At 53.2% G+C, this 56,839-nt stretch carries 55 protein-coding genes, 1 tRNA gene and 1 pseudogene (2 of these 57 only partly in view); 24 read left to right on the top strand and 33 right to left on the bottom strand.

What is annotated here, in order from left to right; all coding sequences use genetic code 11:
* The 20 genes from AC3IQ7_RS28115 to AC3IQ7_RS28020 form a co-directional block, all read left to right on the top strand.
* Window positions 1-507, top strand: the 3' portion of a protein-coding gene (locus AC3IQ7_RS28115) for a DUF4197 domain-containing protein (RefSeq protein WP_035822663.1). Its footprint begins 195 nt before the window's first position; 507 of the gene's 702 nt are visible here — the last part of the coding sequence; the start codon falls outside the window, past its left edge; the stop codon is at window positions 505-507.
* A gap of 380 nt (window positions 508-887) precedes the next feature.
* A complete protein-coding gene (locus AC3IQ7_RS28110; RefSeq protein WP_489207949.1) occupies window positions 888-3,797 on the top strand; it encodes a YjbH domain-containing protein in 2,910 nt (969 codons plus the stop codon).
* A gap of 57 nt (window positions 3,798-3,854) precedes the next feature.
* Entirely contained in the window at window positions 3,855-5,783 is a 1,929-nt protein-coding gene (locus tag AC3IQ7_RS28105) for an SLBB domain-containing protein (protein ID WP_489207948.1), read from the top strand.
* 30 nt (window positions 5,784-5,813) lie between these two features.
* A complete protein-coding gene (locus tag AC3IQ7_RS28100) occupies window positions 5,814-7,073 on the top strand; it encodes a GumC family protein (protein WP_489207947.1) in 1,260 nt (419 codons plus the stop codon).
* A gap of 170 nt (window positions 7,074-7,243) precedes the next feature.
* Entirely contained in the window at window positions 7,244-8,305 is a 1,062-nt protein-coding gene (locus AC3IQ7_RS28095) for a hypothetical protein (protein ID WP_489207946.1), read from the top strand.
* A 64-nt stretch (window positions 8,306-8,369) separates the two neighbouring features.
* Window positions 8,370-9,443, top strand: coding sequence for an acyltransferase family protein (locus AC3IQ7_RS28090; RefSeq protein WP_489207945.1), 1,074 nt, complete (start codon window positions 8,370-8,372; stop codon window positions 9,441-9,443).
* On the top strand, window positions 9,436-10,317 hold the full coding sequence (locus AC3IQ7_RS28085) for a glycosyltransferase (RefSeq protein WP_489207944.1): 882 nt from the start codon (window positions 9,436-9,438) through the stop codon (window positions 10,315-10,317). Before AC3IQ7_RS28090 ends, AC3IQ7_RS28085 begins: the two co-directional genes overlap by 8 nt.
* A 197-nt stretch (window positions 10,318-10,514) precedes the next feature.
* Window positions 10,515-11,285 (top strand): glucose-1-phosphate cytidylyltransferase, encoded by a 771-nt coding sequence (gene rfbF / locus AC3IQ7_RS28080; RefSeq protein ID WP_489207943.1) that lies wholly within the window; start codon window positions 10,515-10,517, stop codon window positions 11,283-11,285.
* Window positions 11,285-12,352 carry a CDP-glucose 4,6-dehydratase gene (gene rfbG, locus AC3IQ7_RS28075; RefSeq protein ID WP_489207942.1) on the top strand — a complete coding sequence of 356 codons (1,068 nt, stop codon included), beginning with the start codon at window positions 11,285-11,287 and terminating at the stop codon, window positions 12,350-12,352. The genes rfbF and rfbG overlap by 1 nt, the downstream gene beginning before the upstream one ends.
* An 18-nt stretch (window positions 12,353-12,370) precedes the next feature.
* A complete protein-coding gene (rfbH, locus tag AC3IQ7_RS28070; protein ID WP_489207941.1) occupies window positions 12,371-13,699 on the top strand; it encodes a lipopolysaccharide biosynthesis protein RfbH in 1,329 nt (442 codons plus the stop codon).
* A 64-nt stretch (window positions 13,700-13,763) separates the two neighbouring features.
* Window positions 13,764-14,810, top strand: coding sequence for an NAD-dependent epimerase/dehydratase family protein (locus tag AC3IQ7_RS28065; protein WP_489207939.1), 1,047 nt, complete (start codon window positions 13,764-13,766; stop codon window positions 14,808-14,810).
* On the top strand, window positions 14,803-15,609 hold the full coding sequence (locus tag AC3IQ7_RS28060; protein WP_489207937.1) for a transketolase: 807 nt from the start codon (window positions 14,803-14,805) through the stop codon (window positions 15,607-15,609). The genes AC3IQ7_RS28065 and AC3IQ7_RS28060 overlap by 8 nt, the downstream gene beginning before the upstream one ends.
* Window positions 15,606-16,508, top strand: coding sequence for a transketolase family protein (locus tag AC3IQ7_RS28055; RefSeq protein WP_489207936.1), 903 nt, complete (start codon window positions 15,606-15,608; stop codon window positions 16,506-16,508). Before AC3IQ7_RS28060 ends, AC3IQ7_RS28055 begins: the two co-directional genes overlap by 4 nt.
* A 54-nt stretch (window positions 16,509-16,562) precedes the next feature.
* Window positions 16,563-17,474, top strand: coding sequence for a glycosyltransferase family A protein (locus AC3IQ7_RS28050; RefSeq protein WP_489207935.1), 912 nt, complete (start codon window positions 16,563-16,565; stop codon window positions 17,472-17,474).
* A gap of 9 nt (window positions 17,475-17,483) precedes the next feature.
* Window positions 17,484-18,611, top strand: a complete 1,128-nt coding sequence (gmd, locus tag AC3IQ7_RS28045) for a GDP-mannose 4,6-dehydratase (RefSeq protein WP_489207934.1) — start codon at window positions 17,484-17,486, stop codon at window positions 18,609-18,611.
* A 14-nt stretch (window positions 18,612-18,625) separates the two neighbouring features.
* Complete coding sequence (locus AC3IQ7_RS28040) at window positions 18,626-19,549, top strand: GDP-L-fucose synthase family protein (protein WP_489207933.1); 924 nt, start codon at window positions 18,626-18,628, stop codon at window positions 19,547-19,549.
* Window positions 19,549-20,721, top strand: a complete 1,173-nt coding sequence (locus AC3IQ7_RS28035; RefSeq protein WP_489207932.1) for a DegT/DnrJ/EryC1/StrS family aminotransferase — start codon at window positions 19,549-19,551, stop codon at window positions 20,719-20,721. The genes AC3IQ7_RS28040 and AC3IQ7_RS28035 overlap by 1 nt, the downstream gene beginning before the upstream one ends.
* Window positions 20,722-20,797: 76 nt before the next feature.
* Entirely contained in the window at window positions 20,798-22,186 is a 1,389-nt protein-coding gene (locus tag AC3IQ7_RS28030; protein WP_489207931.1) for a lipopolysaccharide biosynthesis protein, read from the top strand.
* A gap of 17 nt (window positions 22,187-22,203) precedes the next feature.
* Complete coding sequence (locus AC3IQ7_RS28025; RefSeq protein WP_489207930.1) at window positions 22,204-23,199, top strand: CgeB family protein; 996 nt, start codon at window positions 22,204-22,206, stop codon at window positions 23,197-23,199.
* A gap of 32 nt (window positions 23,200-23,231) precedes the next feature.
* Window positions 23,232-24,260, top strand: a complete 1,029-nt coding sequence (locus AC3IQ7_RS28020) for a glycosyltransferase family 10 domain-containing protein (RefSeq protein ID WP_489207929.1) — start codon at window positions 23,232-23,234, stop codon at window positions 24,258-24,260.
* 499 nt (window positions 24,261-24,759) lie between these two features.
* Here the strand turns inward: AC3IQ7_RS28020 and rfbD are convergent, their stop codons facing one another.
* From rfbD to AC3IQ7_RS27980, 8 genes and pseudogenes are all read right to left on the bottom strand, one after another.
* Complete coding sequence (gene rfbD, locus AC3IQ7_RS28015) at window positions 24,760-25,632, bottom strand: dTDP-4-dehydrorhamnose reductase (protein ID WP_489207928.1); 873 nt, start codon at window positions 25,630-25,632, stop codon at window positions 24,760-24,762.
* 41 nt (window positions 25,633-25,673) lie between these two features.
* On the bottom strand, window positions 25,674-26,219 hold the full coding sequence (gene rfbC / locus AC3IQ7_RS28010; RefSeq protein WP_489207927.1) for a dTDP-4-dehydrorhamnose 3,5-epimerase: 546 nt from the start codon (window positions 26,217-26,219) through the stop codon (window positions 25,674-25,676).
* Window positions 26,220-26,263: 44 nt separating this feature from the next.
* Window positions 26,264-27,157: a glucose-1-phosphate thymidylyltransferase RfbA gene (rfbA, locus tag AC3IQ7_RS28005; protein WP_489207926.1), complete on the bottom strand. Its 894-nt coding sequence runs from the start codon at window positions 27,155-27,157 to the stop codon at window positions 26,264-26,266.
* A pseudogene (gene rfbB, locus AC3IQ7_RS28000) lies at window positions 27,157-28,234 on the bottom strand (dTDP-glucose 4,6-dehydratase). The gene rfbA and the pseudogene rfbB overlap by 1 nt, the downstream one beginning before the upstream one ends.
* 116 nt (window positions 28,235-28,350) lie before the next feature.
* On the bottom strand, window positions 28,351-29,814 hold the full coding sequence (wbaP, locus tag AC3IQ7_RS27995; protein WP_489207925.1) for an undecaprenyl-phosphate galactose phosphotransferase WbaP: 1,464 nt from the start codon (window positions 29,812-29,814) through the stop codon (window positions 28,351-28,353).
* A gap of 77 nt (window positions 29,815-29,891) precedes the next feature.
* Window positions 29,892-31,310, bottom strand: coding sequence for a mannose-1-phosphate guanylyltransferase/mannose-6-phosphate isomerase (locus tag AC3IQ7_RS27990; RefSeq protein WP_489207924.1), 1,419 nt, complete (start codon window positions 31,308-31,310; stop codon window positions 29,892-29,894).
* A gap of 225 nt (window positions 31,311-31,535) precedes the next feature.
* Window positions 31,536-31,895, bottom strand: a complete 360-nt coding sequence (locus tag AC3IQ7_RS27985; protein ID WP_099376326.1) for a diacylglycerol kinase — start codon at window positions 31,893-31,895, stop codon at window positions 31,536-31,538.
* A gap of 300 nt (window positions 31,896-32,195) precedes the next feature.
* Window positions 32,196-32,441: a hypothetical protein gene (locus AC3IQ7_RS27980; RefSeq protein WP_489207923.1), complete on the bottom strand. Its 246-nt coding sequence runs from the start codon at window positions 32,439-32,441 to the stop codon at window positions 32,196-32,198.
* Window positions 32,442-32,742: 301 nt separating this feature from the next.
* Between AC3IQ7_RS27980 and AC3IQ7_RS27975 the strand changes: the two genes are divergently transcribed.
* The 3 genes from AC3IQ7_RS27975 to AC3IQ7_RS27965 all read left to right on the top strand — a co-directional run bounded on the left by AC3IQ7_RS27975 (window position 32,743) and on the right by AC3IQ7_RS27965 (window position 34,704).
* Window positions 32,743-32,816 (top strand) — tRNA-Gly (locus AC3IQ7_RS27975).
* Window positions 32,817-33,031: 215 nt separating this feature from the next.
* A complete protein-coding gene (locus tag AC3IQ7_RS27970; RefSeq protein ID WP_489207922.1) occupies window positions 33,032-34,063 on the top strand; it encodes a hypothetical protein in 1,032 nt (343 codons plus the stop codon).
* 2 nt (window positions 34,064-34,065) lie between these two features.
* Window positions 34,066-34,704: a hypothetical protein gene (locus AC3IQ7_RS27965; protein WP_489207921.1), complete on the top strand. Its 639-nt coding sequence runs from the start codon at window positions 34,066-34,068 to the stop codon at window positions 34,702-34,704.
* 6 nt (window positions 34,705-34,710) lie between these two features.
* On the opposite strand, the gene AC3IQ7_RS27960 is transcribed toward AC3IQ7_RS27965, so the two are convergent.
* The 9 genes from AC3IQ7_RS27960 to AC3IQ7_RS27920 all read right to left on the bottom strand — a co-directional run bounded on the left by AC3IQ7_RS27960 (window position 34,711) and on the right by AC3IQ7_RS27920 (window position 39,826).
* Window positions 34,711-35,700 carry a tyrosine-type recombinase/integrase gene (locus AC3IQ7_RS27960; RefSeq protein WP_489207920.1) on the bottom strand — a complete coding sequence of 330 codons (990 nt, stop codon included), beginning with the start codon at window positions 35,698-35,700 and terminating at the stop codon, window positions 34,711-34,713.
* Between the two features lie 19 nt (window positions 35,701-35,719).
* Window positions 35,720-35,965 (bottom strand): DUF4224 domain-containing protein, encoded by a 246-nt coding sequence (locus AC3IQ7_RS27955; RefSeq protein WP_128089133.1) that lies wholly within the window; start codon window positions 35,963-35,965, stop codon window positions 35,720-35,722.
* 9 nt (window positions 35,966-35,974) lie between these two features.
* Window positions 35,975-36,187 (bottom strand): hypothetical protein, encoded by a 213-nt coding sequence (locus AC3IQ7_RS27950; protein WP_489207919.1) that lies wholly within the window; start codon window positions 36,185-36,187, stop codon window positions 35,975-35,977.
* Window positions 36,181-36,333, bottom strand: a complete 153-nt coding sequence (locus AC3IQ7_RS27945) for a hypothetical protein (RefSeq protein ID WP_172404661.1) — start codon at window positions 36,331-36,333, stop codon at window positions 36,181-36,183. Before AC3IQ7_RS27945 ends, AC3IQ7_RS27950 begins: the two co-directional genes overlap by 7 nt.
* The gene (locus tag AC3IQ7_RS27940) at window positions 36,330-38,168 is read right to left on the bottom strand and encodes a replication endonuclease (RefSeq protein ID WP_489207918.1); all 1,839 of its coding nucleotides are present in this window, start codon (window positions 38,166-38,168) and stop codon (window positions 36,330-36,332) included. Before AC3IQ7_RS27940 ends, AC3IQ7_RS27945 begins: the two co-directional genes overlap by 4 nt.
* Window positions 38,158-38,511, bottom strand: a complete 354-nt coding sequence (locus AC3IQ7_RS27935) for a hypothetical protein (protein ID WP_489207917.1) — start codon at window positions 38,509-38,511, stop codon at window positions 38,158-38,160. Before AC3IQ7_RS27935 ends, AC3IQ7_RS27940 begins: the two co-directional genes overlap by 11 nt.
* 101 nt (window positions 38,512-38,612) lie before the next feature.
* Complete coding sequence (locus tag AC3IQ7_RS27930; protein ID WP_489207916.1) at window positions 38,613-39,014, bottom strand: hypothetical protein; 402 nt, start codon at window positions 39,012-39,014, stop codon at window positions 38,613-38,615.
* Window positions 39,015-39,134: 120 nt separating this feature from the next.
* Window positions 39,135-39,398, bottom strand: coding sequence for an Ogr/Delta-like zinc finger protein (locus AC3IQ7_RS27925; protein ID WP_086137817.1), 264 nt, complete (start codon window positions 39,396-39,398; stop codon window positions 39,135-39,137).
* A gap of 230 nt (window positions 39,399-39,628) precedes the next feature.
* Complete coding sequence (locus AC3IQ7_RS27920; protein ID WP_034745824.1) at window positions 39,629-39,826, bottom strand: hypothetical protein; 198 nt, start codon at window positions 39,824-39,826, stop codon at window positions 39,629-39,631.
* A 312-nt stretch (window positions 39,827-40,138) separates the two neighbouring features.
* On the opposite strand from AC3IQ7_RS27920, the gene AC3IQ7_RS27915 reads away from it, so the two are divergent.
* Window positions 40,139-40,576, top strand: coding sequence for a helix-turn-helix domain-containing protein (locus AC3IQ7_RS27915; RefSeq protein WP_489207915.1), 438 nt, complete (start codon window positions 40,139-40,141; stop codon window positions 40,574-40,576).
* 614 nt (window positions 40,577-41,190) lie between these two features.
* Here AC3IQ7_RS27915 and AC3IQ7_RS27910 read toward each other — a convergent pair.
* The 16 genes from AC3IQ7_RS27910 to AC3IQ7_RS27835 all read right to left on the bottom strand — a co-directional run.
* Window positions 41,191-43,215 carry a hypothetical protein gene (locus AC3IQ7_RS27910; RefSeq protein WP_489207914.1) on the bottom strand — a complete coding sequence of 675 codons (2,025 nt, stop codon included), beginning with the start codon at window positions 43,213-43,215 and terminating at the stop codon, window positions 41,191-41,193.
* Window positions 43,216-43,494: 279 nt separating this feature from the next.
* Entirely contained in the window at window positions 43,495-44,727 is a 1,233-nt protein-coding gene (locus tag AC3IQ7_RS27905; protein ID WP_489207913.1) for a phage late control D family protein, read from the bottom strand.
* Entirely contained in the window at window positions 44,724-45,332 is a 609-nt protein-coding gene (locus tag AC3IQ7_RS27900; protein WP_489207912.1) for a phage tail protein, read from the bottom strand. Before AC3IQ7_RS27900 ends, AC3IQ7_RS27905 begins: the two co-directional genes overlap by 4 nt.
* Window positions 45,333-45,347: 15 nt before the next feature.
* On the bottom strand, window positions 45,348-48,359 hold the full coding sequence (locus tag AC3IQ7_RS27895) for a phage tail tape measure protein (protein ID WP_489207911.1): 3,012 nt from the start codon (window positions 48,357-48,359) through the stop codon (window positions 45,348-45,350).
* Window positions 48,360-48,434: 75 nt separating this feature from the next.
* Entirely contained in the window at window positions 48,435-48,548 is a 114-nt protein-coding gene (locus tag AC3IQ7_RS27890; RefSeq protein ID WP_489207910.1) for a GpE family phage tail protein, read from the bottom strand.
* 8 nt (window positions 48,549-48,556) lie between these two features.
* Window positions 48,557-48,865 (bottom strand): phage tail assembly protein, encoded by a 309-nt coding sequence (locus AC3IQ7_RS27885; protein WP_489207909.1) that lies wholly within the window; start codon window positions 48,863-48,865, stop codon window positions 48,557-48,559.
* 39 nt (window positions 48,866-48,904) lie between these two features.
* Window positions 48,905-49,414: a phage major tail tube protein gene (locus AC3IQ7_RS27880; RefSeq protein WP_489207908.1), complete on the bottom strand. Its 510-nt coding sequence runs from the start codon at window positions 49,412-49,414 to the stop codon at window positions 48,905-48,907.
* 58 nt (window positions 49,415-49,472) lie between these two features.
* Window positions 49,473-50,648: a phage tail sheath protein gene (locus AC3IQ7_RS27875; protein WP_489207907.1), complete on the bottom strand. Its 1,176-nt coding sequence runs from the start codon at window positions 50,646-50,648 to the stop codon at window positions 49,473-49,475.
* 30 nt (window positions 50,649-50,678) lie between these two features.
* Window positions 50,679-51,212, bottom strand: coding sequence for a hypothetical protein (locus AC3IQ7_RS27870; protein ID WP_489207906.1), 534 nt, complete (start codon window positions 51,210-51,212; stop codon window positions 50,679-50,681).
* 2 nt (window positions 51,213-51,214) lie between these two features.
* Window positions 51,215-52,849: a phage tail protein gene (locus tag AC3IQ7_RS27865; RefSeq protein WP_489207905.1), complete on the bottom strand. Its 1,635-nt coding sequence runs from the start codon at window positions 52,847-52,849 to the stop codon at window positions 51,215-51,217.
* Window positions 52,850-52,875: 26 nt separating this feature from the next.
* The gene (locus tag AC3IQ7_RS27860; protein ID WP_489207904.1) at window positions 52,876-53,496 is read right to left on the bottom strand and encodes a phage tail protein I; all 621 of its coding nucleotides are present in this window, start codon (window positions 53,494-53,496) and stop codon (window positions 52,876-52,878) included.
* Entirely contained in the window at window positions 53,489-54,400 is a 912-nt protein-coding gene (locus tag AC3IQ7_RS27855) for a baseplate assembly protein (RefSeq protein ID WP_489207903.1), read from the bottom strand. The genes AC3IQ7_RS27860 and AC3IQ7_RS27855 overlap by 8 nt, the downstream gene beginning before the upstream one ends.
* Complete coding sequence (locus tag AC3IQ7_RS27850) at window positions 54,397-54,741, bottom strand: GPW/gp25 family protein (protein ID WP_489207902.1); 345 nt, start codon at window positions 54,739-54,741, stop codon at window positions 54,397-54,399. The genes AC3IQ7_RS27855 and AC3IQ7_RS27850 overlap by 4 nt, the downstream gene beginning before the upstream one ends.
* The gene (locus AC3IQ7_RS27845) at window positions 54,738-55,409 is read right to left on the bottom strand and encodes a phage baseplate assembly protein V (protein ID WP_489207901.1); all 672 of its coding nucleotides are present in this window, start codon (window positions 55,407-55,409) and stop codon (window positions 54,738-54,740) included. The genes AC3IQ7_RS27850 and AC3IQ7_RS27845 overlap by 4 nt, the downstream gene beginning before the upstream one ends.
* Before the next feature lie 158 nt (window positions 55,410-55,567).
* Window positions 55,568-56,422, bottom strand: a complete 855-nt coding sequence (locus tag AC3IQ7_RS27840; protein WP_489207900.1) for an endonuclease domain-containing protein — start codon at window positions 56,420-56,422, stop codon at window positions 55,568-55,570.
* A gap of 232 nt (window positions 56,423-56,654) precedes the next feature.
* Window positions 56,655-56,839, bottom strand: partial view of a phage virion morphogenesis protein gene (locus AC3IQ7_RS27835; RefSeq protein WP_489207899.1) — the 3' portion only. 283 nt of this gene lie beyond the right edge of the window; 185 of the gene's 468 nt are visible here — the last part of the coding sequence; its start codon lies beyond the right edge, outside the window; it ends in the stop codon at window positions 56,655-56,657.

The following is a 56,839-nucleotide window of genomic DNA, read 5'->3' as shown; positions in this document are numbered from 1 at the left end:
GACAAGGTCAAGATCAAGCTTCCCGGCATCCTGGAGCAAGCCAAGCCCTTGCTGAAAATGACGGGCCGCGGCCAGCAGTTGGACGACCTGGTGGTGTCGATGAACCGTGCCGCCGAGTCGGCCGTGCCCATGGCCAAGCCCTTGCTGCTCGACGCCGTCAAGTCGATGAGCGTGAGCGATGCGAAAAATATCCTGTCCGGTGGCGATACTTCTGTGACGGATTTCTTCCGTCAGAAGACCTCGGCACCCCTGGCCGTCAAATTCCTGCCCATCGTGAAATCCGTGACCGACCGTTCCGGCCTGGCCAGCAAGTACAACAGCACCATGAGCCAGATCGGCAAGACGGGGCTGGTGCCGCAGCAGCAATCGACGGTGGAAGGCTATGTCACGGACCGTGCGCTTGACGGCCTGTATCTGATGATCGGCGAGGAAGAAAAAGCCATCCGCAGCAATCCGCTCGCCTACGGCAGCAAGATTATCGGCAAAGTATTTGGCAGTTTGAAGTGACTGTTCCCGCCTGCTGCAGGGCCGCAGGCGGTGTTTGCGCTGCATGGATAAGTGTGGCGCAAGGGAAACAAGTTAAGCATTTGCTACAAGAAAACAATGTTAAAATTCTGCGACATACATTCCTGAGGCATGGTTAAGCAACGATCAATTGTCCGGGAGTGCCCAGTTTTAGTGGCGAACTGATGCGTGGCATTGCAAGATGCCCGTCGGTTGGCCTTTTTTCGTTTCATTCACGTTTCCCCAAGCTCATTGATTTTCTGAATATATTGTCAGGAATTCCAGGTGCAGGATCTTTTAGGTAGCCGGATTTGTTAAGCGTACTCAGAAAATCAATCAAATATACCTGGTGTGGCTGTCTGGTGCTTGGCGCGCCGTCGGTGATGGCCGCGACCCCGAATCATGGTGGTCAATCCGGCTACATCAATATGCCCAGCGCCGTGGTGGAAACGGACGGCACCTTCAGCGTCGGCTACAGCTACGACAGCCCGTATGGCCAGTTGTGGGCGACGGCGAATATCCTGCCTTTCCTGCAAATGACGGGACGTTATGTGTCGATCACGGGCATTCCTGGCTTTACCAATGTGCCCGGCGAATATGGCAGTGGCTATGGCCGTTACAAGGACAAGGTCGTCGACGGTAAATTGCGCCTGTGGACGGAAACGGAGTGGATGCCGTCCGTTGCCGTCGGCATGACGGATCTGTTCGGTACCGAGTTGTTCAAGGGACAATATGTCGTTGCCACCAAGACATTTGGCGCCAGCAAGAATATCGAAGCGAGCCTCGGCTATGCCCATAAACGCCCGGACGGTGTGTTTGCCGGCGCGCGCTGGACTCCTGCTGCGCTGCCGCGCTGGTCGGTGGTAGCCGAATACGATACAACGAATTATCTGCGCGACTTCCGCGCCAGCGAAACGAGTGCCGGCAAGCGCCGTAAAGGCGCTTCCCTGGGCCTGGAGTACCGCTGGGGCTGGCTTGCCTTGCAAGCGGCACGCAACCGCGACCAGTTCAGCGTGAACGCCTTTATCAGCATTCCATTTGGTGAGCGCGAGTTTGTCCCCAAGGTGTACGAACCGGCGTATTTCGTCGATGACAAGAATCCGCCACCGCTGCCGAGCAAGGAAGAATGGCACCGCGACCCCGTGTATGGCGCCGACCTGGTCAATGCTCTGGTAAAACAGGACTATAAAAATATCCGTGTCGAGCAAGAGGGCAATGTCCTGAGCCTGAGCCTGACGAATAGCCGTATTTCAAACATGGGCCGCGCCGTTGGCCGCGCCGCGCGCACGGCTGTCGCCTTCACGCCGAAGGGCGTGACGACCTTGCGCATCACGTATACCAAGCTGGACCAGCCAATCGCCACCTACGAATTTTTTGATTTGCCAAAACTGAACGATTATTTGGCAGGCAAGATCGACCGCAAGGCCTTCCTCGACGTCGTGCTGCTGCGCTATCCGGAGAAAAGCGATGTCATCCGGGATGACCAGCAAGGCTGGCTGCAGGAATTCCTCGACAAGCCGGCGCCCGTCGTTGCCGCTGCACCTGCACCAACACCTGCGCCCGTGCCGGTACTTGCCGCAGCTCCTGCGCGTGCCGCCGCACCGGCTCCCGCCAGGGCCGCCAACGTCCTGAGCGATGATGGCAAGCTGGCCGTCGGCGTCGGTGTCGATGGTGATGTGGTGCAAATTAAATCGCTGGACCGGGAAGCGAACCGCTTCAAGATCGCTCCCAAGGTCGGCTTCTTCTTCAATGACCCGAGTGGCGCCTTCCGCTATTCGATTTCGGCCGTGGCCAACTATGACCGCCGCCTGGGCGACGGCCTGTACCTGAATACTGCCGCCAGCCTGCAGTTGCTGGAAACGGTATCGGGCGTCAAGCAGCCATCGAACAGCAACTTGCCGCATGTACGTACCGATGTGGCGGAATACTTGCGCGGCGGGCGTTTCTCGCTGAGCCGCGTGTTGCTGAACAAATACAACAATCCGGCTGAGCGCGTGTATACCCGCATGTCGGCTGGTCTGTATGAAGACATGTTCCGCGGTGTGGGCGGTCAGGTGCTGTACCTGCCGAAGGATAGCCGCTGGGCGGCCGATGTGGCCGTCGATGCCTTGCAGCAGCGTGGCTTCAAGGGCTTGCTCGACTCGCGCGACTACAAGACGGTGACGGCGATCGGCTCCCTGCATTACCGCTTGCCGCACGATATTACCGTGACGGCCCGTGCCGGCCGCTTTCTGGCCAAAGATACGGGCGTGCGCATGGAATTCAAGCGCCGCTTCCAGTCCGGTATCGAAGTCGGTGCCTGGTATACGCATACGAACGGCAACGATATCACCAGTCCTGGCACGCCGTCGAAGCCGTACCAGGACCGAGGCGTCTTCCTGTCCGTACCGCTGAACAGCATGTTGCCGATGGACACGCAATCGACGGCCGGTTTCGCCATTGCGCCATGGACGCGCGATGTGGGGCAGATGGTGGCCTCGCCTGGCGACCTGTACGACATGTTCGAGCGTCCGCGTGCCGACATGCACAGCTACGATGGCCTGGGTAACTTTGCCGAGCGGCAGGACGAACAGCACCTGCCTGCCGTCAATCCGCCAGACCGGCCGTTTGTCAGCCCATGGCCCGCCATGCGCGCGCGCCTGGAGCAATCCGCATCTGCTACGCCTAGCGCCCCTGAATGGCTCAAGGCGACGGTGGTGGTCGGCGGGGTGGTGGTGGCTTCCGCGCTGGCCGATAAACCCGTCGACCGTTTCGTCAAGAAACATGAAGATTCCAAGGTTTATCGCAACTGGGACAAGCTGGGCAAGGCCATGCCCTATGCCGCAGTGGGCGCCGCTGCCGCCGCTTTTGCCCTGGGCGATGAGCGCATGCAAAATACGGGACTCATTTCCCTGCAATCGGTTGCCGCGGCAACGGGTTTGGCGGTGGCCGGCAAATATGCGTTTGGCCGCGCCCGTCCAGAGGAAGACCTCGGAACGTGGAGCCGCGTCGGCAGCGGCAATTCCCGCTCGAATTCCTCATTCCCTTCCGCGCATGCCGCGATCGGCTTCGCCGCCGTGACGCCGTTTGCCAAGGAATACGATGCGCCATGGTTGTACAGCGTGGCCGCCGTCGGTTCCGCTGGCCGCGTGTTTGGCCGCAAGCACTGGGTCTCCGACACGGTCGCCGGCGGCATCGTGGGCTACGCCATGGGCAGCTGGCTGTGGCACGCGCAGCGCGACCAGAGCAAATCGGGTTTGTCGATCAATCCCGGCCCGAAAGAAATCAGCGTGACCTGGCAGGGCAAGTATTAAGCGCGCATGGCGCCCCCCTTTACTTATACAACATTATTCATCCAGACAAAGACCAGCATGAAAAAGCAACTTCGTACTTCCTCGCCTTTCGTGAAACACGTGATTTTCTCGGCCTGCCTGCTGGGTGCAAGTTCTGTCTATGCCGTCGAGCAGGAACTTGGCGCGACTGACATGCCTCGCACGGATATTTCCCGTGCACAGGCGAATGAAATGGGCGGCAGCAGCTTGCCCAGCATTCGCAGCGGCCGCGGTGAGCAGCGCCAGGCAAAAAACGTCCCCGTCAACAGTAACGGCAAACGGAGCGTTGCTGGTGCGGGTACTGATGTTGACGTGCCAGTTGGCGCTTTTGAGGAATATGTCGATGGCGTGACGGGAAAAAAACTGAGCATCTTCGGCAAGGATTTGTTCAGCGATGTGCCGTCCACCTTTGCACCGCTCGATGGCGTGCAAGTAAACCAGGAATACGTGATCGGCACGGGCGACGAGCTGCAGGTACGCGGCTGGGGCATGGTCGATATCGACGTCAGCGCCACGGTTGACCGCAGCGGCGCGATTTTCATTCCACGCGTCGGCTCCATCAAGGTCAGCGGCGTACAGTACAAGGACTTGCAAGGCTATTTGAAAAAGGCGATCAGCAAGATCTACACCAACTTCGATTTAACGGCCAGCATCGCGCAAACGCGTGCCGTGCAGGTGTACGTGGTCGGCCATGCCGTCCGTCCTGGCACGTATACTTTGAATTCCATGAGCACCTTGCTCAACGCCCTGTTTACCTCGGGCGGTCCGGATGCCACCGGCAGCATGCGCAATATCCAGCTCAAGCGCGGCAAGGATACCGTCACGACGTTCGACCTGTATGACATGTTGGTCAAAGGCGACAAGAGCCGCGACGTCACTTTGCGTGACGGCGACGTGATCTATATCCCTGAAGTGGGTCCGCTGGTGGCTTTGACCGGTAGCGTAAAGCAGCCGGCCATTTTCGAGTTGAAAGGCAACGCCACTCTGGCCGATGTAATGAGCTGGGCTGGCGGCTTTGATTCTGCTGCTGAAACCAAGCAGGTTGTTGTCGAAAAAAACATCGACAATCAATATAAAACCATACTGGAATTGGTGGCCGAGAATGGTATCTCCAGCACCCAGTTGGCCGGCATTGCCGTCAAGCCGACCGATATCCTGCGCGTATTCGCACCAGGCGCCGTACCCGTGCAAGCACAAATCCAGAATGAATACGTGCGCGTGGCTGGCGAAGCAAAGCAAAGCGGCATCTTCCTGTTGAAAAAAGGCGAAACGCTGCGAGAGCTGATTGCCCGTGTCGGTGGCGCCAATGCAAACGGCTACCTGTACGCGACCCAGTTGAACCGTGAATCCGTACGCCGCGCCCAGCAAATCAAATTAAACCAGGTGGCTGACCGCTTCGAGCGCGACTTGGAATCGAATGCCACCCAGCGCATATCATCGAGTGGCGACAAGGATAATGCGGCAAAAACAGCTGCGGAAGTCGAGCAGCAGCGCCGCATCGTGCAAAAGCTGCGCACCGTCAAGGCGGAAGGACGTATCGTCCTCGATCTGCCAGGCGTCGATACGCAAGTGAAAAACCTGCCCGACCTGCCGTTGCAGGACGGCGACTCGATCCTGATCCCGCGCCGTCCGGGCACAGTGGATGTGCTGGGTTCCGTTTTCCAGCAAAACGCCTTTGTGTACCGTCCACAGCGTACGGTCAATGATTATGTGCAACAGGCTGGTGGCATCACCTCCACCGCCGACAAATCCGAAATGTATGTGATTCGTGCCGATGGCACGGCGCAAAGCGGCCAAGGCACGGGTTGGTTCAGCGGCCTCGGCAGCACGGCGTTGAATCCTGGTGACACCGTGGTGGTGCCGGAGAAAATAGAACGTAGCACATTTATGCAGAGCCTTAAGGAATGGACGTCGATCTTTTATCAGTTTGGTTTGGGTGCGGCGGGTTTGAAAGTATTGAAGGATTAAAACGGGCAATTTAATTGAAATTCATTGCTGATGTTTTTCATTTCAACAAAAAACTTAATTGAAGCCTATACCATTATGTCTGATCTTGTAAAAAATAATGAAATTTCCGCTAAAGAAATCGGTGGGAATAATGATGTATTGTTGAAAATTTTAATTATATTGGCAAAAAATAAGAAAAAAATACTTCTTAAGTTTTTAATTGGTATTGGATTAGGAGTTTTAATCGCCTATTTGATGCCGGTTAGCTATAAAGCAACTGCACAAATATTGCCACCGCAAGGACAAAGTGGCTCCTCCGCACTGCTTGGTCAGTTGGGCGGCGCTTTGGGGGGGATCGCTGGCGGCTCACTGAATATAAAAAATGCAGGTGATACATATCTGAGCATGCTTGGTAGCAGAACAGTTAAAGATGCCATCATTAAGAAATTTGAGTTGCAAAAATTATATGATACAAAATTTCCGACTGATACACGTAATGCATTGACTGCGGCAAGTAATTTTAATGCAGGAAAAGATGGGATGATTGTTATTGATGTCACTGATAAAAGCCCTGAACGTGCTGCTGGAATTGCAAATGCTTATGTAGAAGAATTACAGAAATTAACGCAAACTATTGCCGTTACCGAAGCATCGCAGCGCCGTCTATTTTTTGAAAAACAACTTGAACAGGCAAAAAATCGTCTGGCTGACTCAGAAATCTCCTTAAAGGAAGTTCAAGAAAAAACGGGTTTGATTCAGCTAAATAGTCAAGCTGAAGCAATTATTAAAGCTGCTGCGCAGTTGAAAGGCGAAATAGCATCTCAGGAAGTTGCCTTGGGGGCGTTGCGTACGTTTGCAACGGAAAATAATCCTGAATATATTCGCTTGCAGAAAAAAATTACTGGTCTGAAGGAGCAGTTATCGAAAGTCGAAACAGGTATTAATGTTGGGAAAGGCGATATCTCTGTATCGACCAGCATGGTGCCTGAGGCTGCTCTGGATTACGTCAGGAAGCTTCGTGATGTCAAATACAATGAGGCGATATTGGAAATGCTGGCCAAACAATTCGAGTTGGCAAAAATAGACGAGGCGAAGGATAGCTCGCTTGTCCAGGTATTGGATAATGCAGTTGTGCCGGATAAAAAATATAAACCTAGCCGCATTACCATTATCGTTATTTTCGCCTTGCTTTCATTATTTGTTGGGATTGGCATGGCAATCATAAGAGAGGTAATTATGGAAATAAGAAAGAATCAGAATAATTTTGGTAGCTTGAGTGAGTTGAGAAAATATAGTGGCTGGAGAAATTGAAATTGAATTGATGTTATTTCTTCATGATTATGCTGGTTTCGGGCTGTAAGCAACATGGAACCATCAGCACGACGATAGTAGTATCTATATGGAGAAGCTGAATTCTTATTTTTGGACTTTCTCGTTAATATATAAAATATTAAATAAAGTAAAAATTCAGCAGACATAAAATGTCGAATAAAAATGAAATAATTTGGAAAATTCTGATTGGCTATCTGTTTGCAATTTTCCCCTTTTTAAATGTTGTTTTTTTCAGTCCAGGCAATGGCTACTATGAATCGCCAGTGTCATTTTTCTCCTCTGATAATTCATCTATTTTTCTTGGGGCTGATACCTTACGTTATTTTCATGGTGCAAATAATATTACAGATATCGGATTTGGCAATAATGTCATTGTTGAATTTATAGGGTTTTTGGCAAAATTATCTGGTTTCAACTGGTGGTTGATACTTGGGATTAACTCAATAATTTTATTTTCAACGTATCTGGTGTTGGTTTTAACTTTTAATTGGGATGTGGTAAAAAAATATGTTCTTGGGTTATTTTTTGCAACTCCATTGTTGATTTTTTCTACGGGCTCGTTAAATAAAGAAATATTGTTGATTTGCGGAATAACAATACTTTTTGTGGGGTTGAAATCTAAATCTAATTTTCAGGTTTTTTTGGGACTTTTCCTTCTTATATGTAGGCCGATAGATTTCCTTTTCGGATTGTATGCATGTTTGGTTTTTGGTGGATATAAGAAAACGACAAAAATAATAAATTTCGCGGTTATTTTTTCGCTATTTTTACCTTTGAATATTATATTTACCGATGAAATCCGGTCGACGTTTATTTTTCAGGCATTTACTTTTTTGGATCAGAATGCATCGAAATATTACAATTTTGTATTTTCCTATTCGTCTTATCCATTTTCAATAGCACTTCTTGTATTTGTCAATTTTGGAATCAATTTATTTAGCCCGATGATTAGCGAAACAGTCAGGGAGTCCTTTTCTGTTACCCGTCCACTCTTGGAAGGAGTCGCATTATTTTTTACATCGCTTGGCGTCAGTATATATTTTCTTAGAAGCCTTATTGTTGAAAATAAAGAAGTTTTGTTATTTTTATTTGTATGGGTTTTTCTTCATGCAATGTATCCGTTAAATCAATTGCGATACTACATCATAATTTTCCCGGTGATTCCCTTGATTTCGGATTTGTTTTCCAGCCGGCGACAACAAGAGATATGAATGGTTTCTATAAGAAACTAGATAAGTACCTGCAAAAAGAATTTTTTGGCGATCGGATTGTGGAATGGGATTGATTAGATTTTTTTTAGCTATTTCTGTTATTTTTTCACATTTAAATATTGTTGGAGTATTTACTGGCGGCGGTATTGCGGTTCAATCATTTTATATAATATCCGGATTTTTTGTTGCATTGATGTTCGACGTCTCTCCTGCCTATGGAGATATTTCTAAATTTTATCGTAGTAGATTGCTGCGAATTTTTCCAATATATTACGTCGTATTTTTAATTTCTGTTGTATTTGTGATTGTATTTGGTATTCCTGGTTTGCCAAATGGGAAAGAATTGTTCTTGAATTTCAATATTGAGACTAAATTTCTTATTGTTTTCTCCAATATTTTTATTTTTTTACAAGACTGGATAATGTTCTTGGGATGGAATAATGGTGCTTTAAGTTTCGTTTCACATTTTTCCATGTCGGAGCCGCCCCTATATAATTTTTTATTAGTACCGCAGGCTTGGTCTCTTGCAATTGAACTTTCCTTTTATTTAATTTCGCCCTTTTTAGTTCGCTGTAAAACCAATTGGCTGGTTTTTCTGATTATCGTCGGCTTGCTTTTGCGGGTCATTTTTTACAAAAATGGCTTGTTCGAAGATCCCTGGAGCTATAGATTTTTTGGCTTGGAATTGTTTACATTTTTGATCGGCATGTTGTCGTACAGAATGTATAAGAAAGCTAAAGACAAAAAATGGAATGTTATTAACAATAAAAAAATTGGGGCAAGTAGTTTAATTTTTATGCTGGCTTTCGCGATCTCTCTTAAATCGCTCCCAGTGCCCGTAAAAATGTTGGCGCCATTTTTCTATTTTTCGGTCTTTGTTCTTTTGCCGATTATATTTAATTTCACAAAATCCAATAAATTTGATCGATTTATAGGTGAGCTGAGTTATCCATTATATGTGGTACATATACTCGTAATTTACATAGCAAATTCTATTTTTGGCCATTCTATAAATACCAGCTATTATTTTATTTTTGTATTGTTGGTTAGTGTTTTAGCTTCGATTATTTTGAATTTAATGATTCAAAATAAAATTGATAACTATCGAAGTAAAATAAAAGGTACTGTAAATGAATAATATTTTTAGTTTTGAGGCTGGGAAAGAGTTGCAGAAAGAAAATGGTATTTTTGATGGAAAGGTAAGTGTTTTAATTACCACCTACAAATATGAAAAGCCGGAAAATTTGGATGAGGCTTTACTAAGTCTGTATTCTCAGACGCGAGTACCCGATGAGATTGTGATGGTTATCGATGGTCCTATTCCTGAGGGACAGGAAGAGATAATTAGAAAGTATATGAAGGATGATCGAATACCACTGAATGTGGTCAGGCTTGAAGAAAATGTGGGCCGCGGAATTGCAAAAAATATCGGTATTCGTGCATGTCAGTTTGAATTTATTGCCGTGATGGATAGTGATGACATTTCTATGCCCGAGCGTATCGAGAAGCAGATCAACATATTTAAATCTCATCCGGAGTTGTCACTTGTCGCAGCCTGGCAGGCAGAATTCGACGATTTATCAAAACAACAAACATTCATCAAAAAATGTCCGCAATATCATGACGATATAGTCAGGGCTTTAAAATGGCGAAATGTGGTGCCGAATCCTGCAATTATGGTTCGACGTGAATTGGCAATTGCCGTTGATGGATATGGCGATTTTAAGTTGATTAATGAGGATTATGATTTTTTCATAAAATTAATTGAGGCTGGCGGAAAATTTTATAATATACAAGAAATTCTCATCAAAGTAAGAACTTCGATGGATCAAAGAAAACGCCGGGGCGGAAAGGGCGTTATTCTGGATGATTTTAAGTTTCGTCATAAACATTATAAAAGTGGATTTTATAATATTTTTGAGTTTTTGCTGATATCGAGTGTTTATTTTGTATTTAGATTGATGCCTGCTTTTTCCAAGGGGTTTTTATATAAAGTCAATCGTGCCGTTTAAAATGATTGAAAAATCGTTGACCGTGTCGTTGGAGTCCTATTCGATTGCGGCATCGTGATAATATATTAATGCAATAATTTTATTATTCATTTAGTTGTTTTTGAACATTGTATCGAGGGAAATCACCATGCCAAGATGTGATTACATTTGTTCAAGAAATGGCAAAATAATTAACTTACTAAAAATGGAATAGCCAAATGAAAGCAGTAATTCTTGCGGGCGGCCTGGGCACACGCCTTAGCGAAGAAACGACAATCAAGCCAAAGCCGATGGTTGAAGTAGGCGGCAAGCCTATTCTTTGGCATATCATGAAAAGTTACTCGGCACACGGCATCAATGATTTTGTTATTTGCTGTGGCTACAAGGGTTACGTCATCAAGGAGTATTTCGCAAATTACTTTTTGCACACATCGGACGTGACGTTCGACATGCAGAACAATCAGATGGAAGTGCATGCTCGCAATGCGGAACCTTGGAAAGTGACCTTGGTCGATACTGGCGATGAAACCCTGACCGGCGGTCGTCTGAAACGGGTGAGTCAATATGTTGCAGATGAAGAGATGTTCTGCTTTACCTATGGTGACGGGGTCAGCAACGTTGACATCGGCGCATCCATTGAATTTCATAAGAGTCATGGTAAATTGGCAACACTGACGGCAACACAACCGCCAGGCCGCTTTGGTGCATTGAACTTGAGCGGGCATCAGATCAATAGTTTCCAGGAAAAGCCACAAGGCGACGGTGCATGGATCAATGGGGGATTTTTCGTCCTTTCACCCAAAGTTATTGACTATATTGCTGATGACAGCACAACTTGGGAGAAGGAGCCGATGGAACGCCTTGCGCGCGAAGGTCAATTGCAAGCGTATTTCCATGAAGGTTTCTGGCAACCCATGGATACCCTGCGTGACAAGGTGTACCTGGAAGAGCTGTGGCAGTCAGATAAAGCACCCTGGAAGGTACGCTGATGGACGCCGCTTTCTGGCAGGGCAAGCGGGTCTTCCTGACCGGCCACACCGGTTTCAAGGGGGGCTGGCTGAGTCTTTGGCTGCAGCAATTGGGCGCCGAAGTGACCGGCTATGCGCTGGAAGCACCGACCACCCCTAGCTTGTTTGAAGTGGCGGGTGTGGCGCACGGCATGCTTTCTATCATCGGCGATGTGCGCGATGGTGAGGCGCTCAAGCGCGCCATGGCACAAGCGCGGCCGGAAATCGTGATCCATATGGCGGCCCAGCCGCTAGTGCGCTATTCCTACGTCAATCCGGTGGAAACTTATGCCACCAATGTGATGGGTGTGGTCAATCTGCTTGAGGCCGTGCGCGCTACGCCCGGCGTGCGTTCGGTGGTCAATGTCACCAGTGACAAGTGCTATGAAAACCGCGAGTGGCCATGGGGTTACCGTGAGAACGAGGCAATGGGCGGTTATGACCCATATAGCAACAGCAAGGGCTGCGCCGAACTGGTGACTGCAGGCTACCGCAGTTCGTTTTTTAATGCCGAAAAATATGCCGAGCATGGCATTGCATTAGGTAGTGGCCGCGCCGGGAATGTGATCGGTGGCGGAGACTGGGCCATGGATCGCTTGATTCCCGATATGCTGCGCGCCATCCGCGCCGGCCAGCCGGTGATGATACGCAATCCGCACTCAATCCGGCCATGGCAGCACGTGCTCGAACCGCTGAGCGGCTATCTGACACTGGCAGAAAAGCTGTACACCGAAGGTCCTTTGCATGCCGAAGGCTGGAATTTTGGTCCCCATGATACCGATGCCAAACCCGTTGAATGGATCATAGAACGCATGACGCAAGAGTGGGGCGCCGGTGCGTCCTGGTCACTCGACGGACAGAACCATCCTCATGAGGCGACTTATCTGAAGCTTGATTGCTCCAAGGCGCGTGGCCAGCTGGACTGGCATCCGCGCTGGGACATCGGGCAGACGATCAGCAAAATCGTTGAATGGCACAAGGCCTTCGACCAGGGCCTGGACATGCGTAAGCTAAGCCAGGCACAAATCACAACTTATCAAAATACTTAACACATTGAAGGCTGTATCATGAGCGAACAACTGACCCAACAACAAATCCGCGACCAGATCGCTGCCTTGGTGGCCCAATATGGCGCATTGGCCAGCGTGCCGAAGCCTTTCGAACCTGGCGTGACAGTTATTCCTCCGGCCGGCAAAGTGGTCGGTGCGCCTGAAATGGGCTTGATGGTCGAAGCGTCGCTGGATGCCTGGCTGACGACTGGTCGTTTTAACGACGAGTTTGAAAAACGTCTGGCCAAGTTTATTGGCGTCGAGTTCCTGATCACGGTGAACTCCGGTTCATCCGCCAATCTTGTGGCTTTTTCAGCCCTGACTTCGCCTAAATTGGGAGCCCGCGCCATCCAGCCTGGCGACGAAGTTATCGGCGTGGCTGCCGGTTTCCCGACCACCGTCAACCCGATCCTGCAGTTTGGCGCCGTGCCCGTCTTCGTCGACGTGGAACTGGGCACCTACAATATCGATGCCTCTAAGATCGAAGCGGCCATCACCGACAAGACCAAGGCCATCATGCTGGCCCATACCTTGGGTAATCCGTTCAACCTGGAAGTTATCGTTGCACTGTGCAAAAAATATAATCTGTGGCTGGTGGAAGATTGTTGCGATGCGCTGGGTGCAACCTATAACGGCCAGATGTGCGGTACCTTCGGTGACATCGGTACCATGAGTTTCTACCCTGCGCATCACATCACGATGGGGGAGGGCGGCGCGGTGTTTACGAACAATCCGGAGCTCAAGGCCATCGCCGAATCGTTCCGCGACTGGGGCCGCGACTGCTACTGCGCACCGGGTAAGGACAATACTTGCGGTCAGCGTTTCTGCTGCAAGTTGGGCACGCTGCCGGAAGGCTACGATCACAAGTATACCTACAGCCACCTGGGCTACAACCTGAAGATCACCGACATGCAAGCGGCATGCGGCCTGGCGCAGATGGACCGCGCCGCAGGCTTTGTTCAGGCTCGCAAGGATAACTTCGCGTACATGATCGACGGACTGAAAAGCTGCGAGGAATTCCTGATACTGCCAGAGGCGACACCAAACTCGGATCCGTCCTGGTTTGGCTTCCCGATCACCTTGCGCCCAGAGGCCAATGTCAATCGCGTGGATTTGTTGACCTATCTGGATCAGCACAAAATTGGTACGCGGTTGTTGTTTGCAGGAAACCTGACTCGCCAACCATACATGCTTGGCCGCAATTTCCGAATTTCGGGCGAGCTGACGAATACGGACCGCGTCATGCATGATACGTTCTGGATCGGCGTCTTCCCTGGCCTGACCAAAGAAATGCTCGACTTTACAATCGGCAAGATTGAAGCGTTTTTCGGTGTGAACTTTGACTAATCGGTCATCGACACGTTCAGCCGGCGTATATGACGTCTACCGGCCGGGCGTTTCTCCAGAAGATTTGCAATTGATTTTGGAGAAAACGCCGGCGAGCGTCTGGGACGTCCTGCGTGGCCAGCATATTTTTCTGACCGGCGGTACCGGCTTCGTCGGCTGCTGGCTGTTGGAGGCCCTGTTGTGGGCATCCGAAGAACTCGTTCTGGATTTGCGCGTGACTGTATTGACACGTCAACCCGATGGCTTTCATCGAAAGGCTGCCCATCTCGCGACACATCCCAGCGTACGTTTGCTGAAAGGCGACGTGCTCGATTTGTCGCAATTTGACGAATCTGTCGATATCGTGATCCACGCAGCCACGGATGTTGCCACCTGCAGCAGCGATCCGGTGCAGGTGTTTGACGATATTGTAAACGGCACAAAAGAAACGCTCGCCCTGTCCAGGCGCTGCCAGGCGAAACGCTATCTGTTGACCAGTTCAGGCGCGGTGTATGGACGCCAGCCCAGCGAAATGGATGGAGTGGATGAGGCATTCCAGGGCGCGCCGGACACGCTGGAGCCGGCAACTGCCTATGGGCAGGGGAAGCGTGCGTCCGAATGGCTGGTGCAATGTCATGCACGGCAATATGGGCTGCAAACGGCCATTGCGCGATGCTTTGCCTTGCTGGGCCCCTATCTGCCGCTCGATGCGCATTTCGCGGCTGGCAATTTCATCAATGATGTCCTGTCCGGGCGCGATATAACTGTCAAGGGAGACGGTACCGCGTATCGATCGTATTTGTACGCCGCCGACATGACGATCTGGTTATTGACCATTTTGGCAAACGGGAAGCAAGACGCCGCCTATAACCTGGGGTCGTCAAACGGCATCTCTATCCGTCAACTTGCGGAAGCAGCATCGGTGCTGGGCGAGCGTACAACATCGGTCACCATTGCAACCGCTCCGCTGCCCGATGTACGACCGCTGCGCTACGTGCCCTGCGTGAACAAGGCCATGGCGGAACTTGGCCTGTGCGAATATACCTCACTGCACAGTGCTTTGAAAAAGACGTTTGAATGGGCTAAGCGCCAAAAAGAACTTTCCAACCCCTTTGGAATCAACCATGTCTGACTTTAATTCAAAAACGCTACGTGCAACCGTATTGAAAATGGCTTATGCCGGTTCGACGGTACATATTGGCTGCGCTTTCTCGATTATCGAAATACTTGCCGTCCTATATAGAAATCATCTGCGTTATCCGGATAACGATGCAAATGCCGGCTTACGCGACTATATGGTGCTAAGCAAAGGACATGGCGTGATGGCGCAATATGCCTGCCTGCATGAAAAAGGCTGGTTATCCAATTATGACCTGGAAAACTATTTTTCTGACGGTTCCCGCCTGAAAGGCCTGTCTGACGCTCATGTTATCGGTTGCGAGGTAACCTCCGGTTCGCTGGGGCATGGCTTGCCGGTAGGCGTAGGCATGGCTCTCGGAGCGAAGTTCAACAAAACCGATCAGTATTGCTATGTTATTGCTGGCGACGGAGAGATGAATGAAGGTCCAATGTGGGAAGCCATGTTGTTTGCGAAGCATTGGAAACTGGACAATCTTGTTGTTATCGTTGACGAAAATGGATTTCAGGCGATGGGAACTACTGAACAGGTCATGCATCTCGGTAGTCTGCACGATAAATTTTCCGCTTTCGGCTTCGATACTATGACCGTGGATGGCCATGACGAAGCTGCCTTGGATACGGCACTGAGCGCATTGAAATCAATGAAAAATGGCTCACCGAAAGCCATTATTGCCAGGACCGTCAAAGGTAAAGGTGTTTCTTTTATGGAACATCAAAATATCTGGCACTACACCCGTTTGACGCCAGATACGTTTGAATCGGCAATGGCTGAACTGGAGGAAAGGCAATGAGATCGGCATTCTCAAAGGCGATTGTCGCCGCAGCGCAAGCTGACCAAAAAATCTTACTTTTAACCGGGGATCATGGTTATGCACTCTTTGATGAGTTTCGCAGCCTTTTACCCGCTCAATTTGTAAATGCAGGTATTGCCGAACAAAACATGGTCGGAGTCGCTGCAGGATTGGCCAAGGTTGGTTATAAACCGATCGTATACGGACTAAGCGCATTTGTTCCAGTGCGAGTTATCGAACAGATAAAGATGGATGTTTGCTATGAGAATCTGCCTATCATTTTCATCGGCGACGGAGCCGGTGTGGTGTATAGCAGTTTGGGTAGCAGTCATCAGTCCACTGAAGATATTGCAATGCTTCGCCCGCTACCAAATCTGGAGATTCTGTCGCCATGTGACAGCTTGGAGATGGATTATGCAATGTCGTATGGGTTACAATTTGAATCCCCTGTTTATATCCGAATGGGCAAGTCTGATGTCGGGGTAGTTCACAAGACGGCAATAACTGCCAAGTTAGGCGATCTGCTTCCGGTACGCTCGGGCACGAATAATAAAATTGTATTTCTCGCTACTGGATCAATGGTATCGGTAGCAAACCGTATCGCAAACGAGTTGCTGGATTGCGATGTATGGAGCGTCCCCTCCCTGAAGCCTATTAATGAAGAACAGGTACTCAAGATTGCCGATCTGGCGGAAGATATTGTTGTTTTTGAGGAGCATTCCACTGCAGGAGGCCTGGGTAGCATAATTGCCGAAATTGTCAGCGGTGTGGCTTCTGCCAGAGTAACGCGTTTCGGCATCCAAGATAGATTTTCTGAAAAATGTGGAAGTTATCAATATTTAATGAAAGAGCATGGTTTGGATTTCGATACGTTGAAGGAAAGATTGAGCGATATATAAATATTGACCATTAATTCTACAATCGCGGCAAAAAAATTATCTTCGCTGAAAATAATGGAAAAAGTAACAATAGTTCTTCTTAGTAGTAATCGCCCGAATTTTATCGGAAAAACAATTGATTCAATTAAGGTCCAGAGCGAGAATAATTTCAGGTTGATCGTGTCGGATAATTCTTCGAATAACGAAGTCGAACAAATCGTGGCGGATAAATATCCGGATCTATCTTATATTCGCAGAATACCTCGATTGTCGGCATTGGATCATTTCAAGACGGTGCTATCAGAAGTCAACTCGGAATATTTCGTGATTTTCCATGATGATGACCTCATGCATGAAGATTATGTTTCACGTATGGTTGAGGTACTAGATGCAGATGCGTCATTATCTGCCGTTGGCTGCAATGCACGAATAATCAAAGACGAAGATTTTACAAAAAGGATTTTTTTTCGGCAGCAGGAAAGAAAAAAAATTATCCAGAGTAATGAAGATTTTATTGCACCCTATTTGAGGTTCATGGATAGAGTGGCACCTTTCCCCGGTTATATGTATCGTACTGAAAAGGTGAGGGGATTGTTTCTGGATGTGGCAGAAGGCGGAAAATATTCTGATGTTTCATTCTTGATGCAGGTGGCGTCGCGCGCGCCTATCTGTTGGTTGAAAGATCCTTTAATATACTATCGTTTTCATTCAGGAAATGATAGCGGAACAAACAGCATTCCTCAACATTTAAGATTGTTAAGATTCATCTTCAGGAATACAGAGCTGGACCGTCGGAGTGATTTGATAAAGCAATATAAATTCGCTTACTGGTTGAAATGGCTTTTGAATCGGGGAAATTGGAATTTCAGTAGATATTCATTGAGGAAATTAAGAGTAGTTGCAAAATTTGTTTTATTTCAGGGATCTTTTATGATGATAAAAGATCCTGCGATATTTAAAAGAATTATACATAATAAAATTTTTTGAGGAATGGTAATGAGTAAAATTGCATTAATTACTGGTATCACTGGTCAAGATGGCGCATATTTGGCAGAATTTTTGCTTAAAAAAGGATATGTGGTACATGGCATCAAGCGCCGTACCTCTCTTTTTAATACTGATCGCATTGATCATCTGTTTGAAGACATTCATGTCGACAATCCGCGTCTGATTTTGCATCATGGTGACCTTACCGACTCGACAAGCCTGATCCGTATTATCCAATTGGTTCAGCCAGATGAAATTTATAACCTTGCTGCACAGAGCCATGTGGCGGTGTCTTTTGAAGAGCCTGAATATACGGCTAACTCCGATGGACTGGGTCCGCTGCGTATTCTGGAGGCAATTCGTATTCTGGGTCTGGAGAAAAAAACTCGTTTCTACCAAGCATCCACATCTGAACTTTATGGTTTAGTTCAAGAAATACCGCAAAAAGAAACAACGCCGTTTTATCCACGTAGCCCCTATGCTGTAGCAAAAATGTATGCCTACTGGATCACGATTAACTATCGCGAGGCTTATGGCATCTATGCCTGTAACGGTATTTTGTTTAATCATGAGTCGCCAATCCGTGGCGAAACATTCGTCACCCGGAAAATCACCCGCGCATTGGCACGCATTAAATTGAACATGCAAGAATGTCTGTATCTTGGCAATATCGACTCGCTGCGTGATTGGGGTCATGCACGCGACTATGTCGAAATGCAATGGTTGATGTTACAACAAGATAAGGCAGAGGATTTCGTCATCGCTACTGGGGAGCAACATAGCGTTCGTGAATTTGTCACATTGACCGCCAAGGAATATGGTATTGCAATGCGTTGGGAGGGGAGCGGCGTAGATGAAGTCGGTATCATTGATGGTTTCCTGCCGGGCGCCGAAGCAATGCCTCATCTGTCGATTGGCCAGGTCATCATGCGTGTCGACCCACGTTATTTCCGTCCGACGGAAGTGGAAACGCTGTTGGGCGATCCAACGAATGCCAAACAAAAACTGGGCTGGTCGCCGACAACTTCGTTCTCTTCCCTTGTGACGGAAATGGCACAGGCCGATTTGGATCTGGCTCGCCGTGAACAATTGATGCATGCTAGTGGATTCAAGGTCTATCCACGCGTCGGCACGTAATTCAGGATACTGCCATGCGAATATTAATAACAGGCGGTGGTGGTATGGTCGGCAGCAATTTTCGGGAACATGCTGCCGCACAGAACCATGAGCTGCTGTTTCCAACCCGCCAAGATCTGAATCTTTTCTCGTATGAACAGACTGAAAAATTCATCCGCGAGGCCCAGCCCGATCTGATCATTCATGCAGCCGGTCGGGTTGGCGGTATCCAGGCCAATATGCGAGAGCCGGTCCGATTTTTGACGGAAAATCTGGATATGGGCCGCAATGTGATCCTTGCCGCTCGCGCGGCAGGAGTGAAGCGCCTGATCAATATCGGCAGTTCCTGCATGTATCCACGTAATCTGGATGTTCCGTTAAGCGAGAACATGATATTGACGGGGGAGTTGGAACCGACGAATGAAGGCTATGCGCTAGCAAAAATTACGGTTGCACGCCTGTGTGAATACATCACGCGGGAAAACCCTGAATATCAGTACAAAACAGTGATCCCATGCAACCTATATGGACGGCATGATAAATTTGATCCGCGCTGGTCTCATCTGATTCCAGCCATATTGCATAAAGTGCATGAGGCCAAGCAGTCAAATCAGGCGACGGTTGAGATATGGGGAGATGGCACGGCCCGGCGCGAGTTCATGTATTCGGGCGATTTGGCCGATGCACTGTTTCACGCAGCGGATAACTTCGAAACTCTGCCAGGCATGGTAAATATCGGCCTTGGCACCGATTATTCGGTCAACGAATATTACGCAATTGCTGCTGAAGTAGTTGGCTACGAGGGTGAATTTGTTCACGATCTGAGCAAGCCGGTCGGAATGAAGCGCAAACTTACGTCGATAGTACTTGCGAATACATGGGGTTGGAGTGCCAAGACCTCCTTGCGAGAAGGGTTGGCACTCACTTATGAATTCTATTTAAATACGGAGAAAAAATAATGTCCTATCCATTGGCAAGTACGACATGGGATCAAGCGGAATACGCTGCAATACAAAAAGTTGTCGATTCAGGCATGTTTACGATGGGCAAATATGTTGCCGAATTCGAAAAAGACTTTAGCGCTTATACTGGCAGCAAATATTGCGTCATGGTCAACTCCGGTTCATCGGCAAACCTGGCGATGGTCGCTGCACTGATTTATCGTAAGGAAGGCGCATTGAAACGAGGCGATGAAGTGATCGTGCCAGCGGTATCATGGAGTACCACTTACTATCCTTTGTATCAGTATGGCCTGAAGATCAAGTTCGTCGATATTAATCTGGATACTTTAAACTACGATCTGGAACAGCTGGCCGCCGCGGTCACCGATAAGACCCGCGCTATCATGACGGTCAATTTGCTTGGCAACCCTAATGATTTTGATGCAATCCAGAAGATTGTTGCAGGCCGTGACATCATTATTCTTGAGGACAATTGCGAGTCCTTGGGCGCGGAATTCAAGGGGCGTCAAGCTGGTACGCATGGTTTGATGGGCAGTTATAGCACGTTTTTTAGTCATCATATCGCCACGATGGAAGGTGGCATGGTGGTGACCGATGACGAAGAGCTGTACCATATTCTGTTGTCCGTACGCGCACATGGCTGGACCCGTAACTTGCCTAAAGAAAATCTGGTATGCGGCACAAAGAGCGATGATCCATTCGTTGAATCATTCCGCTTCGTGCTTCCAGGCTATAACCTGCGTCCACTGGAAATGAGTGGCGCGATTGGTATCGAACAAGTCAAAAAACTGCCAACCATCATCGAGGAGCGCCGGGCAAATGCGGCGAAATTCCTGGAATTGATGAAAGCTTATCCTGCCTTCAAAGTGCAATCTGAAATTGGCAAAAGCAGCTGGTTCGGTTTCAGCCTGATCATCAATCCGGACGCACCATTTACCCGCGCCGATGCCGTCGCCGCTTTTGAGAAATTTGAGATCGACTGCCGTCCGATTGTGGCCGGCAATTTCGCGAAAAATGAAGTGGTGAAATGGTTTGACAGCTCGGTGCATGGTGAACTGGTCAATGCAAACTATATCGACAGCCACGGTCTGTTTATCGGCAACCATCATTATGGTCTTGATGAGCAATTCGATCTGTTGAAAGAAGCACTGAATTCGCTTCCGGCCTGAGAGTTTGCATGCATTATTCAGTAACAGTTGATACCATGGTCGATTTCAATTGATTTCCGTCCTTATCGGCCGATTAATGCAATTCGTCATTGCATTAATCGGAACTCGTCTCCTTACCACATTACTGCCTCCTGAGGAAGTCGGAAGAATCGCATTAATCACTGCAATAACAGCTTTCTTTGCCATGTTCCTGGTAAATCCGGTTGGAATGTATATTAATCGACATTTGCATGAATGGGCAGAAAAAGGCCAGATCAAGTTTTATTTTTCTATTTATTGGAAATATCTGTTGCTGGTTTGTGCCGCAGCAGGCAGCATTTGTTACATATTGAATTATTTTGAACTTATTTCAGTTCATGCAAGGAAATTCTGGCTGTTGACGCTGATTTGCGGATCACTTCTCTTCAACACCATCAATCAGACCGTTATTCCGTCGCTCAACATGCTGGGCTATCGCAATGTGTTTATCCTGTTGACACTTGCAACTTTAATCACCGGATTAATTTCAGCGTTTGGCCTGACGCAAGCCATGCAGGCAACCGCAGAATATTGGCTACTTGGTCTCTTGATAGGGCAGGCTGTTTTTGGCTGGCTGGGTATCAAAATATTGTACAAGAGAGTGGCCATTGCGATACCGTTTGCACTCGGTAATCACGATCAGTTGGTAGCGCAATTATGGCGCTATGCCTGGCCGGTGGCTCTTGCTGTCGGGCTGGGATGGGTACAAATGCAGGGTTACCGTTTTATTCTGGAAAAGCAGGTTGGCTTGGCCATACTGGGTTTGTATTTTGCAGGTTACGGTCTGAGTGCTTCGCTGCTCGCGGCATTTGAAATGATCCTCACGACTTACTTTCAGCCTCTGCTCTATAAACGAGTGAGCATGCAGGGCGTGATGTTTGATGCGCAAGCGTGGAATGACTATGCCTCTGCCATCTTGCCAGCGTTGATATTTGTAACAGCAGCTATTTGTATTGCCTCAAAAGAAATAACAGCAGTCATGCTGGGCTCAGCTTACCAAGATGCCGGGCGATATGTGTTACTAGGAGCGCTGGCCGAGGCAACCAGGGTTCTGGTGGGAATGGTAGGATTAGTTGCTCATCTACGGTTGAAAACACACTGGTTGCTTTTCCCAAATTTTATCGGTGTATTAATAACAATTGGTTTGATCCTTTTCCTAGTCCCGGTTTTTGGCTCAGGTTCTGCAGCAATTTCAGTGGCTTTAGGCGGAGCCTTCGTTGCTGTTACCATGTATTTTTTCATGCGGCAGAAAGTTTTGCGATTGCCTTGGATAAAGGTATTGCAGGCATTGTTCATGGCTGGCTTTGTCTACCTCTGCAGTATTGTGATTCGACATGTACTGGGAAAAAATAGTGATGTTTTTCATGCTTTGCTATTTTTAGGTATATTCGGAATATTGGCCCTTCCCATGCTGTATATATTGCTCCGGTCACATATTAAAGCTTAATTTTAGGATATTGTTTGATGAAAATAATGTTGGTATGCATGCGCTATGATTATGGTGACCCATCCAGGGGCGAGTCGTATGAGTATTATAATTTCTATCAAAGCCTGATCAGTTTGGGTCATGAAGTTTTGCTATTCGATTATATGACCATCCTCAAGGAAATTGGCAAGGCTGAAATGAACCAGAAGTTGCTGGATACAGCAGGATCATTCTCGCCTGATTTGGCAATGTTTTCCTTGTATACTGATCAATTTGAACCTGCATCGCTTGAAGCATTGCGCAAGTTGACCAAGACTTTGTGTTTTTTCCACGACGATACATGGCGTGTGGAATATTCAAAATACTGGGCTGCTTTTTTTGATAATTTTACAACTCCCGATATTTATGGTGTCGAGAGATATCGAAAGCAGGGCATCATGCACGCGGTTCACTTTCCATTCGGTGCAAATGAAATACTCTATGATAAAAGAGAAAAAGAAAAAATCTATGATATTTCTTTCGTCGGAGGATGGCATCCGTACCGCGCGTGGCTCGTAAAAAGACTCAGAAAAGCCGGAATGAACGTCGTAACTGCCGGCCATCGTTGGGAGAAAGGCATTGTTCCTCATAGCGAAATGGTGGATATATTCAATCAGAGCAAGATTAATTTGAATCTGTCAAATTCGGCTTCTTGGGATCTTCGCTATCTCGCCACTTCGCCATACGGGATAGTCAATCGAATCCGTTCAAAAAAGAATATCGAGCAGCTCAAGGCTCGCCATTTTGAGATCAATAGCACTGGAGCATTTCAACTATCCTATTATGTTGAAGGCCTTGAAAAATACTATGATATTGGATCGGAAATAGGGATTTATATTGACTCTGACGATTTGATTGAAAAGGCAAAATTTTATCTGAAGGACGATAAAAAAAGGGAAGAGATGGCAGATGCGGGTTACAAGCGAACCCAGAAAGAGCATGTGTTTTCCGCGCGTTTCAATCGCGTGTTTCGGGAAATCGGACTGTTAGGTTAATTGATTTTCATTTCGATAGTCTGGTAAATATCATGAAGAATAAAAAGCGCATTATATTGTTGGAACCCTCATCCTATCATTATCAGCAAGATCGCCTGTTTGATATTGGAAATGAGCATTTGAACAGAGACGGTACTCTGCTTCCATTTTTTCGCGCCTCGCAGATAGCCAAGGAAAATGGGCATGAGCTCCATACTGCCGACATGCATGCCGGATATGGAGAAGGAAAGTTCGAATATTATTCCCTCGGCATTCTTAACGGCGAGAAGAAGTTGGCTGGAGTTTCTGGAGTGAATTATTCTGGATTTCTGATTATGGAGCCACCAGTCGTGGCGCCGGAGCTATATGCCGCATTGCCGCAATTGACTGCAATGTATGACTGCGTGTATGTTCATAATACCGAAGGCATGGGTTATTCGACTAAAAACGTCGACATGTCTAAATTGAAGAAATTCTTTTGGCCCATGCCTTATGGTGATGTACAGGAACCATTCTGGTCCAGGACTGATCGTAAAAATTCCATTGTTGTTATCAATGGTAATCATAATCCGAGGTTTCGTTCTGGAGAGCAATATAGTACACGCATTGAGGCCATGGCTGAATTAGCACCATCTGGTGCAATCGACTTGTATGGCTTTGGCTGGAAGAAATGGTGGAGCCCGCGGTCGTTATGGCTACCGTATTGGCGAAACCGGAAAAGTCTGATGTCGATTTACAAAGGATCATGTCAGTCGAAACTTGATACGTTAAGTAAATATCGTTTTTGCCTTTGTTTTGAAAATATGGCAATGGACGGATATATAACTGAAAAAATCATTGATTGTTTTTACGCCGGCACAATTCCTCTTTATTTGGGTGCGCCCGATATTGATAAATATATACCGGAAAATTGCTATATTGATTGCAGGGAATTTACTTCGTGGACTGACTTGTTAAAAAAAGTTCAATCGATGTCTGATGAGGAAATTGAAGAGAAGCGTGGGGCTGGAAAAAATTATCTGCGCAGTGCTGAGGGTCAACGCTTCTTCAATTCGCTCGATTCTGTTCTGCAAATATCATAATTCCTCGGATAATTCATTATCTGATCATTATTTTAAAAAGCTCCGCTTGTTTTTGATAGCGGAGCATTTTCATATTGTCGCAGTTTTTGTAATGCAGCGACATTTTGCGGCGTAAGCGAAATCATGCATCTCGCTACAGGCATTTTATTTTTGCACTTATCGGAACTCTGGTGTTTACAGGTTTTGGTCTGGCTCTCATACAGGACGACTGATAAAATCTTATATCGCGATTTCCATCATTTGACGTTGGATGGAAGTGATACTTATGGAAATAAATTTGCTTTGTGCTTAGCAACACTGCCAGAATAATTTTTCTTTAGCGTCAAGAGTTTTTCTGTCATACAAATCCGCCAGGCTTCAGGACTCTCAGTCCTTCCCATGTTGCCATGATTCGGATGGCCACTTGGGATTGGGTGTCCAATGATATTATTTTGCCACTCACGCTGGTTAATAGAGAGCAGGTTATTGCTTTCCGAAAGTCTCCTGCAATATGCGCTGCTCACTTCTGGCATAGTTTCAGGGCCGCCTGCCACTGTGGCAAGCCACAAAAGGCATGCAGCAGACGTTGTGAGGACAATACTGAATTGGTGGGACGCCGGGCTGGCACCGGATAATCTTTTGCCAAAATCGCTTTCAGTCTAGGTTTTTTGTGTACCGAGGCATGCGCCATGATCGCCTCGGTAAAGCCAAACCAGCTTGTCATTCCTTGGGCCGTCAAATGGTACAGGCCCGAGCGTGCTGACCACCATGCCTGGTGGTCAGCCGTGGCCAGGCTGTTCGCGACGATATGTGCCGTGGTGTCGGCGATGGTACGGCTCCAGGTCGGGGCGCCGAACTGGTCGGAAACGATACTCAGTTCTTCACGCTCCTGGGCCAGACGGAGCATGGTCAGCAGGAAGTTCTTGCCATGCATGCTGTAGACCCAGCTGGTGCGCAGGATCAGGTACGGGATGCCGGCCGCCTGGATGGCTTGCTCGCCGGCCAGCTTGCTGCTGCCATACACATTCACGGGGCAGGTCGGATCGGTTTCGACGTAGGGACCCTCTTTCGACCCGTCAAAGACATAATCGGTGCTGTAATGAATCATCGCAGTGCCTAGTTTCTTTGCTTCTTCGGCCATGACAGCCGGCGCCTCTCCATTGATGCGCAGCGCCAGGTCCGGCTCGCTCTCTGCCTTATCCACTGCGGTGTAGGCAGCAGGGTTGACGATCAGGGTCGGCTTGACGCGGCGGATGACGTCGCGCACCTGGTCCAGGTCAGCCAGGTCCATCTGATTGCGGTCTACAGCGATGATTTCGCCCAGGCCCTGCAGGCTGCGTTCGAGTTCGTAACCGACCTGGCCGGTTTTTCCTGTGATTAAAATGCGGCTCATCAAATAGTTGCGTTCTAGTGTGGCAGATTGGTCGGTAACGGTCAGGCAAAAACGTCGGCATTGGCCAGCAGGGTCCCGACGCTATCTTTGCCAGACAGCAGTGGTTCGCCATTGAGCGGCCAGTCGATGCCGATGGCCGGGTCATTCCACAGGATGCTACGTTCGAACTCTGGCGTCCAGTAGTCGGTCGTCTTGTAAAGAAACTCGGCGCTATCGCTGGTAACGACGAAGCCATGGGCAAAGCCTTCCGGTATCCACAGCTGGCGTTTGTTGGCCGCTGATAAGGTCATGCCTACCCAGTGGCCGAACGTCGGCGAACTCTTGCGCAGGTCGACGGCGACATCGAAGACTTCGCCAGCGGTCACACGTACCAGCTTGCCTTGCGGCTGCTGGATCTGATAATGCAGGCCGCGCAACACGCCTTTGGCCGACTTGGAGTGATTGTCCTGCACAAATTCACGCGTAATACCAGTCAGTTCAGCGAAGCGTTTTTTGTTGAAGCTCTCATAAAAAAAGCCCCGGTCGTCGCCAAATACGGTAGGTTCGAGTATTAACACATCAGGTATGGCTGTGGTCTGGATTTGCATGGTGTATCGGTATCGTAGGAACTAAGTGGAAAGCGCGGCGCGTGTCAGAATATCTTGTCGTTGAGCAAGCGCAGCAGGTATTGACCATACGCGTTTTTCTTTAATGGATGGGCCAGTTGCTCCAGTTTGGCGGCATCGATATAGCCTTTACGATAGGCGATTTCCTCAGGACAGGCGACTTTCAAACCTTGGCGATTTTCGATAGTGGCGATGAATTGGCCCGCCTCCAGCAGGGACTCATGCGTGCCTGTATCGAGCCAGGCCATGCCGCGGCCCATCAGTTCGACGTTCAACTGTCCCCGCTCCAGATAAGTGCGGTTGACATCCGTGATTTCCAGCTCGCCACGTGGTGAAGGGGCGATGCCAGCAGCAATATCGCACACCTGGCTATCGTAGAAATACAGGCCGGTGACGGCGTAGTTCGATTTTGGCTTGAGCGGCTTTTCTTCGATGCTGACGGCGCGCCGCTGTGCGTTGAAGTCGACCACGCCATAACGTTCTGGATCGGTGACATGATAGGCGAACACGGTGGAGCCGCTGGTGCGTGCTGAGGCTTTGCGCAATTGCGTTTCGAAGTCGTGGCCGTAATAAATGTTGTCGCCCAAAATAAGCGCCGATGGCGCGTCGCCGACAAATTCGCGGCCGATGATGAAGGCCTGCGCCAGGCCGTCCGGAGTTGGCTGCACGGCGTAGCTGAGTTTGATGCCCCACTGGCTGCCATCGCCCAGCAACTCCTGGAAGCGCGGCGTATCTTGTGGCGTGGAAATGATCAGGATATCGCGTATGCCGGCCAGCATCAGGGTGGTCAGCGGATAGTAAATCATCGGCTTGTCATATACGGGCAGCAGCTGCTTCGATACGGCCATGGTGACGGGATACAGACGCGTGCCGGAACCACCGGCCAGGATGATGCCCTTGCGTTCGATGATGGCGCCCATTATTTCTGCTCCTGCGCCATGTCGCGTGCCGCGTAGTTTTTCTCTACCCATTTCAGGTAGTCGCCCGACTGGACATCGCATACCCATGCCTGGTTGTCTAGGTACCACTGGACGGTCTTGCGTATGCCGGTGGCGAAGGTTTCGGCCGGCTTCCAGCCCAGTTCGCGCTCGATCTTGCGCGCGTCGATGGCATAGCGGCGGTCATGGCCAGGGCGATCCGGCACATAGGTGATTTGTTCGCGATAGCTGCCGGATGCTTTCGGGGCCAGCGTATCGAGGATGTCGCACAAGGTGTGCACGACTTCCATGTTGCCATTTCATTCCAGCCGCCCACGTTGTAGACCTCGCCCAGGCGTCCCGCCTCGAGCACGCGGCGAATCGCCGAGCAATGGTCGCTCACGTACAGCCAGTCGCGCACTTGCATGCCATCGCCATAGACAGGCAGGACCTTGCCTGCACGGGCGTTGCTGATGATGAGCGGAATCAGTTTTTCCGGGAAATGGAAGGGACCATAGTTGTTCGAACAGTTGGTGGTGAGCATCGGCATGCCATACGTGTGGAAATACGCGCGCACCAGATGGTCGGACGCCGCTTTCGATGCCGAGTAGGGGCTGTTCGGCGCATACGGCGTCGTTTCCGTAAATGGCGGGTCATTCGGTCCCAGCGTGCCATAGACCTCGTCGGTCGAGACGTGCAGGAAGCGGAAGCCATCCTTGGCCTCGCCCGTCAAGCCGCTCCAATAGGCGCGTGCTGCTTCGAGCAAGCTGAAGGAACCGTTGATGTTGGTGGTAATGAATTCGCCGGGGCTATGGATCGAGCGATCGACATGGCTTTCTGCGGCAAAATGCACGATGGCGCGTGGTTGGTGTTCTGTCAGCAGGCGGGAGATGTGGGCGGTATCGCAAATATCGCCACGCACAAAGAGATGCCGAGGGTCTTGCTCCAGGCTGGCCAGATTGCTGAGATTGCCAGCGTAGGTCAGTTTGTCAAAATTGATTACGGGCTCATCGTTGAGTGCCAGCCAGTCTCTTAAAAGTTGGAGCCGATGAAGCCGGCGCCGCCTGTTACTAAAATCATGCTGCTATCCTTTTTTACTTGAACATCTTCACAACGCTCTACTTTTCTGGTTGTTTTAAAGCGAGGTGAGAAATATTTCGAGATGGTAATTGTTGAAATTACATTTTCTCATTTGGCTAATATGCGCCATCTTTCTTGAAAATGACTTTAACCGTTTTCAGTAAAATGACGATATCATTAAATAAAGACCAATTCTTGACATACCAGGCATCGAGATAAACGCGCGTATCATAGCTGACGTCATTCCTGCCGCTGACTTGCCATAGGCCCGTAACACCGGGTTTGGCTTCCAGGTAATAGTCTACTTGGGAGCCATATCGCTCCAGTTCCGCATCAACCACGGGACGCGGCCCGACCAGGCTCATTTCGCCTTTTAATACGTTCCATAGCTGCGGCAATTCATCCAGGCTGGTCCGGCGCAGGAAGTGGCCGATCGAGGTAATGCGCGGGTCGTTCTTCAGTTTGAAATCACGGTCCCATTCAGCGCGGGCGACCGGGTCGCGTTCCAGTAACTCTTTCAACAGCACATCGGCATTCACGGCCATGGTGCGGAATTTGTAGCAGAGAAAATGCTTGCCATTCTGGCCGACGCGTTTGTGGCCGTAGAAGATGGGACGGCCCGAAGCCAATACCTTGGCGGCAATCCATAGCAGGATGGGGGCGCCGACGATCAGCACGCAAAACGAGGCCGTCAGATCAAAGCAGCGCTTAATCAGTTGCAAGCCTGGCCGCGCCAGGTTGTTGCGCATGGTCAGCAGCAAGACTTCATGTGTAAAAAAATGGTTGACCTCCATGCCGTACAGGGGCAGGCCACGTACCGCTGGTACCACTTGCATATTGACAACGCAGCGGCTGACTTGCTGGATCATGCATTGATAAGCGTCAATGCCACCTTGCTCCAGGGCGACAACCGCATGCGGTTCGCCCAGCAGCTTGAGCGTTTGTTCCGGGTTATCACCCAGCGGAATGCAGGGCACCGCTTGTTTGCTGCGGTTCACATAATGTTGTTCCAGGTGCTCCTGGCCTTCCGGTATCAGGAAGGCAATCAGGCGATAGCCCATCAAAGTTTCCTCATCAAAGGCACGCGCTGTTTGCAAGGCATTGTCGCCCCATCCGATGATGACCATGGGGCGTATCCAGCCGCCTGCTTTCATCAGCAGGTACTTGACGATACCGCGCAGCAGCAAGACAAAGCATGGCAGCAGCAGCCAGGTGGCCAATAGTGCTTCGCGCGAGGAGTCGCGCTTGTCGAGGAAGACCAGGGCGGCGTCGAGTAGACCCATGACCATGGCGACCTTCAGGAGTTCCTTGATTTCATTCGAGTATGGACGACGTTTGGCATGATGGCCCTTCAGCTTGAAGATCGCCAGAGTGATCAGGGATAGCAGGCTATAGCTGAGCAGGCGCGAACTATCCAACCCGAAGCTGTTCAAGTCGCCGCCATCGAGGGTCCATTTCCCAGCGAGCCAGAATGCCATGAACATGGCAAGTGCATCGGCAAAGGTGAGAAAATATTTTTCTGACCTGTTGCTGCAATACCATTTCACTTCTTGTACAAAGATGCCTTCGATTGGTTTCATGATGACTTGCTAAACCTTATAAACTTCAGTGTGACTTCTTGCGGGGCCGCTTGCATGGTGATTACGTATCTGCGCGGTCAAGCGCGGCCGTAGCGGTCTTCAAAGCGGACAATATCGTCTTCCCCAAGGTAGCTACCCGATTGAATTTCAATCAATTCCAGCGGTAGCTTGCCCGGATTGGCCAGAGAATGGACGACGCCGAGGGGGATATAGGTAGACTGGTTTTCGGTCAGCAAATATTCCTTGTCGCCATTGGTGATCTGGGCCGTGCCGGACACCACGATCCAGTGCTCGGCGCGGTGGTGATGCATTTGCAATGACAGCTTGGCGCCAGGCTTGACTGTGATCCGCTTGACCTGGAAGCGCTCGCCAGTGCCGATGGAATCATAGGAACCCCACGGACGGAAGACTTCACGGTGCATGGTGGCCTCGGGACGCTCCCTGGCGACCAACTGTGCGACCATGGTTTTCGTCTGTTGTGCCTGATCCGCATCCATGACCAGTACGGCATCGGCGGTTTCCACGATAACGGTATTGCGCATGCCGATGGCGGTGACCAGGCGGCTACCGCTATGCACCAGGCAATCGTTGCAATCCTGGATCAGCACATCGCCGTGGGCGCTATTGTTATTAGCATCCTTTTCTGCCACGTCGAGTACGGCTTTCCAGGAGCCGATATCATTCCAGCCGGCATCGAGGGCGATGGTAGAGGCATGGTTGGTGCGCTCCATGACGGCGTAATCGACGGCGATATCGGGGCTGGCGGCGTAGGCGTCCTTGTCCAGGCGAATGAAGTCGAGATCGCTCTTCGCGGCGGTGATGGCAGCGCGGCATGCTGCCAGGACGGCCGGCTGGAAACGTTCGAGTTCTTCCAGGTAGCGGCTGGCGCGGAACAGGAACATGCCGCTGTTCCAGAAGTAATCGCCGCTGGCGATATATTGTTCTGCAAGCGCCAAGGCTGGCTTTTCGACGAATTCAAGTACGCGCTGGACCGGCCCGGTTGCGGCGCCTTCGGCGCGAATATAGCCGTACCCTGTTTCTGGTCCCGTTGGCGTGATGCCGAACGTCAGCAAATGACCCGCCTCTGCAGCAGTACGCGCCAGCGCGATTGCACGATGGAAAGCCGGGGTATCCAGAATAACGTGGTCCGATGGCAGCACCAGCAGGAGCGGATCTTCGCCATTCTCCATCGCATGCAATGCGGCTGAGGCGATCGCCGGCGCCGTATTGCGGCGCATGGGTTCAAGCAGCATGCGACTATGTTCGAGGCCGATCTCACGCACTTGCTCCGCGACAATGAAGCGCGAGGATTCATTGCATACCAGCAGTGCTGGCGACACGGTATCGATGCCAGCCAGGCGCTGTAAGGTTTGTTGCAACATGCTGCCCTGAGTGGACAAGCGCAGAAACTGCTTTGGGAATGCCTCGCGCGAAAGCGGCCATAAACGTGTGCCGGAACCGCCACAAAGAATTACCGGTAAGAGGGGAATAGTCATTTCTGCATCAAGGTATATTGGATGGTATTGAATAATTGCTTAGTTGGCATATCTTGAAACTCGTCCGGCTTGTATACATTCATGCTGGTAAAAAATCAATGTTGCAAGCAGGGGCAGTATTTTAATAAATTACAAGAATCTTTGTACTTTCTTTTGACACTATAGAATCTGAGAGACATGCACGTTTTAGCGCGTCCCGTATTGTAGTTTGCTACCCTTGTGTTCTTATTGATGTACAACGTTTTCAAGCAAAAAAGCAACAAACACGCCCACCGCCGTCAAACTGAGGAGCAACACTGCTCCGGCTGCGCAATCCTTGGCAATCTTGATGTTCGGATGTAAGGATGGATGGAGGTGATCGATCAGGTGCTCCAGCGCGGTGTTAAACAATTCGGCAGCCAGGACCATACCGCAATTGAGCAATAGCAAGGCCCACCATATCAAGGGCGGTCGGGACCAACAAAGTACGATGATCACCATCAGAGCAGCCAAGCATTGCAGGCGAATGCTCGATTCCAGGCGGAGGGCAGCGCTTATGCCTTGCAGGGCAAATCCCAAGCGCTTGAAGAAAGGCTGGTTCTTCATGGCAACTGAAGTGACGGCGCGGGATATTTTACTGACATGAAGGCGGATCTCTCATGAATAGATGAGAATCGCAGGCGAGGCCTTACGATATGACATCATTCGTTCATAGCAGAAAGATTGCTGCCAATCTTTTTGATGTTTGATAAAAAGTAAAAAAAGCCCATTTTCAAATGAAAAGGGCTTTTATTGCAATAGTTAAAATATTTGAGTACGTCAACTATTGCGGCACCAGGCCTTCACCTTTCGGCTTGACATCAAGCTGCAGGATGGGCTACCTGTCGCTGCCTGGGCAGCCAGATATTAATGGTGGGTTGGGGTCGTGTGCGCGGTGGTCGAGTCCGAGCTAGCAGCACCAGCCACAACGGCAACTGCTGCGCCGATTGCGATCAGGGCGCTCGTGCTCAGGCCGGCAACAGTGCCGCCGGCGGCAGCGCCGGTAGCGCCAGCAGCTGGTGCTGCTGCTGGTGCAGGAGCTGGTGCCGATTGAGCCATGGCTTGCGCGGAAGCGAAGCACAGGATTGCCGAAGCGATCAGAATTTTCTTCATGGGATATCCTTTTAGGTTGAACAGCGGGAATGCTAAACTGTCACGCGATTGTAGCAACATTTCTCCAGCTAGTCTGCGCTACACAGTTCACGGTAACAATAATTTATTCTATTTTAGCGGTATACCAAACTATTCATTGCGTCGGGCCGCCCGCATTGTTGTGCTATATCAACAAAAACGACATCGTACCGATGTGACTTTATTTGTCTTTTTTGTAAAGTATCGCGAGAATTGGCGGAAAATTCGAAAGCGACCCGCAAGTTTGCCAAGTCCTTGCCATCCCGCGTAAAATGCAGGCTTCGCGGGTGTAGCTCAATGGTAGAGCAGAAGCTTCCCAAGCTTACGACGAGGGTTCGATTCCCTTCACCCGCTCCAGCAAACATGCAAAAGTATGCTTGTTTTTGCTCCACAATGGCCCCATGTGCTCCACAAAGATCCCTTCTTCCTCGCATTGCTGATAGACTTAGGTTAGGTACTAGCGTAGACTGATTGGTTGCCCAGCACTATTGCTTGAGAAACGAACCTTGTGTCAGCAGGCTACTCACAGGGCCTTGGCGGAACTTCCTTGATTTCACGTCAAAAATATGCAAATGACTAGTACCCATCCATCAAAGCAAAAAACAGTAGCAGCCCCTCAAGGAGCCGCTAAGCATTTGTATGCCGCTTTGAAAAAAATTGGCATTTCGGATGCATCGGTTGATGCTGTCTTGCCATATTGGTGGGATCACTCTTTGGCAGATGAGCCGGCTGGAATGACCGAGCTGAAGGTCTTGCTGGCACGTAGACTATCGCTTGATCCCGCGACCTTATTTGACAACACAAAATCTATAGATTTTTTACCTATCGTCCGTCGCTATAAGGGAGGGCGAGAGGAGCTTATGCAGAAGTTGGGTGCATCAACTGCGATAGCCAGCTCGTTGTGCCGGACCGCGCTTTCCTTTATCCATTTCCAAGATCGTGCAAGATTAGCATCCGACCCTCTCGCCCTGCGTAATGAGATTCTTCTTTCTGGTGCTAAATATATTGGCTTGCCTGAACTATTGCGTGCATGTTGGAAGGTGGCAATACCTGTATTGCATGTCACGTTGCCTGAAAAATTGCGGAAGTTTGACGCACTTGTTACTACCTACGGTGATCGTCCCGGAATCGCATTGTGTAGGAATGAAGATAGTGAGGCATGGCTGGCATTCCATTTAGCTCACGAGATGGGGCATATTGCATGTGGGCATCTTGCGGTTGATGGCATGCTTGTTGACGAGAAGATTGAGTCTTCGTCGCTTACCGTTCAGCAAGAACAAGAAGCAAATGAGTATGCAACTAAGCTTTTGGGGAGTTTTGGTGTGGAGCCTCCTTCTCTAAGTTATAACAACATACCCGCCGTGGTAGATGAGTTTGTTCGCCACTCGGAGGATAAGAAAATATTACCGGGCCATCTTGTTCTGAAAGCTGGAAGCCGCGACAAAGATTTCGGTTGCGCTCGAGCAATTCTTACGCGGGTTGAGGGGAAAACGAGTGCACGTAAAGTCATCAATGATTTGGCTCACGAGCGACTAGCGGCTGAGAATTGGACCGATGAGGCAGAAGAATTCATTATGCGATTCTCTTATAATCACGGGAGCTAGTTTTGGCAAGTGATGAGCCGATTGTTCACCTTATTGACAACGATTTTCTGATTAAGCTGGCTAGATGGGATCTTTTGGATGACTACCTAACTGCTTACGACATAGACATCGCTAACGTGCGTGCAATTCTCACTTTGCGGCGCCGACTATTTTATTCTCCGGGTAAGCCTAATTTGAATTTGTGTGGGACGGCGGTAGCTGCAAGTCGCCTACATGCTTTTCTTACAAATGTGAAACCTCCGATTCCCACCGATCCTGGCTTTAGCCAACTTGCCACTGGAACTCTTGATTTTGAAGCGGGAGAGGTGACATTGGTTAGCGCATTATGCGCCGGTGCTGGAAAATATTTTTATACAGGTGACAAGAGAGCTATCCGTGCTCTTTTGAATTTTAGTGCCACAGAATTCGATGCTAAATTTCGCGGGCGTGTACGGTGCCTTGAGCAGGCACTTTTAGCTATGATTGCTAAGCACGGATATGGCTACATTAGTAACAAAATCGCTGCAGACCGTGATGCCGATACTGGAATTGCCAATTTGTTTGTGGGGGGGGCCCAGACCCCCCAAGCGACAGCATGCTCTTCATTGAACAAATGCGTCGCTGATTTACAGGCCTCATGCGGTGGCTTGCTTAGTGTATAACATGCGTCAGCGGGTCGGGTTCACCATTTTCCCTCGCCTCAGATAATGTCGCTTTGTTGTTTTCACGCTGTCATGTCCAAGCAAGTCGCTGGCGGCTTGGTCTCCACGTTCGTCTGACGTGTCGTCAGCAGCCTTTGCCCGCAGATCGTAGAACCAGAATTTCTCTATTTCCGCCGCCAGAATAGGTTCTTTGCTTGCTGCCAGCTTTTTTGCCATGTCGAACTGTGAACGGAGCGCCGGGCTAGTAAGGCGTTTTCCATGAAGGTTGACCAGCAGCGCAGCTGTCACGAAATTATGTGACGCTTTTCGTGCCCGGATTCGGTCGATCAAGGCCGCCAGTTTACCAATGATTTTGATGCGCAAGGGTTGTTTCGTTTTTTCTTGTGTGACTATAAGAAAACCGTCTGCGATGTCGTGCTCGGTCATACCTAAGGCATCTGCGGGGCGCTGGCCAGTCAGGTATGCGAGATCCATAGCATCGCGTAAGGAGGCACTTGCATATTTCCACACCGCGTCGAATATCTCATCTGTGACGTACACAGTGCGCTTGACCAACGAGTGACCTTGGATGCCCTCGCAAGGGTTTGGCAGGTCCGTGTAGCCCCATCCACGTGCATGGTTCCACATGGTTGAAAATACCCGTTTGCAACGGTTGGCGGTAGTCGGCTTGTCGGCGTGGTCATCAAGAAACTGCCGAATGTGCATTGGCTTGATCTGGTCCAGCGGCGCCCCGGAAAATGCAGCCAACAGGTGCTTGATGTCTGACCGGTACATGCGTGCTGAACTGGCTGCGAGTTTTGGAACCGCTTCGACCAGGTAGCGCGTTTCGACATCTGAGAACGTCGCGTTAGCTGTGAGCTCCACTACAATGTTTAGTTCAGCATATTTTTTCAATGCCAAGATGAAGTCGGACCCAAGCGGGATTTCTTTGCGCGGCTTGTCCTTCGTGTACATGTAGTAATACACCCTGCCGCTGCGCTGGGTGCGCGGGTGCATGTTCGGCGGCATGTTCAAATTACGTGTGTTTCGTCGGCCCATTTTTATTGATCCTTGGCATTACCCATGTTTTTTCCCGTGGCGCTTCCTTGCGCCCCTCAACTGCAGCGACCGCGACAACCGGCCGCCCGATGGCATTTACCCAAAAGGGGAGGCCCATCTTCCGCAGTGCCTCAATTTGCTTCGTTTTCATCTTCCGACCGGTCAGGGCGCAAATATCGTCCATCGACAGGAAGGTGGCATTCGTCGCGATGCGGTCCGCCATACCGTGTCCCTAACTCAATGCGGGCAAGATTGCCGCCAGCGGCACGGCGCGGAACATGCCCGGCCACTGGTGGTCCAGCTCGACCCACGCATGCAGCTCGCCATTGCCCACGTCGCGGCGCAGGTCGTTGACGGTGCCGGCCTGGTAGCCTTCGTCGGTATCGAATGTCACGCGGTCGCCCAGGGCGATTTGCCGCGGTGAATTGGTCGAGGTGTTCAGCATTGCGGTGCTCCTTTCAGTTTGGCGGTAACGCCGCACACGCCGAAGTGGTCGATGGCGGCCTGGATAGCGTCGCCGCTGGAAGCGGCAATCGCGGCGTATTCAAAGCGTTCGGTTTGCGTGCGAACGATCACGGCATAGGTGCTCATGTGCCATTTCCTTCATGGGGTGGGGTGTCGGGGACGATCAGCCGGGGATATGGGCAGGCATTGACGGCCGCCCAGGCTGCAATCAGGGCTGTTTTTGCTTCGTCAGGCAGGTTGGGAACGGGCGCCGCCGGCGGCGTGGCCGGGGCAGGGCGGTCGGGGTGCGTACAGTTATTTACACGAGTCCGAGGAACGGCAACCCCAACAGCCACCCCGCGCCCGCCTGTGGCCTGTACGGGCGTCCACGTATGGCGCACGGACTTGAAGACCACGCCAATCAGGGCGCTGCAGCGCACGCCGTAGGGCGTGGTGCGCAGGGTTTCGCCGTAGCGGCCGATGACGGTCTTTTCGTCCTTGGCCAGCGTGACGACCAGTTCCTTGCGCGGCACCAGGGCGCCGCCCTGGGCGCGCAGGTATTCGGCCCAGCAGGCGCGCTTTTCGCCGTCGATCTTTTGTACGGCGTCCCAGGCGCGGCGCATGGCGGTCGGGGCTTCGTTGAGCATGCTTTCCTCGATGCGGCGTAGTTCGCGCCACACGGTGACGGGCGCGCCGCCCCATTGCTGGAATTGACGGATGCCCCAGCACGCGGCCCAGGACTCGACGCGCGCCGATGGCGTCAGCTCGACATCGCCGTCCGTGTCGGCCGTGACGACATAGCCTTCTTTCGTCCTGTGCTCGGCTACGCCATCGATGTTCTTGGCCACGTATTTGGCGATGTAGCCGGCGGCGCTGCCCTTGGCCCAGTCGATGCGTTTGACGTCCAGGCGGCGCGCGAAGGCGCCCGGTTCGCCACGATCCACGCGCCAGGCGTAGTGCTTCATGATGCGGATGGCACGGCCCGCCACGTCCCGCAGGTGGGCCGTCTTGTATTTCGCGGTGGGGCGGACGAATAGCAGTAGATGCCAATGCGGGCAGCCATCGTGATGCGGCTCGGCGATGCGAAAGCCGTACAGGCCGATGCCCCGGCGCGCCAGTGCGGAGCGGCACAGCGACGTCATCTTGCCCAGGTAAGCATTCGCCTCGCGCGGCGTGGAGCCGTCGAACTTGTCGTTTGGTTTGCCGCTGTGCTGCATGGCGTGGAAGCGCGATGGGCACGTCCAGGTGATGAAAATGCCCTGGTCGCCGCACTCGCGGGCAATCTGTTCAAAGCCGTTGATGCGCAACATCAGCTCGCCGCGCCGGATGGCTTTGTTCGCCGTCGTTTTCTCGGCCAGTTCGGCGATGCTGAATTGCTGGCCGTGCTCGTTCTGCACCAGGGTGGCGGCCAGCGCTGCCGCGTTGCGGCGGTTTTGCGCCAGGCGCGACAGCACGGCGTCGTTGCTGGCGTAGGGTTCGCCGCGATAGTTCACGTAGCCCAGGCGGATATTGCCGGCTTCAAAGGCGCGCTTGACGCGCTTGCGCAACTGGCGGCGCCACCAGCGTGCATCCACCAGGCGGGCGATGGTGTCGGTCATCGTGTCGAACTCGGGTAGCTCGATGCCATACGAGGCGCATTCGTCTTCCATGATCTGCAGGGCGTGCGTGTCGGACACGGCCATCCACAGCATTTTGGTGACGCCGGCCGCCGCACGCTCGGCGGTGGCCACGATGTCGGCGTCGCTTTGCGACAGATCGACGCCGGCCGGCACGTACTGTTCGGCGAACTCGCGCACAAAACCGGTGGCGACGGACTCATAGACTTTGTACCAGGACGACCAGGCCATTTTTGCCATGGCGGCCGTGATGACGCGGTTGCGCCACTTGTAGGGAATACGGGCCAGCTCGGGCGCGAACTGGGAGGAGCGCAAAAAGGCTTCGTGGCGTTGCGGGGTAGGCAGCAGGATTTGTTTAGATTGCATTCAACAGTCTTTCGTAAACACGGATAGCGGCAGAGGTGGCGGCGCGCAGCGCGATGCGCTCTTCCTCGGTAAATGAGTGGATGGGCGATTCCCAGCGGTCGGCGTCCATGCCGGCGGCAATCAGCACGGAACGGCGGGCACCACGCGGCGACAATCCCCATGCCTGGGCGATGAAGGGAGCCAGGTTGCGCGGCTTGATGCTGCGCAGCTGGGCCTTGGCTTCGGCGATGGCGGCCAGCGCATGCCCGGCGCCTGGTGGCGTCGGCATATCCTTGTCGCGCGCTGCCAGAATCTCGGCGGCAGGCTGGAAGGACAGGTGATTGTCGATAAGGGACGCCGGCATGGTTCAGTCCTTGATGAAGCCAAGGGCCCGCAGCACGCCGGGGGCAATGACGATCAGGAGCGACAGCAGCCAGATACCGCAAGTTTTGGCCAGGCGCAGCATCAGCGCGCCCCTGCCTTGAGAAAATATTCTGCCCAGTACGGGAGCGTGTGCGATGTGCCGCAGCAGTGCCGGGAACCCGTTTCAGTGGCGAAAATGTAGTTGATCTCGATGGGCAGCTTGCCGACCAGGGCGCGTTGCTTGGCTGGCGCAAAAAAGCCGTCATGCTCCAGTGTCTGCGCATCGCTGACGATGAAGGTCAGATTGGCAGCGCCGTAGGCGTGGTAGGTCTTGGCAATCTCATGGATGCGGGCGGTCAGCGCCGCGATGCCGATGCCCGCGCCAGCTTGCAGCAGAAAACACGTTGGTGCCACAGGGACAATACAATTTTGCAAGGTCGGGCGGATCGTGCTTGATGCCATGGATTGGTCGGCATCACTGGTGGTGTGCAGCGTGTTTTCCATCGGTTTTCCTTATTTCAGATTGAACGAATCCCGCACGCTCAAAAGGGAGCGCAGCAGGGCACAGCAAAAGAGGGGAGTTACGGCGGCCGGGCTACGGCGGCGCGAGGATCGAGATAGTCATCAGCAGCCCGCAGTCAAGTCCAGGGCCAACTGGCTGGTGGCCGCCTTGCGCGCATGCTGGGACATCGGGATGCGGATATCCGGCTTGGGCATGGCGGACAGCGAGAGGGTGCGCAGTACTTCCAGGCCTGCCACGAAGGAGTGCCCGCATTCGGGGTTCTGGCACATATAGGTGATTTCCTTGAACATGGCGGACATCGTGCGGCTTTTGACGGCGCGGACGGTGTATTCGCAATGCGGGCAGGGCAGGCCGATGACTCTCATTTGTTCTTTCTTTTCACTTGATACAGGGCACGGCCTCGGCCGCTCATCTTGCGAATCCCGATTCGTACGTTATCCTTAATCAACCACTCGATAGCCTGGTCGATGGTGTCCAAGCCCTGCTGTATTCGGACACGTTCAAACGTGTCTTGGTCTTCATCGCATGTTTCTACAGGTACGGAACGGTCGGGCATATTTTCGGCTGCTCAAAAGTTGCTGATTGGTGACTTCATTTAGGCAGCAATGCTGGGTAAGGTGACACTGTTGTCGTCGCCAAGCACTATTGCCGCCTGGCGAAGCGCGAGCTGCCGTAGAAACGGCGCCAGTTCCTCGCCCTGATAATTGGCGATGGCGGCCAGGACGTCATACTCATATTCGTCAAGGCGCACCATGACACGGTTGTTGCGGACGCGTTTTGGATCGGGATACATGGGCCTGCTCCTGTGCTGTTAAGCGTGATGGACAAGGGAGAATTGTTCGAGTTCGGCCTCGTAAGATTGCAGGCCGCGTAGCAGCATCAGGCGCATAAACGATGCTCGCGAACGGGAGTCTTGTTGTGCAAATTTTTCGACGCGTTCGATCTCAGGGGGAAGCAAGCGAATCGGGATTGGCTGCGAAAGTGCGTTCTTCGGCTGGCGCGTGACCGGAGCGGTAGATGTCATAGGATATGATTTGTATACGTCACATGGTAATGACGTCACTTTAGTACAAAAAATTGTACTTTGAAACTAAAAGATAGACATATGGATACATTTGGGCAGCGCTTAAAAAGCGAACGGAAACGACTTGGCATGACTCAACCGGAATTCGCACTGGTTGGGAAGGTTGAGAAGGGTACACAAATTAATTACGAGCAAGACAAGAGATTTCCTAGTGCGGATTATCTAATTGCTATCGCCTCAGTGGGCGTCGATACGCAATATGTATTGCATGGCACGGCCGCAAGCGCCACATTGACGGATGACGAGAATGAGCTGCTGGTCGGATATCGCAAGTTGGACTTACGTGGAAAAGCACGCGTACTTGGCGTTGTTGAGGGGATTACAGAACCGACTACCTTGCCGCCAGCAAGATCGGTAGAAAGTAATACTCAGATGGTATTTCATGGCAAAGTAGGCCAGCAGATACACGGAGACATTACAGCCCCCCAAACGATCAATGTCGGCGGCAAAAAAAAATAGTCAACGGAATTCGTGGCAGAAACGAAGGTTCTCACTGCCGAAGCGGATGAGTCGATGGAAAATTGCCATTCTTTCCGCACTGGCTTTTACCTGCTTCTGGCCATTGTATAAGTATGAAGTGATGGCCATGGCGGCCAACAGGTTCATTAGAAATACATGTTATTACGATGGGAAGGCTTTCACGGTCGGGATGGTCATAGAGACGGCACCTGGCATCAGATGCGAGTGCTCCTCAACAGCTTCTGATGCTTTGCCAACTTGGGTGAGAGGCGGGTGGAGCTCTAGTAGTGTCATATCCAGAGTTGGCCTGACTATACTTCCTTACTATTGAAGTGACGTTTCTAGTTCGGCAACTTTGTCCGCCATCGATCTATTGTGTTGAAAGCTCGGGCGGCGTGCCAAACCATCGTGAAAGATTGTGAAATTGATTATTCAGAGCACCTTTTATTCAACGAGCGCTGCCCCGTAGGCCGATTTTGATACCTCTCAAAAACTGGTGAAGAAAGTTCTATGCAATTTTTTAAAAACAATAGTTCAAAAGAGAAATTTCATGAAGGCAAGATGGAGGCCTAAATTTCAGCGTTGATAAATCACCGAAATTTAGGTCTTTCTACTCACTCCGTTTGCGGATTTTGTTGCTCCCGAAATTGATCAAGTTTAAGAGCGAATTCATATTCTGAGTAAAAGTCCCGTACAGGCGTGGCCACACGCCGCATCCGCTGAAATTCTCTGGAAAAACTTTCGCTATCGCTTGTGCGTTCAAGTACGAGTAGCAGTTGAAAAACGGACAGACTCCATGATGTTGAGAAGGGAAACGGCGTATCGGAGATGACTTCCCCAGCACGTTTAGCCGCAGCTTTTAGTTTGGCAAACCAATCATGCAAGGAGTCAAACTCATGTTGCCGCTCCGAACTGGTAGCAATGAATTCCGCCGTACATCCGGTTCGCAAAAATGGCATTAGAAAGGGCCGATCATGGAGGCTTCCAAGATCCCCCCGTGTGATCGAGAGCTTGAGAACTTCACGTGAACCTAACGTAATAGTTACAGGCGATTTTCCTCGCTTTAGCGTTATGCTTCCTTGTTCGCGAAGCACTGCATGGCGCTCCATCGCTTGTGCTTGAGGTCGCACCAGTGCCTGTCCGAGATCTGCCAAGGCAGCCACATCATCGCCGGAGCGCGACTGCCGCCTTAGCATTTTGCTCTTTAACTCCAAAAAGATCACCGAGGCCTCCGTTTCCACGACGGCATCGCATTGACCTTCCAATCTGCCTGCCTTGTAGTTGCCATGCAGTACTGATACGCCCGACTGTGTAAGTTTTTCTCGAACAAAGTCTTCTAATAACGGTCCAAGAATTTTTTCGTCGAAATTCCCTTTCGGCTTCCAGTTCTCCCGGCACCACTGCAGCGCAGCGTTTACGGTAGCTCGTGCCGCCATTGGGGCAGGTTGCATGAATAACATGCCGTTCTTCGGGAGTAACGGCCGGAATGACGCATCCACAGCACTGTCATTTGGAGGGAACGTTAGCGTTTGATTGGCGCCCTTTGTATGAGTAAATACATCACGAAGCAAGTCCACCGCCGCTCCTCGATCCAGATTGGTGGCATAAGCAATGTCTTGCACTTGAGCCTGGGCAATTTCATCCGGCCGCTCTCTCTCGACAGCATGTAGTAGCTTTATGGCTGTGGCGAGTATCTGTTCTGACGTTCTTCCGCGTTTATCTTTCAGGTTTGTGAGCGACTCGTGCGTCATCATCCATTCAAGATAATCACGAGCATGGGTGGGCTTAACTTGTGTTAACAGAAAAACGGAGTCATAAACTACAGACTTTTGCATAATTTTGACTATGTCCGCATTTCTTGCAAACATTAAATCGTACGTCCCTAGCGACACATCAAGTAACGCTGTGGCCCAGGTAACTTGGTTAATAAGCTGAGTGAGTGTCGCCTGGGGAAAGGGAGCAGATAGCGGTAGCGAAAAGTAGCGAAGCCCGAGTTGGTAGAGATAGGCGAAAGGTGGTGCAGGTTTCGCGTCAATCTCAACGGTTTGACCAGTGCGCCCAACGCTGAATCGGCCTGTGACAGTGCTGTACGAGCTCGCCATCAATCCAGAAGCGCTCAAGGCTAGGGCATACCCTAAAGAGGCGGCTTTACTTTCGATGTCCTGCGCTAGTCGCTTCGTTTCGGAGTCCTGCACCTCCATCCCTCCGCTGGCAGGGAGTTCAATCCTGTAGCCAAGTTTTCTCAGCTCATTTATTGCTACGGAAAGGCAGTTCACACGTGTGTTGGAACGCCAGGCCTGGTCAGAAGGCAGCTGAGTGGAGCTGGATGCATAACTCGTTGCAAGTTCTACAGCTCGCTCCCAATTGCTCGTGGTTTCAGCCAAGTTGCCGCGCGTCCTAAGCGCATCGCGAATCGCCTTTGCTACTGCGAGGTATGGATCCACAGTGGCCTGCTCGCACATGTATCGAAGTCCCAAGTCGTCGATGATTTTTACAATGTCAGAGCGTGCTTGATCGCTTTCTTTTAGAGTGAAACATGCTTGGATCTGGGCGAGTTGTAGATCGTAGTTTCTTTTTCCCACGGATGATGAGGAAGTGGGACATACATCTACGAGTGTCTTGAACGTATTGAGATCCATTGAAGTTCCTTGTCTTTCCACCATTTGTTTTGGGCTAGATTGTAGTCGTGATGTGGTTGATGCCTAAAGACGTATTATCTTCGATGTAATTTCTTTTTAGGAATATTAAGTAAAAAGCATTTAATGCAAGGGGTTTATGCAACGAAAATATGCGTCGTTGTAGCGCATATGACCGACTGCTTTGAGGACATGTTCATTGGATGCTAAATGTCTGACCAAGTCAGAAACACTAGGCTTATGCTATTTTTCGCCATGATCTGCCTTGTTACTTTCAGATCTTCAAGGTTCTTCGTTGTTCTCACGGATGATGTCCCGAACTTCCTCAATATGCTTCCACGCATGCAGCGCCGCACGCTTCGCGGCCTGCTTGCTCTTGTAAAGATGCTCCAGCGTCTTGAGCGTGCCCGTGGCACCGGCCTGCTCTTGGCCCGCTTTTTTCTTCTTCGCCGCCACGTCCTTCCACCTGGCCACCACGCCCGTGATGCCTTCGTCCGGGTCTTTCTCGTTCTCTCGCTCGGCCTCGACCGCTTCCGTTTTCGTTTCAAATTCCACGCGCGTGGTAAAGCCGTTGCCGCCCAAGCTGTGCGTGACCTTGACCGATAGCCATTCGGTGGCGTCGATCTCGGGCTTGAAGCCTTGCACGGTGACGGGCGATTGCGGGAACACGGCCGGGTTGGCCAGGGCAAGGCTCATTTCAAAGGTGGCCAGGCCGCGCAGGATGCGCTGCCATTCGGCGACGGCCGCCGCGCGCGCGTCGGTTTCGCTGGCGAAGGTGGTGCGCAGGCGCTTGCTGTTGCCGGGCACGCCGGCCACCACGCTGCGGCGGCGCGCGTAGCGCTCGTCGTGCCAGAAGGCGCGCACGCCCGTGTAGGCGTCGCTTTCGGCGCTGTGGTAGCGGTGGCCGTCGCCCAGGGCGCGCGTGATGGGAATGACGGGCAGCGCCTTACCGCTGGCGGTGCGGCTCTGGTTGATGGGGATGAAGAGCAAGGTATCGTTCTTGACGGTGGCCACCGCGTCGTATTTCCTGCCCAGCCGGCGCAGGAAGGCCGCATCGCTTTCGTGGGTCTGGTCGATGTGCTCGACGGCGGTATCGCGCAGGCGCGCCGAGACGCCAGACGCCAGCTCGTTGCGGAAGGCGATGGCCTCGATGATGGCGCCCAGCGTGGTCTTGTGAAAGCTGTGTTCCTGTTGCTGTTTAAATGTGTCGATCAGGTTGGCCGACCTGGCGCGCAGGGTGATGGTGTCGGGCGCGCCGCTGTGCTCCACCTCGTCGACAGTGAACTTGCCCATGTCCACCAGGCCGGATGATTGCCAGCCCAGCGCCAGGGCGATCTGCGCGCCGCGCGGCGGCAGGGCCAGCTTGCCGTCGCTGTCGTCGAGCGAGATGTCGAGCTGATCGCTCTCGTCGCCACGGCAGAGGGTCAAGGTGAGATTGATCAGCCGCGGCGAAACGATGGCCGTCAAATCCTTGTCCTCGATGCTGACCTTGAAGGCGGGGATATGCTCGCTCATTTGAACTTGTCCGCCGCGCTGCCGATGGCGTCGCTGATGCTGCCGCCGATCTTGTCTTTCATTTCGCTGACCACGCCGCCGTATTTCGATGTGATGCCGCCGACCACATTGCCCACTACGCTGCCCACGGCATTCTTGGCCGCGCCGGCGATGCTGCTGGTCATGCCGTCGATGCTGAGCATGTTTTTCAGGTCGCCGATGTCGCCCAGGCCCACCATGGCCAGCACGCCGTCGTCGTCGCGCTTGAGCGCAATTGAGAACTCGACGCGGCGCGCGCCGCCGCTGCCGTCCAGGATGGTGCGCCCCTCGGTCATGCTCGTGATGCGGTACGAGCCGAGAATGCGGCCCGTGCCCTGGATCAAAATCCACGATTTACCGGTGTCGGCCATCATGCGCAGCGCATCGAGCGAGTACAGGGAGCCTGTCAGTTCCGGCGCCACCCATCCCGACAGGGTAATCGTGTCGTCACCTGGCCCCACGTACTGGTGCGCGTCGCGCAGCCCCACGCGCGCCGTGCTGGCGTGCTTCCATTCCGTTTGCCGCTGCAGCTCGTGATAGGCCAGGGTGGGCAGGCTGAACACGAACATTCCTAAAATTATCATCATGGTGGTGTTTCTTTCTTAATCGTGGTCGCGCAGGGACGAGCGGATGCGTGCGGCCTTTTCGCGGTCGCGCTGTTCCATGGCTGCATACACGGCGCGGGCGATGGCCTGGGGATCGGTGCCGGCCTGCACATGAAAGGTGATTTCGATCTTGTCGCCCTGAATCGTCATGCCGGCGCCGAACCCGCCTTGTGAGAGCGGGGCGCGCGTGTCAAAGGCGCTGGCCGGCAGGGCAGTGGCCGTGCCGATGGCAATGCCGGCGCCCAGTTGCGTCAGGCGCTGCGCCATGCCCGATATCTTGGCAATCGGCGCATCCTCGCTGCGGTCCAGGCCTACGGCCAAGCCCTGCATGGTGTAGTCGCCGAGCTGGGCAAACACGCGGCTCGGGCTGTGGATGCCCAGCTTTTCTTTGAACCAGGCAATGGTGCTGGCCCCGGCATTGCTGATGGCGTCCTTGACGGGGCCCATGGACCCGGTGATGCCGTTGACCAGGCCGCGCAGGATGTTGGCGCCGAACTCGGTGAACTGGGCCGGCAGCTTGATGCCGAACCAGCTCATGACGCCCGCGAACGCCTGGTAGAACACGCCGACCGGTGACCAGTTGATAATCAGGGCGGTGATGCTGCCCATGCCGCCGGCGCAGACGGTGCGCAGGCGCGACCAGATATCGGCGAAGAAGGCGGAAATAGGCGCCCAGGACGCGGTGATGCGCTGCAGGATGCTGGCGCCGAAGTCGGTGAACTTGGCCGGCAGCGCAATGCCGAACCAGCCCAGCACGCCCGCGAAGGCGCGATAGAACAGGGCGAGCGGCGTCCAGTTGGCGATCAGGGCGCCGACGCCACCGATGCCGCCGGCAAAGGCGGTTTTGATCTGCGACCAGATGCCGGTAAAGAAGCCGGCCAGCGGCGCCAGTCCCTTGGCGAGGCGGCCCCGGATGTCGGCCGCAAAGTCGGTGAACCTGGCCGGCAGCGCAACGCCGAACCAACCCAGCACGCCGGCGAAGGCGCGATAGAACAGGCCCAGCGGTGACCAGTCGGCGATCAGGCTGTTGATGCCGGTAAAGCCGCCGGCAAACGCCACCTTGACGTCCGACCACAGGCCACCGAAGAAAGCCTTGATCGGCTCCCAGTATTTGTAGATCAGGAAGGCGGCGCCGGCGATGACCGTGACGGCAATGCCAATCGGGTTCATCAGAAGAGCGCGGCCCAGCCACAGCATGGCGCGGCCCGCCCACATGAAGGCGCCGCCCAGGTTGCGCAAGATGGGCGTGAGCACGCCGCCGGTCACGCCCATCTTGGCGAACATGACGTGCAGCATGGCATACGGGCCGATCATGGCGGCAATGCCCAGCATCAGCGGGCCGAGTACCAGCAGCAGGCCGGCCAGCACGGCAAAGGCGGTAATCATGATCTTGGCCACGGTCGGGTTGCGTTCCATGAAGCCGTTCAGGCGCTGCACGGCGGTAATCGCCATCTCCAGCCCCTGCGCGTACAGCGGCAGGATTTTCTCGCCCATGGTGAGCTTCAAGTTGGCCAGCTTGGACTGCGCTTCCAGTTCCTTGCCGGCGGCCGAGTCGCGGCCCAGCTTGTCCAGTTGACCAATATCGGCGGCGCCACGGTTGAGCTTTTCGTTCTTGTGGATTTGCACGCGCTGCAAATACATCTGCGAGTACAGGTTCGACGCGGTGCGGTTGGAAAAGATGCTGCCGATGGCATCGAGCACGTGTTTCTTTTCCGTGATGCCCTTCTTGGCCAGTTGCGGCAACAGCACCTTTTCCAGCCATTCGAACTGGTTTTCGCGGAACAGCTCGGCGCCCAGCAGCGCGCCGGGATTTAGGAAGGAAAGTTGTCCCGCTTTATCATGCGTGACCTTGCTTTTGTCGCCAATCAAGCCAAATTCTTCCAGTTTCTTGGCCGAGCGCTTCGTCGTGCGGCCCTGATACAAGTTCTGGTAGGCGCTCATCAGGGACGTGCCGACGCGGTTGCCGCTCATTTCCTGCACCAGCGGTTCCATCTGGTAGTAAAAGGCGTCATCCTTCAAGCCCTTGGCCGCGATGCCGCCGGTTTTAATCATGTTCAGCCATTCGTTCGGACCGACGCGCCCGCCCGTGGCGGTGATGACTTGCTGCACGATATTGGCCTGGGCTTCAAACTTTTCCTTGCTTTCCAGGCCGCCGCGCAGCTCGATGACCTTGAGCATGTCCATGAACTTGCGTTCGTTGTCGGCGCCTTCGGCCTCGCCAAAGAAGGCGTGATTGGCAAACTTCATCTTCGCCAGGGTAGGGGCGACCATTTCCGCGTGATGCACGTCGGCAAAGGCACTCATGCCGTCGCGCATCAGTTGCAGGTTGTCGAGCTGGCTGGTGCCGTAGGTCTTCATGTTGCGGGCGAAGGCGACGGCCTCGGCTGATACCTTGTCGCCCAAGCCCAGGGCGTTGACCCTGCCCACCTCTGTCTGATAGTGCTTGGCCTCGTTCAGCCCCTTGATGACGGGCGCGCCCAGCACGGCGCCCGTGGCGGTCGCGCCTGCGCCGGCCATGGCCAGGTTGCCCGCCTTGTTGCGCAGCTTGTCGGCATGCTGGGTGGCGTTGGTGACGCGCTGCTGCTTGGCGGCGGACGCGGCCAGGCGCTTTTGTTGCGAGGCCAGTTCAACGTTCGTCAACTGGATACTGTTTTTTAGCCATTCCTGCGCCTTGCCCAACTGGCGCGTGTCGATGCCTGCGTCTTTCAGGCTGGTGCGCAGGACGCGGAATTGCTGGCTCTGTTCTCGGCCTTTCAGCGTCAAGGCCTGCGTGACCTTCGTCGCCGCCTTCAAATCACGCGTCATGGCGCGTGTAGGAGACTCGGTCTGTTTTATGCTTGCGGCCAGCTCTTTTACTTTTTTTTGAGCTTCTTTCAGCTCAATCCCCGTTGTTCGAATGCCGCTATGCAGTTCGCGGAATTTCCCCAGGTTTCTCTGCTGGGTGTTCAGATCGCGCAAGCGGTCGCTTGTGGCCTTCAGCGCCTTGGCCGTGTCGCTGGAGCCGCTCATGATTTTTTTCAGCGGGCCGGTGATTTTGTCCAGCGCTGCAAACACTACCTGTAACTTCAAATCCCGACCAGCCATCTATTCCGCTCCGCTTCGTTGCCGGGCGCGTTCGCGCCAGGCCATCAGTTCATCAATCGTAAAACCGTGCATCGCTGCCGGCGTCCAGTGGAAGACGCCGGCAATGTCGGCCATGGCGTCTTCTACTTGGCCGGGGATACCGAAAGGCGATCTGCTTTGCTCGCCAAAAAACCGGCAACCTCGGCGCCCACGGCCAGCAGGTCGGCCGGGTCCATGTTGGCGATGTCGTGCGCGGTCAAGGTAGGTTCGGTGATGCGCGGCAGCACGATCTGCAGGGCCGACACGTTCAGGTTGGCCAGCTCGATCAGGGAAATGCCGCGCAGGGCGCCGGCCTTGGGCTTGCGCACCGTCAGCGAGCTGATGAAGCTGTCGCCGCGTTTGATCGGGTCGTCCAGTTCGATGACGGCTTGGTTTGTGTTTTCGTTGTTCATGCTGTGTTCCTTGTGTTGTGGTGGTGAATAAAAGGGGGATTACAGGCCGATGGCCTTGCGGATGGCGGCGTTGGTATCGCCGCCGCCGAAGTTCTCGGTGCCGCTCATAAAGTCCAGTTCGATGACGGTGGCGCCGTCGATCAGCAGCTTGTAATAGCTGCAAGCCATGGTGTATTTGTGGGTCGTGTCGTCGCCCATCTTGGCGCCGCCCATGTCGATTTCCTTGTAGCGGCCGCGCACGACGACCTCGACGGCCGCGACCGTGCCATCGTCGTCTTCCTGGTAGGCACCGGCAAAGCGTAGTTGCACGGCGCCGTGCGTGTGTGCGCCGTACTGTTTCAGGGCTTCGGCGATCAGGCCGCCGGCGCTCCATTCCAGCGACAGCGCCTCGTTGCCGAAGTCCACGGACACGGGGCCGCTCATGCCGCCGGCGCGGTATTCTTCCATCTTGCGGCTCAGTTTCGGCAAGGTGACTTCCGGCACCATGCCCATGAAGGAGACGCCGTTCTGGAACAGGTTGAAGTTTTTCAGTTTGCGGGGCAAGCCCATAATTTCTCCAGTAGTTCAATGCGCCCGCGCTGGCGCGGGCAGGGTGGTGATTGGATGGTTACGCGGCGATGCGCGAGGCGAAGTCGGCCAGGTAGCGGTCGGTGATGCGCTGCTGGAATTTCAGGTTTTCCAGCGGCGGCACGGGCGTGTAGTCGTAATCGATGGCCAGCTTGCCGTCTTTCAGGCCCGTCTTGTCGTTGTATTGCTCGTCATACCAGGCATGGCCGTCGATGATGTAGCCCTGCAGTTTCAGGTCGCGGAATTTGGCGTTGATGCTTTCCAGCAGATCGCGCACCAGGGATGGATGCAAGGGCACATCGACATAGGCGAAGTGCGCTTCGGCGATGGTGTCGGCCAGCACCTGGGCCGTGCGCGTGTAGCTTTCGAAATAGAAGAAGCCGCCCGGTTCCTCGCAGGTGCGCGAACCCCAGAAACGATAGCCGCCCATGTTAATCAGGGTGGTCACCTCCTTGGCGTTGAGCACGCCGGCATCGGTAGCCGGGTCTTGCAAATCGAAAAACACGTCCTTGGTGATGCCGGTCGGGCCATTCACGACCACGTTGGACAGCGTCTTGTGCCAGCCCGTTTCCTCGTCGATCTTGGCGCGCAGGCCCATGGCGTAAGCGACGGCGGAAATGCTGGCCTCGGTATCGGTGGCGGTATCCCAGTTCACAAAATCCGGCCAGATCATCATCACCTCGCGCTGGCCGAATTGGCCGCGATAGGTGGTGGCCGCCGTGACGGTGGCACAGCCATAGGCCGAGGCATACACGAAGGCGCGCAGGCGCTGGGCCACGCTGGCCAGGGCATTCGTCACGGCCTGGGTATCGAGCCCTGGCGCGCCCAAGATGCGCGGTTTCACGCCCAGCTTGCTTTGCGCGGCCAGCAGCGCTTGGGCGCCCAGGTATTTGCCATCGGGCGAGGTGCCGCCCACAGTGTTGCTGGTGGTTTCCGCTTCCGTCTCGCCTTCGGCCACGCGCACCACGACCGTCAGGGGCTTGGTCTGCGCGGCAATCGCTTTCAGTGCACGGTACAAGGTGCCGGTCTTGCCGGCCTTGCCCATGGCGGCCAGCACATTGGTGACGAGCACGGGCGTGTCGAGCGGGAAGGCCGCCGGGTCGGCATCGTCGGCCGTGGCGATCAGGCCCAGCACGGCCGTGGACACGGTGCGGATCGGGCGCGAGCCTTCGTTGATTTCAATGACGCGCACGCCATGGTGGTAGTCGGTGGCCATAGGGCTCTCCTGGTGAGTAGTGAAAAGGCGTTACTGGGTGGATGCCATGCCGGCGGTATCATCGAAAGCGCGCCGCGCCTCGCCGGACAGCGTGGCGGCGATGCGCGCGAATTCAGCGTTGACGGCCGCTTGCAGCGCCTCGATGTCCTGCGCGGCGGCAACCGTCGGGCAGATGGTGATGTCGAGCAGCCAGGCGCGCGCCGCCGCGATGGCTTGCACGGTATCCGCGTCGCCATCGGCCATGGCGGCAAAGCCGATGCCGGCCAGGCGGTTGAGGATGGCGTCGCGCACCTGGCGCACGCCGGCCAGAACTGGCGCGGCCAGCACGGCAAACGGTGGCGGCGGGGCGGCGGTGATTTTCCACTTTCCGCCGGCGGTCATGCGGATGGCTGCGCACGCGGCAATGGCGTCGCGCAAGCGCGCTTCGTCTTCGGGCGATACCTCAACGGCATCATCCGGCCAGGTGCCTGCAGCATCGTAATCGGCACGCATTTGCTCCGGATAGAAGCCGCGCGTATTGCTTGAAAAGTACATGGTGGACTCGCTTTCGATAATAGATGTCATGCTCAGTTGCCAATCGCGCGCCAGCAGAGAACGTCGGGAACGGCAGTCACGCCGTTGGAGTTGGAAACCCACGCGCCGGTGCGTGAAAGAGTTTTATCTGTCGTGCGGCCGCTGTAACCAGCCGACGACAGGGCATTCATGCACTGCACCGTGATGGCGCGGCAGGCATTCGGGAAGGCAATGGGAAACGTCAGGTTCGGGGTGAACGGCGCCATGACGGCGGATCCGGAAATTGTTCCCCATTGTTCGATATCGCCATTTGGAAGACGCCGCCAACTTGCTTCGCCCAGCACACCGGAGAAATCAGCATTGCGCCCCATTTCTGCCGTCGCATCGATGACTTGCCAGACCTGGCCCGAGGTCGCCATCAAGGTGATGAACTGGCCTTGTTTGATGACAATTTTTTTTACATCGCCAATGTCATAGCCAATAGCCACGCCAGCGCCAGACGCAATCGTGCCCGTGAATTGGTTCAGGCCAAAGAGCTTGAAGTACTTGCCCGAATTGGCAGGAATGCCCAGCGAATCCGGGCTGGGAATTGTGAGGGTCAGGCCGTCGGCGAGAAAGTACAGGGCAGCGCCCATATCATCCGCTGTCAGGGTGCGACTTGCGCCGACGCTGATGTATTTCACCATGCTGCCTTGCGCCTGCTGCACAAATTGGGCATTGGCTAGCTTCTTCGACGCCTCGAACTTTGACAGGGTCTCCACGGTCTTCATGCTGTACTGCGGATGTGGATCGACCGCCGCCTGGTGCTTGGCCAATTGCTGATCGCCATAGGCGCGTGCACTGGTGTCCTGTTGATCGACGTAGGCGACCTTGGCCAGGAGCGGGTGCGGGTCGGCGGCAGCCATGTGCCCGGCAAGTCGTTGCTCCGCATTGGCAGTGACATTCTTGTCCTGCTGATCGACATAAGCGACCTTGGCCAGGAGCGGGTGCGGATCGGCAGCGGCCATGTGCCCGGCCAGACGTTGTGCCGCGTCGGCAGTGACATTTCTGTCTTGTTGATCGACATAGGCGACCTTCGCCAGCAGCGGGTGCGGATCGGCAGCAGCCAGGTGCTTGGCCAGTTGCTGGTCGGCGTAAACGGCGACTTTGCCGTCTTGTTGATCGACGTAGGAGAGTTTTGCCAGCAGCGGGTGAGGATCTGCGGCGGCCAGGTGCCTGGCCAGTTGCGTGTCGCTGTAGGCGCGCACGGTAATGTCCTGGTCATCGACATACTTGCGCGTAGCCAGGATGATGGACGGGTCGATTTTCAGCTCGATGGCGGCCGTGCTGGTGACGATCAGCACGATGCGCACCACTTGCGTGCGGCCGCTGCCCTCGGCCATGAGGGGCTTGTAGCTGGGCGGGCAGTTGGCGACGGCGCACAGGTCGCCGGCCTCGTCGAAGATGCCAATCTCGCGTATCCACCAGCCGCCCACGTCCTCGGGCAGAACCTGCTCGACGATGATCTGGCTGGTATTGGCCGGATCGACTGTCAGCTGGTTCAGGCCGGCGCGGCGCATTTCGCGCACCAGCGCCTTTTGTGTGCGTACGGGCATGGGCAGATTGCCGTTGCCGTCGCCCACGGCCAGGTTTTTCAGTTTCAGGGTTTGGCCCAGGGCGATGGCGTTGGCCAGCTTGGCCTCGCCCACTTCGGTCAGGATGGCAAAGTATGTGCTCATGGATAGATGGTCAGAGTGTCGATGGTATGGGATGCGCCGCTTTGTAACAGCGTGCCGCGCACTTCGATGGTTTCCGCGATCCAGGGATACACGGTCATGCTGTCGCCGTGGTAGGCGCAAGCGCCCGCGTAGACGTTGCCGCGACTTTCCAGATAAATGGCCAGGCCCGTCATATGGCGGCTGACGGGCTTAGCGTCAGCAATCAGGCGTTCCATTTCCTGAAACATGGCGTCCGTGATGCCCGTGTCGAGCACGCCGACGTCGAGGCGGAAGGTGCCCGGCGTGCCGGGTGGCGTGGTCTGCCACCATTCGGTAATGCGTATCAGGTAGCCCAAGGACTCCACCACGCGGCGCACGGCGGCAATCGTGCCCTTGTGCTTGTGGATGAAATAGGCCGCCTTGATGCTGCCGCGCTTGATCGATTCGGGCCAGGCGTCGTCCCAGCGGTCAACGGAACACGCCCAGGCCAGGAACGGCAGCAGGTTGACCGGGCAGCGGTCGGCATTCCACAGGTCGCGCAGTGGTACGGGCACGTTGACCAGTTCGGCGCAGGCCACGGCAATGGCGCGCTCCAGCCCCGTGGTGTTGGGTGGTAGGGGCGGAACAAGCTTATTCATCGAGCACCATCACGTTTAAATTGATGGCGGTGCAGCGCGCGGCCTGGGTGGCGTTCAGTTCGATGTCGGCCAGCGGGCTGGTCAAGACGACCTTGCGCACGCCTTCGACGTGGACGGCGGCGCTGCAGGCGGACCGGTAGATGCTGTGGCCCAGCGGGCGGCGCGGCTGCGACACGCGCACGGCGTTGGCGCGCGCGGCGTCCAGCAGAATCGGCACTTCCGGCCCGACGCCAATAAACAAGGTGGCCTCGATTTGATAATCGATGACCTGGGCGGTTTGTACCGTCAGGCGGTCGCCCAGCGGGCGCACGTCCTCGGCGTTGAGTGCGCGCGTCACGGTGGCCAGCAGTGCAGCGTCGGCGATGCCTGTGGCGTTGTTGGCCAGCACCGTGACGGTGACGTGCGCCGGCGCCGGGCTGGTGGCGCTTGCGTCCTTGACGCGGCCGTCGCTGCTGCGGGCGTGGAATTCGTACGACGCTTTCGGGCCGGCCACGGATAGGCCAGCCGGCGCTTCCTGGATGCGCAGGCGGTAGGCGTCGTTGTCTTCCATGACAGCGGCCACGGGCGGCAGGGCGTTGGGATTGGCCGGCGTGATGACCAGGCGCGCCACGTTGACGTTGGCGCCTAGTTGGTCCAGGTCGCCATCGAGGGCAAACGCCAGCATGACGGCCTTGCCCGCTTCGTTGACGCGGTTGCGCAGGATGGTTTCCTGGTACGCGTTTTCTTCCAGCAGCTTGGTGGCTGGCTCCGATTCCAGCTCCAGCAGAGCCGTGACGGCTGCGCGCTCGGCTTCCGGTAGCAGGCTGACCAGATGCGCCTTGCGCGTGGCCAGGATGGCTTCGAAGTCCAGCGCTTCTACCACGCTGGGCGCCGGCAATTGGGTCAGGTCGATGGGCGTGCTCATACGACGCCCCCTTGCTTGACGGGCACGGCCAGGGTGATACCCTGGCCATTCGCCGTGCCATCCAGCAGCAGCGTGATGGCGCCGTCCGTGTCACGCGTTAGCTGCACGCTGGCAAGCTGCAAACGCGGCTCCCAGCGGCGCAGGGCAAAGGCGGTGGCCGCATAGATGCGCAACTGCGTGGCGCTGTTCAGGGGCTGGTCGATCAGCTCGGGCACCTCGGAACCATAGCGGCGGCGCCGGATGCGCGAACCCATCGGCGTCGTCAGAATGTCGGTCACGGACTGGCGCAGGTGATCCAGGCCCGTCAGGCTGCGCCCGGTGGTGGCATGCATGCCCATCATATTTGTGGCCCGCCCGACTGGTCGCCGCCGGCTTTGACGCCGCCGTGCGGGTGCTTGGCCAGGCTGATGGCGCCGGCCAGCACGTCTTCGCTGGCTTTGATCGTCCCTTGCACGGCCATGGCCACGCCGCCAGCGTCGCCGGCCTTGGCGTTCACGCCGCCGTTCAGGGTGGTGGTGCCTTCCACGGTGGTGGACTGCATGACGATCAGGTTTTTCATGACGGTCAGGTCGCCCGTGCAGATGGTGCTGGGCGCGTTCGATGTCACCTTGTCGGCGGTGACGGTGGCCGTGCCGCCGGGGAGCGTGGCGGTCAGGGCGTGGGCCGCATGGTCGTATTGCACCACGGCGCCGTCAGGGTAGTGCGTGGTATGGATGGTGGGGCTGGATTCGGGCGCATCAAACGCCTGCGAGTACAGCGCCGGCACAATGATGCCGCGCGTCAGGTCGCCGCCGGGGGAAAAGACGATCACTTGTTCGCCCACGGTGGGCGCCGACCAGGTGCGCGTGCTGCCGGCGCGCCGTGTGGCCCATTTCAGCCATTCGGTGGTGAGTGTTGGCCCGAGCCGCACGCGCGCCTTGGCTCCTTTGACCTCGGCAATGGTGCCCAGGCGGATCAGGTTTTGCAGCAAGCGGAGGAGGTCGGACAGGTCGGCGTTCATGCAGTGCATGTTGCCGAAGTCCGCGTGCGGATGCACGCGGGGGCGGGTTGATAAGTGGCTTAGTGACTATGGCAGCCCGTGATGCATCAAATCATATTTTCAGCGCAGGGAATGATGGCGGCGGCTTCCCCAATCAATAAGCCATTCCATCAACTCTGTGACTGAATTTAGAGTTCATTCAATTCCAATCCCATTGATGCGCCAATTGGATAGAAAATGTCCTGCCAACGAACATGGGCCAAATCGGTCCCTGCAAAGGAGGTGTCATCATTACATTTCCTGAGAAGCTTTCCGTTTGCGAGGAATTTGAACGAGTGTTTGCCAAGCTGTTCCTCAGTAAACTCTTTGGGTAAGACGGACCGTAGTGGATCAATATATACGGGGTCATCGGCAACTAGATAGAATTCATCGAAAAAGTGAGAAAAACTCTTCATATGTTTTCCTAATTCTAAAGTGTACCATTCGTCTGAAAAAACATTTATCCGAACTTCACCTTTTTCATATTCTTTCATCGATCCGTCTAAATGGATAATGTCACTTATATCTTCGGGAGGAAGGAAGACAAATGCCGTAATAAATGATTTTTCGTGGAGCCATTCGATAGCGTGGGGGATAAATACATCCAGCGGCGGCAATTCTAAAGTTCGTTGAGGGTGAAGTTCTCGGTATAATTTACGTGCTTCTGACATTTGACGGATCACAAATTGGTAGTCAATGTACATGGCCCGATATTTGGATGGCGCTCGCTGCATGCGTTCTTTGTAAATTTCTCGAACGATTCCAACACAGCCCACTACGTTCCTATTGATTTCCCGACCGGTGAATCTAATCACTGAGAATCCAGCTCTTGTAAGGTATCTCTGTCTGATTGCATCGTTTTCTAACTGTTCCGGGGTTGAATGATGCTCGTGACCATCCAGCTCAATAATTAAACGTGCGTCCCTCAAGATGAAATCAACGCGGTAACGGCTGTGTTTCTCTAAGTCGCCAAACCAAGTCTCTTTTTCGATTAGATCGGCCATGTTACCTAGTTCGTTTGTAAATTTCCCTTCTATATAGGATGGGGCACGATCTCTATACCATCCGGGCGGAGCCTCGGGTTTTCCTGGATATTTCATAGCGTCATTGAAAGTTTATAGTTAAGTCTAAAGAAAAGCTCTAAAGTGATGTCTGCTGGTGGTAATTGGCGTTCAGCATTATGCGACTCTAACTCATTTGATAACTAATGTCAGTTTAAGTTTGCATTGATGCATCTTAGTTTCTCCCTATGTGACGCAGCAGCGATTCGCGTATTAATGTCCGATCTGCTTCACTCAAGCCCAGTAGCGGCCGCTCCGGGTACTTGTATGCCTGTCCTTTTTTTGACACGCGGTCTTGCCGGCCAAAGTGATGTACATGCGCCACGCGTGCTACCCAGCCAAAGAAACCGACCTCGATCT

This window comes from Janthinobacterium sp. GL_088 (assembly GCF_057837845.1).
This window is presented reverse-complemented; position numbering and strand designations above follow the sequence as displayed.

Bases quoted from the DNA above. Each gene is read 5' to 3' on its own strand.
- AC3IQ7_RS28110 (WP_489207949.1), top strand. From the start codon at position 888: ATGGCCGCGACCCCGAATCATGGTGGTCAATCCGGCTACATCAATATG.
- AC3IQ7_RS28105 (WP_489207948.1), top strand. From the start codon at position 3,855: ATGAAAAAGCAACTTCGTACTTCCTCGCCTTTCGTGAAACACGTGATT.
- AC3IQ7_RS28100 (WP_489207947.1), top strand. From the start codon at position 5,814: ATGTTTTTCATTTCAACAAAAAACTTAATTGAAGCCTATACCATTATG.
- AC3IQ7_RS28095 (WP_489207946.1), top strand. From the start codon at position 7,244: ATGTCGAATAAAAATGAAATAATTTGGAAAATTCTGATTGGCTATCTG.
- AC3IQ7_RS28090 (WP_489207945.1), top strand. From the start codon at position 8,370: ATGGGATTGATTAGATTTTTTTTAGCTATTTCTGTTATTTTTTCACAT.
- AC3IQ7_RS28085 (WP_489207944.1), top strand. From the start codon at position 9,436: ATGAATAATATTTTTAGTTTTGAGGCTGGGAAAGAGTTGCAGAAAGAA.
- rfbF (WP_489207943.1), top strand. From the start codon at position 10,515: ATGAAAGCAGTAATTCTTGCGGGCGGCCTGGGCACACGCCTTAGCGAA.
- rfbG (WP_489207942.1), top strand. From the start codon at position 11,285: ATGGACGCCGCTTTCTGGCAGGGCAAGCGGGTCTTCCTGACCGGCCAC.
- rfbH (WP_489207941.1), top strand. From the start codon at position 12,371: ATGAGCGAACAACTGACCCAACAACAAATCCGCGACCAGATCGCTGCC.
- AC3IQ7_RS28060 (WP_489207937.1), top strand. From the start codon at position 14,803: ATGTCTGACTTTAATTCAAAAACGCTACGTGCAACCGTATTGAAAATG.
- AC3IQ7_RS28055 (WP_489207936.1), top strand. From the start codon at position 15,606: ATGAGATCGGCATTCTCAAAGGCGATTGTCGCCGCAGCGCAAGCTGAC.
- AC3IQ7_RS28050 (WP_489207935.1), top strand. From the start codon at position 16,563: ATGGAAAAAGTAACAATAGTTCTTCTTAGTAGTAATCGCCCGAATTTT.
- gmd (WP_489207934.1), top strand. From the start codon at position 17,484: ATGAGTAAAATTGCATTAATTACTGGTATCACTGGTCAAGATGGCGCA.
- AC3IQ7_RS28040 (WP_489207933.1), top strand. From the start codon at position 18,626: ATGCGAATATTAATAACAGGCGGTGGTGGTATGGTCGGCAGCAATTTT.
- AC3IQ7_RS28035 (WP_489207932.1), top strand. From the start codon at position 19,549: ATGTCCTATCCATTGGCAAGTACGACATGGGATCAAGCGGAATACGCT.
- AC3IQ7_RS28030 (WP_489207931.1), top strand. From the start codon at position 20,798: ATGCAATTCGTCATTGCATTAATCGGAACTCGTCTCCTTACCACATTA.
- AC3IQ7_RS28025 (WP_489207930.1), top strand. From the start codon at position 22,204: ATGAAAATAATGTTGGTATGCATGCGCTATGATTATGGTGACCCATCC.
- AC3IQ7_RS28020 (WP_489207929.1), top strand. From the start codon at position 23,232: ATGAAGAATAAAAAGCGCATTATATTGTTGGAACCCTCATCCTATCAT.
- rfbD (WP_489207928.1), bottom strand. From the start codon at position 25,632: ATGAGCCGCATTTTAATCACAGGAAAAACCGGCCAGGTCGGTTACGAA.
- rfbC (WP_489207927.1), bottom strand. From the start codon at position 26,219: ATGCAAATCCAGACCACAGCCATACCTGATGTGTTAATACTCGAACCT.
- rfbA (WP_489207926.1), bottom strand. From the start codon at position 27,157: ATGGGCGCCATCATCGAACGCAAGGGCATCATCCTGGCCGGTGGTTCC.
- wbaP (WP_489207925.1), bottom strand. From the start codon at position 29,814: ATGAAACCAATCGAAGGCATCTTTGTACAAGAAGTGAAATGGTATTGC.
- AC3IQ7_RS27990 (WP_489207924.1), bottom strand. From the start codon at position 31,310: ATGACTATTCCCCTCTTACCGGTAATTCTTTGTGGCGGTTCCGGCACA.
- AC3IQ7_RS27985 (WP_099376326.1), bottom strand. From the start codon at position 31,895: ATGAAGAACCAGCCTTTCTTCAAGCGCTTGGGATTTGCCCTGCAAGGC.
- AC3IQ7_RS27980 (WP_489207923.1), bottom strand. From the start codon at position 32,441: ATGAAGAAAATTCTGATCGCTTCGGCAATCCTGTGCTTCGCTTCCGCG.
- AC3IQ7_RS27970 (WP_489207922.1), top strand. From the start codon at position 33,032: ATGACTAGTACCCATCCATCAAAGCAAAAAACAGTAGCAGCCCCTCAA.
- AC3IQ7_RS27960 (WP_489207920.1), bottom strand. From the start codon at position 35,700: ATGCACCCGCGCACCCAGCGCAGCGGCAGGGTGTATTACTACATGTAC.
- AC3IQ7_RS27955 (WP_128089133.1), bottom strand. From the start codon at position 35,965: ATGGCGGACCGCATCGCGACGAATGCCACCTTCCTGTCGATGGACGAT.
- AC3IQ7_RS27950 (WP_489207919.1), bottom strand. From the start codon at position 36,187: ATGCTGAACACCTCGACCAATTCACCGCGGCAAATCGCCCTGGGCGAC.
- AC3IQ7_RS27945 (WP_172404661.1), bottom strand. From the start codon at position 36,333: ATGAGCACCTATGCCGTGATCGTTCGCACGCAAACCGAACGCTTTGAA.
- AC3IQ7_RS27940 (WP_489207918.1), bottom strand. From the start codon at position 38,168: ATGCAATCTAAACAAATCCTGCTGCCTACCCCGCAACGCCACGAAGCC.
- AC3IQ7_RS27935 (WP_489207917.1), bottom strand. From the start codon at position 38,511: ATGCCGGCGTCCCTTATCGACAATCACCTGTCCTTCCAGCCTGCCGCC.
- AC3IQ7_RS27930 (WP_489207916.1), bottom strand. From the start codon at position 39,014: ATGGAAAACACGCTGCACACCACCAGTGATGCCGACCAATCCATGGCA.
- AC3IQ7_RS27925 (WP_086137817.1), bottom strand. From the start codon at position 39,398: ATGAGAGTCATCGGCCTGCCCTGCCCGCATTGCGAATACACCGTCCGC.
- AC3IQ7_RS27920 (WP_034745824.1), bottom strand. From the start codon at position 39,826: ATGTATCCCGATCCAAAACGCGTCCGCAACAACCGTGTCATGGTGCGC.
- AC3IQ7_RS27915 (WP_489207915.1), top strand. From the start codon at position 40,139: ATGGATACATTTGGGCAGCGCTTAAAAAGCGAACGGAAACGACTTGGC.
- AC3IQ7_RS27910 (WP_489207914.1), bottom strand. From the start codon at position 43,215: ATGGATCTCAATACGTTCAAGACACTCGTAGATGTATGTCCCACTTCC.
- AC3IQ7_RS27905 (WP_489207913.1), bottom strand. From the start codon at position 44,727: ATGAGCGAGCATATCCCCGCCTTCAAGGTCAGCATCGAGGACAAGGAT.
- AC3IQ7_RS27900 (WP_489207912.1), bottom strand. From the start codon at position 45,332: ATGATGATAATTTTAGGAATGTTCGTGTTCAGCCTGCCCACCCTGGCC.
- AC3IQ7_RS27895 (WP_489207911.1), bottom strand. From the start codon at position 48,359: ATGAGCGGCTCCAGCGACACGGCCAAGGCGCTGAAGGCCACAAGCGAC.
- AC3IQ7_RS27890 (WP_489207910.1), bottom strand. From the start codon at position 48,548: ATGGCCGACATTGCCGGCGTCTTCCACTGGACGCCGGCAGCGATGCAC.
- AC3IQ7_RS27885 (WP_489207909.1), bottom strand. From the start codon at position 48,865: ATGAACAACGAAAACACAAACCAAGCCGTCATCGAACTGGACGACCCG.
- AC3IQ7_RS27880 (WP_489207908.1), bottom strand. From the start codon at position 49,414: ATGGGCTTGCCCCGCAAACTGAAAAACTTCAACCTGTTCCAGAACGGC.
- AC3IQ7_RS27875 (WP_489207907.1), bottom strand. From the start codon at position 50,648: ATGGCCACCGACTACCACCATGGCGTGCGCGTCATTGAAATCAACGAA.
- AC3IQ7_RS27870 (WP_489207906.1), bottom strand. From the start codon at position 51,212: ATGACATCTATTATCGAAAGCGAGTCCACCATGTACTTTTCAAGCAAT.
- AC3IQ7_RS27860 (WP_489207904.1), bottom strand. From the start codon at position 53,496: ATGAATAAGCTTGTTCCGCCCCTACCACCCAACACCACGGGGCTGGAG.
- AC3IQ7_RS27855 (WP_489207903.1), bottom strand. From the start codon at position 54,400: ATGAGCACGCCCATCGACCTGACCCAATTGCCGGCGCCCAGCGTGGTA.
- AC3IQ7_RS27850 (WP_489207902.1), bottom strand. From the start codon at position 54,741: ATGATGGGCATGCATGCCACCACCGGGCGCAGCCTGACGGGCCTGGAT.
- AC3IQ7_RS27845 (WP_489207901.1), bottom strand. From the start codon at position 55,409: ATGCACTGCATGAACGCCGACCTGTCCGACCTCCTCCGCTTGCTGCAA.
- AC3IQ7_RS27840 (WP_489207900.1), bottom strand. From the start codon at position 56,422: ATGGCCGATCTAATCGAAAAAGAGACTTGGTTTGGCGACTTAGAGAAA.